Raw genomic sequence first — 53,900 nt, 5'->3', positions numbered from 1 at the left:
TGCCGTCGGACGCATGGACGCGGATCATCTGGCCGTTGGGCGAGGATTTCAGCTCCTCGAAACTCGGCAGTTGCGACCGCGCGACATACACCGCGATCAGCAGCGCGCCGAGCGCCAGCACGGCCAGGCCGATCAGGATCTGGAGGGAAACGACGATCCGGCGCCGCCAGGGCGAACGGGGACGTGAGCGGGAAGAACGCGCGCGAGCCATGAAGGATGCGCGAAATACCCGGCTTCGCGCGCCATCACAAGCAAGCTTTGCGTGCGGCCTGCCGCTGCCTCCATGCGGTCCGGCGCACGATCACGCCACCCGCGTCGCCCGCGCGATCAGCCGCACCAGCGCCGGATGCGCCAGCCGGGGGAGCGCGCCGCGTGCCCACCCCTCCGCCAGCGCCCGGACCCCACCGGCAACCGCGATCGGCATCCCGATCCGCCGGGTGAACACGCGCTGCCAGTCGGGCGCCGCGGCCGCGCCCCCGGCGATATAGCTTTGCGCCGCAGACACGCCGCTGGCCAGCGCGATGCCCATGCCTTCCCCGGCCAGCGACGGGATCACGCCGGCCTGATCCCCCAGCCGGAACAGCGCAGCCGGAGCCGCCCGCCAGCCATAGGGCACGTTGGCCACCGCATCGACGTGCGACTCGCCCGCCATGAACGCCAGCCGCTCGGCCAACCGCGGTACCTCCCGCCCGAGTTCGGCGAGCAGTGCCGCCGCGGTCCCCGCCGCGCGCAGGCGCGACCGGCGGACTGCCATGCACAGATTGGCGCTGCCGTCCTCCTGCAACACCAGCCCCGCATAGCCACGGTCGAACAGATGCAACTCGATCGCGTCGTCCACCAGGGCGGACAGTCCCGGCGCCGCCGCCAGTCGCACGCGCAAGCCCAGCGCCGGGTCCTCGCCCGCATCGCCCCGCTCTGGCGTTCCGCGCAGGTCGTGCTTGCCGGTCGCCAGGAACAGCGCATCCGGCAACAGCACATCGCCCCCGGCCAGCCGCACGCCGTCCTGCTCCACTGCGCGCACACTCACGCCGCGCTCGATCCGCGCGCCCACCGCCTCGGCCTGCGTCAACAGGATGGTGTCCAGCCGGTGGCGCGACAGGCCGATAGCGGGTTCCGGCAACGCCGCCTCGCTGACCGCGCGCGGCGTTATCATGCGCAACCGCGTGACCCGGTGGCCGCCCGGCTCCACCCCCAGCGCCCGCACCTGCGCCACCGTCCGCCAGCTCAGAAAGCCGCCGCACAGTGCATCGCCGATCACGCGCTGCCGCTCGACCAGCAGATGCGGCGTGCCGGCACGTGCCAGCGTGATCGCCGCCGCCGCACCCGCCGGCCCGCCGCCGACGATTAGCGCCGGCGTGCGACGCATAACCGAAAGGGGAAGCGGCGCTCGATCTTCGCCGCGCTGATGTTCGCGGCCGCCAACAAATCGCGCCATTCCGCCGGGCGGAAGCTGCGCGCGATCGACAGGCGGCCGTCATGCCGCACGATCGGATGCCACCGCGCCGCCCGGGCGAGCAGCGGATAACCGACATGGGCGAAGCGGTGCCGGTGCAGGTCGTTGACGAACCAGCCGACCCGCGCCTCCTGTTCCATGAAGCGCAAAAAGGCGATCAACTCCGCCTCGCTCATATGATGCGCGACCAGGCTGGAGGCGATCACGTCCCACTCCTGCCCTGCCAGCGCGGCATAGTCGCCGGTGCGGTAATCGATCGGCATGTCGCGCCCGGTCTGCGTCGCGGCGATGCCGGCACTGTTGGGATTGAGGTCGATCCCGACCAGTTGCGCGACGATGCCCCGCGCCTTTGCCCAGCCTGCAATGCTGCGCAGCATATCGCCGTCGCCGAACCCGACATCGAGCAGCCGGAGCGTCGACCGCCCCCGCATCACCGAATCGAGAAACCGTAGCGTCGGCCGCCGCGCCATCGTCACCGTGTTCACCCGCGCCAGATCGTGCAGCACCGCGCGGTATGTGCCGGGGTCCAGGTCCTCGGCATCCATCAGCTCCGGGCCGGGGGCGCGGGTGGCAAGGCTCACGCCGCGCTCCGGAAGCGCAGGCCCTCCGCCGCCAGGCCGGGTCCGAAGGCCAGCGCCAGCCCACGCTCGATCGGCGCCTCGAGCATCATTCGCGCCAGCACGAACATCAGCGTCGCCGACGACATGTTCCCCTTCTCGCGCAGCACCGCCCGCGACGACGCCAGCGCCCCCGCATCCAGTGCCATCGCCCGCTCCACCGCATCCAGGATCGATCGCCCGCCGGCATGGACCGCCCATGCCTCGATCGGTCCGCCATCGCCCGACAGCGCGGCCCGCGTCTCCGCCGCGCCCAGCGCCTCCGCCAGCCGCCCCGGCACTTCGCCCGACAGGTGCATGGCAAAACCGCGATCGGTGATGTCCCAGCGGATCAGCTCGGCGCTTTCCGGCAGGGCGAGCGACACCCCCGCCTCCAGTTCCAGCCCGCCCGGCTCGCCCGTCACCAGCGCCGCCGCGGCACCGTCGCCGAACTGCAACTGGCCCATCAGCGCGCCCACCTCCGGCGTCGCCTGCAGATGCAGCGTGCACAGCTCTACGGTGATGACCAGCACCCGCGCCTGCGGCTCGGACCGCACGATGTGTCGCGCGGTGCGCAGCGCCGTCACCGCGGCGTAACAGCCCATGAACCCGATCAGCAGCCGCTCGACCGAGGGCGACAGGCCAAGCCGCCGCGCCAGGATCTGGTCGATCCCCGGCGCCACGAAGCCGGTGCAGCTTGCGACCACCAGATGGGTGATCCCGCCCAGATCGACCTGCGCGGCGCACGCCGCCACGGCGCCGGCGGCAAGCTGCGGTGCGGCCTCGGCATAGATGGCCATGCGCGCGGCCGTGCCGGGGAGTGGCGCCTTGTCGTAGAACCCGCCATCGCCGATCTGCGGCCGGCCATCGGGGCGCGGCGGCAGCACGGAAAAGCGATGGTCGATCCCGGCACGTGCCGCCATCCGCGCAAAGATGCGGGCCTCGCGGGGGTCGAGCAGGTCGGTCGCCCAGTCGCAATACATGGCATGAACATCATGGCCCGGCACCGCAGTGCCGATGGCGTGGCAATAGGCAGTCACGGAAATCCTTGCGCCAGAGATACTTCTCCAACGCACGACCGCTTGCCAAGTGCCTTCAGTTCAGATGTTCCACAGGGTCGGGCCGGCCGCACGTTCCGTCACGTTCCGCCAGATGGTCGCCCCCCACCGCATAGCGCCCCTCGACCAGCGCCATCGCCTGCCCGACATGCGCGGCGATGTGGAAATCCCCGGCATCCTCCAACAGCATGCAGGCCTGTTGCAGGAGCGCATATACGCGCTGAGCATCCATGACGTCGCCCTTCCCCAAGTTAACCTTGATCAAACATAATGCAGCGCCAATGTCCATGCGCTCATATATGTTACGCAGGCCCCGTCCCGGCCGGCGCGATCATCCATGTGGACGAGGGAACCAAAAGATTGTTTGGGACATCATGCCATTGTAGATAACGTAATGAGATCAATAACAAAACTACCGCCATTTCGGCGGGCATGTGGGAGCATGCTGGGAGGTGTCAGGGGTGAGCAACGAAGCGGCTATCGGGCTGGTCAACGAACTGGCGACGCGCTTGTCCGGCATTGTCGAGGAATTCGGGCGTCGAACCGACTCGCTGGTGGCGGCCTCGCGCGAGACGGACGGGCCGGATGAGGAAACGCTGATCCGTATCGCCGGCCGGTTGATCGACCAGCGCAAGCGGCGACGCAATTTCCTGCCGGACGAACTGTTCCACGAACCGGCCTGGGACATGCTGCTGTCGCTCTTCGTCGCCTATCGCCGACGCCAGACCCTGAACATCAAGTCGCTGGTATCCACTGCCGACGCCCCCGTCACCACCTCGCAGCGCTGGATCGAGCATCTCGACAAGCTGGGCCTCATCACCCGCGTGATCGATCCCGCCGACCGCCGCCGTATCGAGGTGTCGTTGAACGAAACCGGCCACGCCGCGATGACGCGCTATCTGGAGGATGTCGCGCGGCGGCAATGATGCCGCCGACACTGGCCTGCATCCCCTGCAGGCCGGTTCATCATCTGGATGGAAAGATGGTGCGGTCGAGAAGACTCGAACTTCCACGGCCTTTCGGCCACAACGACCTCAACGTTGCGCGTCTACCAATTCCGCCACGACCGCACACTTGATCCACCGGGCTGGCCGGTGGCTGGTAGGCCGGTGCCCCTAGCAGAGGCTTTTGCGTCCTGCAACACGCTTCGCGTGCAAACTGTTCATTCCCCGGCGAAGCTGAGTTCCAGCCGCTTGGAATTGGGCGGCACGTCCAGCTTGGCCGAGTTGAAGTCGATCGCCGCGCCAGGCCCCAGCGTGCGCTGCTGCGGGGTGATCGTCCAGTTGAACACCACCCGCCCCTGCGCATCCTTCAGCTCGGCCCGGATATCGGGCACGCGCTGCCGGTCGCTCGACGGGTTGGTGATCTGGCCGCTGACCGCGAACAGCTCCGATCCATTGGCCAGTTCGCGCCGCTCGATCGGATTGTCGCGCAGCCGCAGCGGCGATTCGGTCGTGCCCAGTCCCAGGCTGGCGCCGATCCCCGGCGCACCCAGCCACAGGATTGCGATCACCCCCACCAGCATCAACAGCCCGGCCGCCACTGCACCGATCGTCCAGCGGCGCGCATTGTTGCGGCGCTGGCGGAACGGCGGCTGGTGCGCAAAGGCGTCAAAGGTCTCGGTGGCGGGCGCTTCCACCACCGGCGGCGGCGGCGGCGGCGGGGCTGCGGACACGAAGCTGGGCAGGGGCGGCATCGCCGCGGCACCCGCGCCATCCGATTCGCTCGGGTCCCGGTCCACCGGCTTGTCCAGCGACACCACCGGCTCCGGCAGCGGTTCGAGCGGCAATTCCGGCGGCGACTGGAACCAGCTGTGCCGGCAATTGGCGCAGCGCACCGTGCGCCCGTCATGCCCAATCGCGCTGTCGGGCACCAGATAGCGGGTGCGGCACTCGGGGCATTCCAGGATCATGCGGGTTGGCGCTTCACGAAGGGGCCCGGATAACCTCGGGCCTTTGAACCGATCCTCAGTAAGCACGCCGCTCGGTCATGTGGCAAGCTTGAAGCGTCGGCCCGCTCATGCCAAGGCCGGATCGACGGCATGACACGAGCGATCGCGACCCTTTGAGCGCCATGGCGAACATCGTCCAGTTCGAGAATGTCGGACTGCGCTACGGCGCGGGCGAGGAAACGCTGGCCGATCTCAGCTTCACGCTGCGCGCCGGCAGCTTCTATTTCCTGACCGGGGCCAGCGGCGCCGGCAAGACCTCGCTGCTGCGCCTCCTCTACCTCGCCCAGCGCCCCAGCCGCGGCATCATCCGCCTGTTCGGCGAGGATGCGGTCATCATGCCGCGCGAGCGCCTGCCCGGTTTCCGCCGCCGCATCGGCGTGGTGTTCCAGGACTTCCGGCTGGTCCCGCACCTCAGCGCCGCCGACAACATCGCGCTTCCTTTACGCGTCGCGGGCATGTCGGAGGCGAGCATCGCCCAGCCGGTGCGCGAGATGCTGGCGTGGATCGGCCTGTCCGAACGCGCCCAGTCCCGCCCCGCCACGCTGTCGGGCGGCGAGCAGCAACGCGTCGCCATCGCCCGCGCGGTGATCGCCCGTCCCGAGATACTGGTGGCCGACGAGCCGACCGGCAACGTCGACCCGGCGATGGCGGAGCGCCTGCTCCACCTGTTCGATTCGCTGCACAAGCTGGGCACCACCGTCGTCGTCGCCACCCACGACCTGCACCTGATGAACCGCCTGCCCTCGGCCCAGATGATGCGGCTGGAGGGCGGCCGGCTGCTCGATCCCACCGGCGCGCTGCGCCATCCCCCCGTACGCATCGAGGGGGAGGACGGCGGATGAGCGGGGCGGGCACCGAACGGCGGGTGCTGGACGAGGCACCCGGCATCCGGGCGATGACCTGGGTGATGGCGATCATGCTGTTCCTGACGCTGCTCGCCGCCGCCGGTGGCCTGGGCACCGCCCGCGCCGCGCGCGCGCTCGACCGCCAGCTGGCCGGCCGGCTGACCGTGCAGGTGGTGGAGGGCGAGCCGACCCGGCGCGAGGCGACCACCCGCCGCGTACTCGCCGCGCTCGGCGACCGCGAGGAGGTGGTGCGCACCGTGCGCGTGCCGCAGGCGGAACTCGCCGCCATGCTGAAACCATGGCTGGGTGCCGACGCCGCCGATGCCGGCCTGCCCGTACCCGCCCTGATCGATGTCGATCTGGTCGATACCGATCCCGCCACGGTCGCCCGCGTCGCCACTGTCGTGCGCGCCGTGTCCCCCGCCACCGTTCAGGTTGAGGAACATGCCACCTGGATGACGCCGGTCAGCGGTTTCCTGTCGTCGATGACATGGCTGGCCGGGCTGGTCGTCCTGCTGATGATGGCGGCGACGGGCGCGGTGGTGATGCTGGCCGCGCGCGCCGGGCTGGAGGCGCATCGCACCACCATCGGCGTCATGCACATATTGGGATCGACCGACGTGCAGATCGCCCGGCTGTTTCAGCGCCGGATCGCGATCGATGCCGGGATCGGCAGCGCGGCGGGCGGGCTGGGCGCCCTTGCCGTCATCCTGCTGATCGGCGGGCAGATGGCGGCGCTCGGCTCCGAACTGCTCGGCTCGGTGACGCTTGGGCCTACGCAATGGCTGGTGCTGGCGCTGCTGCCCTTCGGCTTCGTGGCGCTTGCCACGTTCGCCGCGCGGGTCGCGGTGCTCGCCCAGTTGCGGCGCACGCTGTGATCGCCCGGTTCCTCGGGCTGATCGGCATCGGCTGGTGCCTGGGGTTCGCCGCGTTCATGCTGATGCTGCCCCCCCCGCTGGAGGGCAACACCACCGACGCGATCGTCGTGCCGACCGGCGGCCCCGGCCGCATCGATCGCGGCATCGCGCTGCTGCGCGAGGGTCAGGCGCGGCGGATGCTGGTGACGGGCGTCGCCCCCGGCGTCCGCCCGATCGATCTGGCCCGCACCTACAAGACGCCGCGCGCACTGTTCACCTGCTGCATCGATCTCGGCACCGATGCGGTCGATACCCGCTCGAATGCGGAGGAAACCGTGCGCTGGGTGCGCTCGCATCATTATGCCAGTATCCGGCTCGTCACCGCCGACTGGCACCTGCCGCGTGCGAAGATGGAGCTGATCGCAGCTCTCGGCCCCGGTGTCGTGGTGCTGGGCGACGGCGTGCCGACCAGCGATCCGCGGCTGGCGACCTTGGTCAACGAATATAACAAGCTGATCCTGCGCCGGATCGCATTATGGGTGGGGTTCGGGTCGTGATCGCGCTGCGCAATCTGGTGTTCGCCTGCATCTTCTATCCAGTGTCGCTGTTCTTTGCGGCCTCCGCCCCCGTCGCCGCCTTTATCGGGCAATCCGCGATGATCGACCACGCGACGCGCTGGACCCGGTTCCACAACTGGGCGACGCGCGTGCTGCTCGGCATCACCATCCGGGTGGAGGGCACGCGCCCCGCCGGCCCCGCCCTCTATCCCGCCAAGCACCAGGCGATGTTCGAGACGCTGGCGCTGCAGGCGCTGCTCGATGGCCCCGCGATCGTGCTGAAGCAGGAACTGGCCGACCTGCCCATCTGGGGCTGGGCGGCACGACGCTACGGCGCGATCGTGGTCGATCGCGACGCGTCGGCTCGTGCCCTTCGCGGCATGATGCGCGATGCCGCCGCCGCCGTGGCGGTGGGCCGCGCCATCCTGATCTTTCCGGAGGGCACACGCGTTGCGCCGGGCGAACAGCCGCCGCTGAAACCCGGCTTTGCCGGCCTGTACCGCATGCTGAAGCTGCCCGTCGTCCCCGTCGCCACCGACAGCGGCGTGGTGTGGCCGCGCAAGGGTTTGAAGCGCCCCGGCGTCATCACGCTGCGCTTCGGCGAGGTCATCCCCCCCGGCCTCGACCGCGCCGAGATCGAGGCCCGCGTGCACGCCGCGATCAACGTGCTGGATTAAGCGTCCGTCTGGAAATGCTCTTCAGCCAATGATGCGTTAGCGTACCGCCGGAAACCGCCTCAATTACGGTCGTTCCGACGGCTCCGATCCGAACCTTGTACGATACCATCATTCCGGCTGCTGCATGGCCACATAACCTACGCGCAAGCCGCCCTGGAACCCAAGCTGCTGGTAGAACGCATGCACTCTGGGATCAGCGCGGCCACTTTGCATCAGCACATGATGGCAGCCTGAAGACCAAGCATGTTTCAGCGCCTTGGAAACAACGGCTTTCCCGAAGCCCTGACCTTGGTAGGTCGGATGCGTCATTACATTCTCTAAAAATGCATGCGAACGTCCAAGTCTTAGAAGATTTGGAGCAGTAATCAGCATGCAGGTTGCCGCGATTGCCTCACCTATAGATGCGACAAAGATAAAGACGTTCTCGCTTGCCAACGTTTCATCCCAAATGCGAGCTGCTTCTTCGAGTGGCTGCGCGAATTGGCTAACCTCTGAGGCATCGAAGAGCGTCAGAAGGGCCTTAAGGTCTGATCGTACAGCTAGGCGAACGTCATGCATCTTATGTCTCGATAAGAGTTTCGCATTGTTTCGCCGCGAAGCCGCTGGTCCGCAACCCGCCAATGACGGGCATCAGGGGCAGGGTAAGCAGCTTTTGTGGCGGTGCCTCAATCGCCGACAGGGCTGATCATTTGCCTCAACGCATTTCAACCAGCCCCGACCCTACTCCCCGTGCGCCCGGCCGAAATCAGGGCGCGCATCGTCCTGCCCCTGATCGATCACCCCGCGGCGAATCGCGCGGGTGCGCGTGAACAGATCGAACAGCGTATCCCCGTCCCCCCAGCGGATCGCGCGTTGCAGCATCGTCACATCCTCGGTCAGCCGCTGCAGGATCTCCAGCACCGCCTCCCGGTTGTTCAGAAACACGTCGCGCCACATCGTCGGGTCGGACGCGGCGATGCGGGTAAAGTCGCGGAAACCGCCCGCCGAATATTTGATCACCTCGCCGCGCGTCACCTCTTCCAGGTCGGAGGCGGTGCCGACGATCGAATAGGCGATCAGGTGCGGCACATGGCTGGTCACCGCCAGCACCAGGTCGTGATGCTTGGGGCTCATCAGCTCGACCTGCGCGCCCAGCGCCTCCCAAAAGGCGCGCAGGCGGATGACGGGCGCGCTTTCTGCCCCGTCCTCGGGCGTGAGGATGCACCAGCGCCCCTGGAACAGCGTCGCGAAACCCGATTCCGGCCCGCTATGCTCGGTGCCCGCCACCGGATGCCCCGGCACGATCGTCGCACCCGGCAGCGCACCACGCAGCGCGGCGAAGACGCTGGCCTTGGAGCTGCCGACATCGCTCACCACCGCGTCGGCGGGCAAATCCTCGGCGATCTCCACCGCCACCGCCGCCATCGCCCCGACCGGCACGCACAGGATGACCAGATCGGCATCGACCACCGCCGCACCCGCCGAATCGGCGACATCGTCCGCGATGCCCAGCGCATGCACCGTATCGCGCACGCTCGGGTCGGCATCATAGGCGGTGACGACCGCGCCCGGCATCGCCTTCTTCACCCCGCGCGCGATCGACGAGCCGATCAGGCCCAGCCCGATGATCGTCACGCGCGCGAAAGGCAGCATCAGGCGCCGGCCAGTTCGCGCAGGGCCGCGACGACGCCGCGCGTCTCGTCCTCGGTCCCGATGGTGATGCGCAGGCCATGCCCCAGCCCCTGTCCGGGCAGCCAGCGGACGATATAGCCCGCATCCATCAGCCCGTGATAGGCGCGCTCAGCGGTCAATGCGCCCTCGAACAGCACCATCGAGAAATTGCCCTTGGACGGTACCGCGCGCAGGCCGGCATTGCCCAGCCCGGCGATCTGCTCCTCGAACCAGCGCAGCCAGCGCGTGTTGTGTGCGCGCGTGTCCTTCACGAAACCGGTGTCGCGGATCGCGGCGACGGCGGCCGCCTGCCCGGCGATCGTCACGTTGAACGGGCCCCGGATGCGGTGCAGCGCATCGATGATCGCCGGCGCGCCATAGCCCCAGCCGATCCGCTCGGCCGCCAGCCCGTGGATCTTGGAAAAGGTGCGCGTCACCAGCACGTTGGATGCGGTACGCGCCAGCGCCAGACCGCCATCGTCCTCGCCCTCCTCCAGATATTCGGCATAGGCCTGGTCGAGGACGAGCAGGACATGGGACGGCAGGCCGGCATGCAGCCGCGCGATCTCGTCGGCGCCGACAAAGGTGCCGGTGGGATTGTTCGGATTGGCGACGAACACCACCGTCGTCCGCTCGGTCACCGCGGCCAGGATCGCATCGACATCGGTCGCATAGTCGCGGTCGGGGACCACCACCGGCGTCGCGCCGACGCGCCGTGTCGCGATCTCGTACACGGCAAAGCCGTAGCGGACATGGATGATCTCGTCGCCCACGCCCGCATAGGCGCCGGCCGCCAGATGCAGGATCTCGTCCGATCCGGTGCCATAGATGATCTGCGCCGGCTCCAGCCCGTGCACCTCGCCGATCGCCTCGCGCAGCGCGGTTGCGGTCGCGTCGGGATAGCGCTCCAGCGTATTGGCTGCGGTCGCGAAGGCCGCCTTGGCGTCGGGGCTGGTGCCCAGCGGGTTCTCGTTGGACGACAGCTTGTGGACGCGGCGGCCGTCATCGGTCGTGGAGCGGCCGGGGATATAGGGGGCGATGGCCTTTACCCAGGCCTTGGGATCGGGTGCGGTCATGGCGGCGGCATAGCCGCGTGGGCCTTGCGTCGCCAGCCCCGGCGGCCTAGCGAGCCGTCCCATGTCCGATGACGCGCGCTTCGGCCTTCTCCGCCATGTCCGTCTGCCCGGCCCGCTGCGGCTGGACGGCGGCGCGCTGCTGTCGCCGGTCGAGATCGCCTATGAAACCTATGGCACGCTCGATCCCCAGGGCAGCAACGCGATCCTGATCTGCCATGCGCTGACCGGTGACCAGCATGTCGCCAGCGTCCATCCGCGCACCGGCAAGCCCGGCTGGTGGACGCGCCTCGTCGGCCCCGGCAGGCCGATCGACCCGACCCGGCATTTCATCATCTGCTCGAACGTCATCGGCAGTTGCATGGGCTCGTCGGGCCCGGCCACGATCAACCCCGCGACGAACGCACCCTGGGGGATGAGTTTTCCCGTCATCACGATTCGCGACATGGTGCGCGCGCAGGCCCTGCTGCTCGATCATCTGGGGGTGGGACAGTTGCAGGCGGTGGTCGGCGGATCGATGGGCGGCATGCAGGCGCTCAGCTGGGCCGCCACCTTTCCCGAGCGGGTTCGCGCCGTCGTCGCCATCGCCACCACCGCGCGCCACACCGCGCAGAACATCGCCTTTCACGAGGTCGGGCGTCAGGCGGTGATGGCCGATCCCCGCTGGCGCGGCGGCGACTATTACGGGCATGACGATCCCCCCGCCGCCGGTCTCGCGGTGGCGCGCATGGCCGCGCACATCACCTATCTGTCGGAGGCTGGCCTGACCGAGAAGTTCGGCCGCAAGCTTCAGGCGCGCGAGGCGAAAAGCTTCGGCTTCGACGCCGATTTCCAGGTGGAAAGCTATCTGCGTCACCAGGGGATCAGCTTCGTCGACCGGTTCGACGCCAACTCCTATCTCTATATCACCCGCGCGGTCGATTATTTCGACCTGGCCGAGGAACATGGCGGCCTGCTCGCCGGTGCCTTCCGCCAGACGCGCGCGCGCTTCTGCGTGGTCAGCTTCGACACCGACTGGCTGTATCCCACCGCCGCCTCGCGCGGCATCGTCCAGGCGCTGAACGCCGCCGGCTCCGCGGTCAGCTTCGTGGAACTGTCCAGCCCTTACGGCCATGACGCGTTTCTGCTGGAGGCCCCCGAGATGAACCGGGTGATCGACGGTTTCCTGAGGGCCGAGCCATGAACGACCTGCGCCCCGACCTGTCGATCATCGCCCGCCATGTCGCCCGCGGCAGCCGCATCCTCGATATCGGCTGCGGCGACGGCGCGCTGATGGCGGCGCTGCGCGACGAGGCGGGATGCGACGCGCGCGGGCTGGAGATCGATCCCGCCAATGTCGCCGCCGCGGTCGCCCGCGGGCTGGCGGTGGTGCAGGGCGATGCCGACACCGATCTCGCCAGCTACCCCGACGCCAGCTTCGACTATGCGATCCTCAGCCAGACGCTGCAGACCGCGCGCGCTCCGGACGTCGTGCTCGACCACCTGCTGCGCATCGGCCGCCGCGCCTTTGTCAGCTTCCCCAACTTCGCCCATTGGCGCGTCCGCCTGTCGCTCATGTGGGGCGGACGCATGCCCGTCACCGACCTTCTCCCCGAACGCTGGTACGACACCCCCAACATCCACCACGTCACCATCGACGACTTTCGCGCCTTTCTGCGCGATCGCGGCCTGACCGTGGAGGGAAGCTGGTTCCTGTCGCGCAGTCGCCAGACCAGCGCGGCGGCGGCGAACCTGCGCGCGGAACATGCGGTATTTTTGCTACAGCGCTGATCTTAACTTGATTTCGATCAATATGAGTACGGAACCGAACATAGGTCAGCGCATTGGCTTGTCCGAGTATCGGGCATGGTCCTGCGACCCTGCCCGTCCTGATATTGGAACGCCCGCATGTCGAAAACCGCACTGATCGTAGAGGACGAGATCTTCGTTGCCCTCGATCTCGAACGCATCCTCACCGACGCGGGATACCACGTCGCCGCGATCGCCGCGGACAGCGCCACCGCGATGGAGGCCGCGCCGCAGTGCAGCTTCGCCTTTGTCGACGTCAACCTGCGCGACGGTGCCACCGGCCCCACCATCGCCCGCCGCATTTCGTCCGAATATGGCGTCAAGGTGGTGTTCGTCACCGCCAATCCCGCGCAGATCGGCGAGTCGGGCGGCGCGCTAGGCTATATTCGCAAGCCCTTCAGCGAGCAGGCGATTATCGCGGCCGCGGCCCTGTGCAGCCAGGCGTGCAGCGAAACGGGCGGCAAGGTGGATGCGACCGAGACCCCCGACCTGATGCCCCTGACGCTCAACCACGGCTGAACGCCGCCTCCGGCACCGCCACCGTCACCACCAGCCCCTCCGGCCGCCAGTCGCGCGCCACCGTTCCGCCGAGCTGGCGCACCGCACTCAACTCCACCAGTTGCGATCCGAACCCGGCATAGGCGGGTGCGGCATCGACGCGCGGGCCGCTCGTCTCGGTCCAGCACAGCACCACCCCGCCATCGCGGCGATCGATCCGCACCGTCACGCTGCCATGATCGGTCGACAGCGCGCCATATTTGCTCGCGTTCGTCGCCAGCTCGTGAAACAGCAGCGCCAGCGGCGTGGCCGAGCGGTCGTCGATCCGCACATCGTCGCCCGTCACGCGCAGCCGCTCCATGCTCTCCTGCGCATAGGGCAGGAACAGGTCGTTGAGCAGGCCGTGCAGGCTGTCCTGCCGCGCCAGCGGGCGCGACGCGTTGCTGTGCGGCCGAACGAAGTCGTGCGCGCGGCCCAGCGCGGTGATCCGGTCGCGCAGGTCGGCCGCCAGCGGTGCAAACGGCGGATTGCCCCGCGCCGCGAAACCGATCAGGCCGGAGATCACCGCAAAGATGTTCTTGATGCGGTGGCTCAGCTCCTGGCTGATGATCTCGCGCTCTTCCTGCACCAGCTTCTGTTCGTGGATATCGGTGCAGGTGCCGAACCAGCGGGTGATCGCGCCATCCGCATCGCGCAGCGGCAGCGCCCGCCCCAGCACCCAGCGATAGGTGCCGTCGAAATGGCGCAGGCGATATTCGATCTGGTACGGGTCGCCGGTCGCCAGGCTTTGCCGCCACACCGCCCAGGCGCGATCCTGATCGTCGGGATGGAACATGTCGTTCCACCCCTCGCCGTCGGTGGAACCCCGGGGGGTGCCGGTAAAATCGTACCAGCGCGCATTGTAATAGTCGTGATAGCCGTCGGGCAGCGTCGCCCACACCATCTGCGGCATCGCATCGGCAAGCGTCCGGAACCGCCGCTCGCTATCGGCCAGCGCCTCCGCCTCGCGCTCGCGGATCGCCTCCTGCTCGGCGGTGGTGCGCCGATCCTCCAGCCGCGCCATGGTCAGGCTGGCCAGCACCGTCAGCCCCTGCCGTTGCAGCGCGGTCAGCCCCTCGGGCCGCGGCTCCCGGTCGACCACGCACAACGCGCCCAGCGCCACGCCGTCCCGCGACCGGAGCGGCATGCCCGCATAGAAGCGCAGATGCATGTCCCCGGTGACGAAGGGATGATCGGCAAAGCACGGGTCCAGCGTCGCGTCGCGGATCTCGGTCAAACCGTCCTGCACCATCGCATGGGTGCAAAAGGACAGGCTGCGCGACGGTGCCGCCATTCCGTCCGCCCCGCTTTGCGCCAGGAAGCGGGTGTCTTCCTCCTCGACCAGCGAGACGAGCGCCATCGGTGCCGCGCACAGCGTGGCGGCGAAATCGGTCACATCGTCCAGCAGGCCGGACGCCCGGACGCCGCCGGGGGCATAGGCATCGACGATCCGGGCACGGGCCGGTGTCGGATCGTCGCTATTCGTCATGCGATAAAGCTACCTTGCCGGCCGAAAAACAGAGATGCCGACCGGAATCAGAACGGCACGTCGTCATCCAGATCGTCGGCGAAACCGCCGCCCTGGCTGAACCCGCCGCGACCACCGGCGTTCCCGGCCGGCGCCCCGCCACCGCGCTGACCGCCCGATCCGCCGCCAAAGCCGCCGCCCGACGAGGATCCGCCGCCGCCATAGCCGCCGCCGAAATCGTCACCGCCGCCGGCCCAGTCGTCGCCGCCGCCGCTGCGGCCACCGCCACCCTGCCCGCCGCCGGGTCCGTCGAGCATGGTCAGGACCGAGTTGAAGCCCTGCAGCACGACCTCGGTCGAATACCGCTCGTTGCCCGACTGGTCCTGCCATTTGCGCGTCTGCAACTGGCCCTCGATATAGACCTTCGATCCCTTGCGCAGGAACCGCTCGGCGACGTTGGCCAGCCCTTCGTTGAAGATCGCGACCGAATGCCATTCGGTCTTTTCCTTGCGCTCGCCCGAATTGCGGTCCTTCCACGATTCCGATGTGGCGATGCGCAGGTTCACGACCTTGCCGCCGTTCTGGAAGCTGCGGCTTTCGGGGTCGCGCCCCAGATTGCCGACGAGAATGACCTTGTTGACGCTGCCTGCCATGATGCCCCGAAACTTCTCTTACAGGCCGGCGAGCGTCGCCAGCCAATAGGTGATACCGGCCATGATGTAGGCCGTGGCGAACAAATAGCCAACCATGAACGCCGGCCACTTCCACCCGTTCGTCTCCCGCCGGGTGACCGCGATGGTGGAGATGCATTGGGGGGCAAAGACGAACCACATCAGAAAGGCGAGCGCGGTCGGCAGGGTCCACCGGTTCTTCAGGTTCTCGGTGATCGCCTTCTGCCCGCCCTCGGCATCGGGGTCGTCGATGGCATAGACGGTGCCGATCGCCGCCACCGCCACTTCGCGCGCCGCCATCGCCGGGATCAGCGCCAGCGCGATGTCGCGGTTGAAGCCGATCGGCGCGACCACCGTCTCCAGCCCGTTCGCGATCCGCCCAGCCACCGAATAATCGACCGGGGAGATGCCGCTATTTTCCGGCGGCTTGGGGAAGGACAGCAGCGCCCACAGGATCACCGTGGTCAGCGCGATGGTGGTGCCTGCCCGCTTGAGGAAGATCAGCGACCGGCTCCACAGCCCGATGGCGACGTCGCGAAGCTGCGGCCACTGATATTTCGGCATCTCCATCATGAAGCCGGAGGATTCGCCCTTGGTCACCGTCCGGCGCAGCACCAGCGCCGCGACGAACGCGCCCAATATGCCCATGACGTAGAGGCCGAGCAGCACCAGCCCCTGCAAACCGACCAAAGGCGCCACCTGCCGGTCCGGAATGAATGCCCCGATGATGATCGTGTAGACCGGCAGCCGCGCCGAACAGGTCATCAGCGGCGCGATCAGCATCGTGGTCAGCCGGTCCTTTTCGTCCTCGATCGACCGCGTCGCCATGATCCCCGGCACCGCGCACGCAAAGGAGGACAGGAGCGGGATGAACGCCCGCCCCGACAGACCGACATGCGCCATCAACCTGTCCATCAGGAACGCCGCGCGCACCATATAGCCCGACGCTTCCAGGATCAGGATGAACAGAAACAGGATCAGGATCTGCGGCAGGAAGACCACCACCGCGCCCACACCCGCGATCAGGCCATCGGTCAGCAGCGATCGCAGGAAACTGTCGGGCAATACCGCATCGATCCACCCGTCCAGCGCGGCGAACGCGCCCTCGATCCATCCGATCGGCGCCTCCGACCAGGCGAATACCGCCTGGAACATGATGAACAGCAATCCGATCAGCAGGATCGGTCCCGATACCGGGTGCAGCGCCACCGCATCCAGCGCATGGGTCCAGCGTCGCCCGGCGGTTTCCGACACCGTGGTCCGGCCCGCAATCTCGCGCGCGCGGCGTTGCAGCGCCTTGATGTCCTCGGCGGGCGCGGCATCGCGGGACTGCCGCGTCGCCACCATCTCGCCGACATAGGTGCGCAACGCATCGATCCCGCGCCGCCGCACCGCCACCGTCGGCACCACCGGCACGCCCAGTTCGCGCGACAGGATGTCGGGGTCCAGCGTCAGCCCGTCGCGCTCGGCCAGGTCGACCATGTTCAGTGCGACCACCACCGGCAGGCCCAGCGCGATCAGTTGCAGCGCGAAGCGCAGGTGATTGTCCAGATTGGCGGCGTCAACGACAATGATCAGCGCGTCGGGACGCCGCTCCCCCGCCTGCCGCCCGGTGACCACATCGCGCGTCACCCGCTCGTCGGGGGAGGACGGGTCCAGGCTATAGGCGCCGGGCAGGTCGACCAGCTCGACCGGGCGGCCATCGTCCAGCGCCAGCCGGCCCGAATGCCGCTCCACCGTCACGCCCGGATAATTGCCGACCTTCTGCCGGGCACCGGTCAGCGCGTTGAACAGCGCGCTCTTGCCGGCATTGGGATTGCCGACCAGCGCGACCAGCGGTTGTGCATGCATCCTGTCAGCGACGATCCGAGTCGCCCGGTGCGGACTCGCCTGCCGTGGCCTGCGCGACCGGCGCCACCTGGATCGCGGCGGCGACGCGGCGGCGCAGCGCCACCGTCATCCGTCCGATGCGACAGGCGATCGGACCACCACCCAGGAAACTGCGATGAAGCACCTCGACATCGACGCCCTCGTCGAACCCGAACTCGCGCAAACGTCGCGCCTCGGGCTGCGCCAATCGCTCCCATGCGATTGCGGCCACCGTTGCCGGGCGGTGGCGCGGCAGCGAGATCAGGCTGAACCCGGCGGAATCGAACATCGGTGCGGTGGCCATGGCCCCTACATAGACCGCCTGCGAGTGGTTATCAATTAGCCGCGGTGATGAAGTTACACGGCCGGGTAACGCAGCCGGCCGATAAAGCGCGACAGGCTCGGCCGGTATTCCGCGCGGCGCAGCACACCCGCCTTCAGCTTCTCGAACTGCATGATGCCATCGATCCGCCGCGCCAGGAACGCGCGCGTGTCCGCATGGCCCTCGCTGTCATCGTCGACGAACACGGTGATCGTCGCGCCGTACACGCCCAACAGGATCGTGCGCTTGGTATAATGATTGTAATCGGTCGCGGTGTCGCCGGCATGGCGCCAGATCGTGTCCACCGATCGCCAGCCCAGCCGCGCGGCCGCCGCCACGTTCTGCGGCATGGCCAGCACCGCCAACGCCCGGCGAAGCGCCTCGCGCTCGGGGGCGAGCACCGCCAGCCGCGCCTCGACAAGTTGCTGGATACGCTGGCGGATCTTCATCGTGGCGACCGTCGCGGCGGGCAGCGCCTCGACCATCGCCTGGTCCACGCTGTCGAACCACGCATCGATCATCGCCACCGCCCCGCCCGCAAACGCCAGCCGCGCCACGTCCCGGTCAATGTCCGCCGCATCCGCCGCCATCTCCAGCGCCGCGGCGGTCCAGCCGTCGAATGCCGCATTGCTGGCGATGCCGGGGGCAAGGGCGGCGCGAACCTCGTCCAGCGTCATATCCACGACATCGCTCATGCCTCACTCCTTCCCTTGCGGCGAACCAGCACCAGTGCTGCCGCCACCAACGCCACGCCCAGCAGATCGGGCCCGCTCAGCCGCTCGCCATAGATGATCCAGCCGATCGCGCCCGCCACGATCGGCTGGACGAGCAGCGCGATGCCGATCACCAGCGGGCTCAGCTTGCCCAGCGCATAGATCATCAGGCCCTGTCCCACCACCTGGCTGACCAGCGCCATCGCGATCAGCGCGCCCCAGTGATCGGGCCAGATCCGCTCGCCCAGCACCAGCGCATAGAGCAGCAGCGGCACGATGCTCGCCAGCGTCGACATCGCCAGCGCCGGCACCGGTGCCACCCGCGTCCGCACCCGCGCCATCAGGATGAAGTAGACCGCATACAGCACGCCCGCCGCCAGACACAGCAGATCGCCGATCAGATGCCGCGGGTCCGCCTGATAGGACCGCCCCATCAGCAACCCGCCGCCCAGTGCCGCCAGCAGCAGCGCGAACGCCTGCATGCGCGTCGGCCACGCCCGCGCCACCAGAAAGCCGTAGATCGGAAAGATCAGCGTCGCCGAATTGCCGAACAGCGTGGCATTGGCCAGCGTCGTCTGCCGGATGCCCAGGTGCCACGTTCCCAGATCGCCGGCAAAGGCGATGCCGGACAGCAGCAGCACGCCCAGCAGGCCCCAGGGGGGTTGCCGCCCCCGCACGCCGCCGCCGGCCACGAACGCTGCCGCCACCAGCACGGGCGCGGCCAGCGTGATCCGCCAGAACGCCGCCGCCACCGGCCCGGTATCCGCCAGCCGCACGAACCACGGCCCGAAGGCGAGCGCGACGTTCGCCAGGATCACCGCGGCGAACGCCACCGGGGACGCATCCGGTAACGGGGTTTGGGCCGGCGCAGTTTTTCTTGGGGGCGCGCTTGCGTGCATGGCTCCCCTTAGCTCCCTATCTCGCCGTCGTCAGGCAAGAAAAAGGAAGCCTAATGCCCAGTCTGTTCGACGCCATCGATCTCGGCGCCATTCACGCGCCCAACCGCATCCTCATGGCGCCGCTCACCCGTGGTCGCGCCGACAAGGCGGCGGTGCCGACCCCGATCATGGCCGAATATTATGCGCAGCGTGCCGGTGCCGGCCTCATCATTTCGGAAGCGACCGGGATCAGCCGCCAGGGGCTGGGCTGGCCCTTCGCCCCCGGTCTGTGGTCCGACGAGCAGGTCGAGGCGTGGCGCCCGGTGACGAAGGCGGTGCACGACGCGGGCGGCCGCATCGTCGCGCAGCTCTGGCACATGGGCCGGCAGGTCCATTCCTCGGTGATCGGAGAGCAGCCCGTCTCTTCCTCGGCGACCGCCACCGCGGGTCAGGCGCATACCTATGACGGCAAACAGGATTTCGAGACTGCGCGCCCGCTGACGCTCGACGAGATCCCCGCCCTCCTCGACACCTATGCGCGCGCCACCGCCAACGCGCTCGCCGCCGGGTTTGACGGCGTGCAGGTCCACGCCGCCAATGGCTATCTGATCGACCAGTTCCTGCGCGACAACGCCAATTTCCGCGACGATCGCTACGGCGGCACCCCGGAAAACCGCATCCGCCTCCTGCGCGAAGTCGTGGAGCGCGTCGCGGGCGTCGCCGGTGCCGACCGCACCAGCGTCCGCCTCTCCCCCAACGGCGACAGCCAGGGCGTGGACGACTCGAACCCCGCCGCGGTCTTCATCCCCGCCGCCCAGGCGCTGGCGGAGATCGGCATCGGCTTTCTGGAACTGCGCGAACCCGGCCCCGACGGCACCTTCGGCAAGACCGACGTACCCAAGCTCTCGCCACAGATCCGTGACGTGTTCACGGGCCCGCTGGTGCTGAACTCGGACTATGAAACCGCCGCACAGGCGCAGGCCGCCATCGACGCCGGCACGGCGGATGCGATCAGCTTCGGCCGCACCTTCCTGGCCAATCCCGACCTGCCCGAGCGCCTCGCCAAGGACGCCCCGCTGAACCAGAGCAACATCAAGACATGGTACAGCCAAGGGCCGGAGGGTTATATCGACTACCCGACGCTGGACGAAGCCAAGGCTGCATAAGTCAGTATCAACACCCCTCTCCCCTCCGGGGAGAGGGAGGGGCCCATCGCAAATACGATGGGAGGGTGAGGGGCCGCCACAGGCGAAACGCTGCTTGGCAACCCATCACCCCAACCCTCTCCCCGAGGGGGAGAGGGAGCAGCGCTACGACTGCTTCCGCGCACGCCAATCACCGGCGCTCTGCCCCCAAGCATCGACGCGAAACGTCTCAAGTGGCGCAGGCAGCGACGCCGGGCCCTCGTTGCGAGATCCAAGCCGCCTGGCCAGTTGGATCGATGCTTCGTTCTCCGGATCGATCGTGTGGATCACGTGATCCCAGCCCAGCACATCGACCGCATAGTCCATCGCTGCGCAGGCCGCTTCATGAGCATAGCCGCGCCCGGCAAAAGCCCGCGCCACGCCCCAACCGACCTCACGCCCCGGCCAGCCATCGGGTTGCCACGGTCCGACACGCCCGATCCATTGCCCGGTATGCCTCTCTATCAGCGAAAACATCGCAAAGCCGCGGATGCTCCACGCCCCTGCCATCGCACAAAGTCCGCGCCACGCTACGCTTCGCGTCTGCACGCCACCCAGGAAACGCATCGTCTCGGGTTCGGCATGGAACGCCGCCCATGCCTCGAAGTCCTCCGCCACGGGCGGCCGCAGGATCAGCCGCTCGGTGAAGAGGATCGGGTCGTTCACCCGAAGCGGCTCTTCAGGTCCAGCATCGCCAGCGCCGCCTTTGCCGCCTCGCCGCCCTTGTCCTTCTGGTCGGGGCGGGCGCGGACCAGCGCCTGGTCCTCGTTCTCGACGGTCAGGATGCCGTTGCCGATCGCCAGCCCGTCCATGGTCAGCGCCATGATCCCGCGTGCGCTTTCGCCCGCGACGATCTCGAAATGATAGGTCTCGCCGCGGATCACCACGCCCAAGCCCACGAACGCGTCATAGCGCTCCGCCGCCAGCGCGATCGTACCCGGCACCTCCAGCGCGCCCGGCACGGTCACCGTCTCGTGGGTGTGCCCCGCCGCCTCGATCGCGGCGCGCGCACCCTCCAGCAGCAGGTCGTTCAGATGGGTATAGAACCGCGCCTCGACGATCAGCACATGCGCCATCAGGCGTCTCCTTCTTCGATGCGACGCTCGCCGACGATCGACAGGCCATAGCCGTCGAGGCCGACCAGCGTGTGATGGGTGTTGGTCAGCAGCACCATGTCCTGCACGCCCAGTTCGGCCAGGATCATCGCGCCGACGCCGTAGTCGCGCAGTTCCTCCATGTCGATCGACACCTCCTCGCCCGCCTTCAGGCGCACCGCGGTGGTGAACGCGTCCGATCGCGGCCGGTTGATGACGACGACGACGCCGGCGCCCTCCTCGGCGATGATCTCCATCGAACGCGCCAGCAGATGCCCGCGCGACCCCGACTCGCCGAACACGTCGGCAAAGGGCGACAGTGCGTGCATGCGCACCAGCACCGGCTTCGTGATGTCCAGCCGCCCCTTGACCAGCGCGACCTGCTCGGTCCCGGTCGCCTTGTTGCGATAGGCGCGCGCCACCCAGTCGCCGCCCCATTCGCTGACGAACTTGGCCTCCGACTGCAACTCGACCAGATGGTCGTAGCGCCGGCGATAGGCGATCAGGTCGCGGATCGTGCCGATCTTGAGCCCGTGGAGCTGCGCAAAGCCGACCAGGTCGTCCATGCGCGACATGGTGCCGTCCTCGTTCATGATCTCGCAGATCACGCCCGAGGGGTTGAGGCCCGCCAGCCGCGCGACGTCCACCGCCGCCTCGGTATGGCCGGCGCGCACCAGCACGCCGCCGTCGCGCGCGACCAGCGGGAAGACGTGGCCCGGCGTCACGATCTCGCCCGCGCCCTTGGCCGCATCGATCGCGACCGAGATGGTCCGTGCGCGGTCGGCCGCCGAAATCCCCGTCGTCACCCCCTCGCGCGCCTCGATCGAGACGGTGAAGGCGGTCTCGTGCCGGGTGCCGTTGTTGCGGCTCATCAGCGGCAGGCCGAGCGCATCGACGCGCTCCTTGGTCATGGCGAGGCAGATCAACCCGCGGCCGTGCCGCGCCATGAAGTTCACCTTTTCGGGCGTCGCCATCTGCGCGGGGATGACCAGATCGCCCTCATTTTCCCGGTCCTCGTCGTCGACCAGGATGAACATCCGCCCGTTGCGGGCCTCGTCGATGATCTCTTCGGGGCTGGACAGAAAGGCGTGGCGCAACCGCGCCAGTTCTGCGGACTTAGCGGCCACGATAATGCTCCATGCGTTGCAGATAGCGGGCAAGCACGTCGATCTCGACATTCACCGCCTGCCCCTCGGCCACCGTGCCCAGCGTGGTCACCGCGGCGGTATGCGGAATGATGTTCAGGCCGACGACCGTGCCGTCGGCTCCATCCTCGACGCTGTTCACGGTCAGCGAAACGCCGTCGATCGTCACCGACCCCTTGGTCGCGACAAAGGGAGCCAGCTCGGCCGGCACGCGCACGAACACGCGGTGCGATCCGCCTTCCTCCGCCACCGACACCACGGTGCCGACCCCGTCGACATGGCCGGTGACGATATGCCCGCCCAGCTCGTCGCCCAGCTTCATCGCACGTTCCAGGTTCAGGTGGCGGCCGTTCGTCCACTGCTCGGCCGCGGTCCGGCTGATCGTCTCGCCCGAGACGTCGACCGCGAACCAGCCCGGCGCGCCGGGCGCGGACTTGTCGACCACGGTCAGGCACACGCCCGAACAGGCGATCGAGGCGCCCAGATCGACGCTGCCCATGTCATAGGCGGTGGAGATGCGGACGCGCGTGTCGCCGCGCGACTCGACCGCGTCGATGATACCTATATCGGTGACGATGCCTGTAAACATATCAGCCGCGCTCGTAGACCTCGAGCCGGTCGCTGCCAAGCGCGCGTGCATCGGCCAGCCGCCATCGGCCGTGCGCATCCGCCAGCCTCGCCAGCCCGATATCGCCCAGTGCCGCGCGGCCCCGCCCGATCAGCACGGGTGCCCGGTACAGCAGCAGCCGATCGACCAGATCGGCGCCCAGGAACGCCGCCGCCGCCCCGGCGCCCCCCTCCACCATCAGATGATCGACCCCCGCCAGTCCGGCAATCGCCTGCGGGGCCGCGACATGCTCCCATCCCGGCTCGGGCCGACGCGACAGCAGCACGCGGCGCGGGCTTCGCGCCGCCAGCCCGGCCAGCCGCACGTCCAGCCGCGGCGCATCCGCCACCAGCGTGCCGCGGCCGACCAGGATCGCCTCGTGCCGGCTCCGCTCCAGATGGGTATGCGCCCTAGCCTGCGCACCGGTGATCCAGCGGCTCTGCCCGTCCGCCATCGCGATGCAGCCATCCAGCGAGGTGGCGAGCTTCAGCGTGACATAGGGCCGCCCCGATGCCTGCCGCATCAGGAAGCCGGCGATCATGCCCCGCGCCTCGGCCTCCCGAACCCCTTCGACCACCGCGATCCCGGCATCCCGCGCCCGCGCGAAACCGCTGCCATTGGTGCGCGGGTCGGGATCGCCCATCGCCGCCACGATCCGCGCGACGCCCGCGGCGATCAACAGGTCGGTACAGGCCGGCCCCCGCGCGGAGAGATGCGCGCACGGCTCCAGCGTGACATAGGCGGTGGCGCCGGTTGCCGCAGCGCCCGCTTGCCGCAGCGCCATCGCCTCGGCATGCGGCCGCCCGCCATCCTGCGTCCATCCGCGCCCGACCACGCGGCCGTTCGCCACGATGACGCAACCGACGCTGGGATTGGGGGCCGTGCGTCCGCGCCCGCGCGAGGCGAGCGCCAGTGCAGCGCCCATCCAGCGATGATCGTCGCTCAGATACCCCACCGGCTCAACGCGTCGTCCACCTTCTTGAACTCGGCACGCTTGGCCTCTTCGGCGGCCTTTTGTTCGGCCAGCATCTTCTTTTTCTTGAAATAGTCGATCTTCTGCTGCGCGACGATCTCGGCATCGGTGCGATCGGCCGACCATTGCTCGACATAGACGATGTCGGGCTTGTACGGCACCGGCACATAATCGTCGCGCGCAAAGGCATAGACGAAGAAGCCGGTGATCCCCACCGCCAGCGCCAGGAACCCCAGTTCATAGGGCTGGCGATGCGACAGAAACAGCCGCAGATCCTGATAGGCGCGGCGGGGCGAAAAGCGGCCGAAGAACGACATGGGCCGAAGATAGGGATTTGGGGGCCGCGGATAAAGGGCCAAACACCAGCCCCCTCTCCCCTCCGGGGAGAGGGTTGGGGTGAGGGGCCGCCAAGCAGAGCAGCACTGCTGGTTTGCCCCTCACCCTCCCACCAGCACCAGGTCGCCCATGCCCGCGGCATGGGCTGAACAGCGCGGGGCGCTGTTCACCTGATGCTCCCCGCGGGGGAGAGGGAGCAACCCCAGCATCAATCCTCCAGCACGAACGTCACCGACATCGTCCGCCACGCCTCTTCCGCCATGCCGTCGCGCGTCGCCGGCTTGAACCGCCACTTGGCCAGCGCCCGCTCGCGCGTTGCGCGGCAGAAGCCGTCCGAACTCGCGGTCACGCATTCCGCCTGCCGCACCCGCCCGTCGGTTCCGACCAGCACCCGCACCACCACGCGCCCGGCCTCGCCCATCCGCTGCTCGGCGGATGGATAGGGGGGCTGGAACTGCCCGGCATAACGCGGATCGACCTGCGGCCCGGTGAACACCGATGGCGGCTTGGGTGGATCGACCACCCGCGCGGTGCCCGTGCCGCCGATCACGCCGCCCTCGATCGGCGGCAAGGGCGGCGGCGGCGAAAACACCGGTCCGGCCGGCGCGACATCCACGGGCAGCGTGGTCAGATCGGGCACCGGCCGGGGTGCCGGTTGCGGCGCGACGCTCTCGCGCGGTTGTATTTCGGGAAGCGCCGGTTCGGGTGGCGGCGGGGGCTGCAGCGGGATGTTCGTCGTGGTCAGCGTCGTATCCGGCGGCTTCTTGAACACCGATGGCGGATTGGCGAACAACAGCGCCCCGATCAGGACGACGTTGACGCCGACGGCCACCGACAGGCTGGCCGGATGGAATTCACGCGCGTGACGATCCGCATACATGACGCTTGCCTCCTTCGCTGACGATCACTCCTTGAGACGCCCCACGGCCACACCTTGCCGCGGGATGCGATGGTACATCATAACCGATCCTGCGCAAGCGGCCGTTTTCCTACAGTGTGGCGATCCGCTATGACGTCACCATGATCCGGCACACGCCCGCCAGTCCGCTGCTTCCGACAAGGCCGCGTAACGGGATCGGAAGTGGACACGCAGTGGGGGGTGTAGTGTCCACTTCCACGGCACGCGCCGGGTCAGCCCGCCGCCGCCCCGAGTCGCGCCACCGCCCGCGCCTGCCCGATCAACGGCAGCAACTGGCCCATGTCCGGTCCATGCGCCCGGCCGGTCAGCGCCAGGCGCAGCGGCAGGAACAGCGCCTTGCCCTTGCGCCCGCTCGTCCCCTTCAATCGGTCGGTCAGCGCGTGCCAGGGGTCGCCCGTCCAGTCGATCGCCGCCGCCGCTGCCGCCGCCTCGGCCAGATAGGCACGATCCTCCCCGGCGATTTCCGCGTCGACCGGTCCCTCGATCACGCCCCACCAGTCCGCCGCTTCGCCCACCGTCGACAGGTTCGGCCGCACCGCATCCCATTCCGCCGCGCCCATGCCGGCGGGCAGGCGATCCGCGACCGCCTCGAACGGCAACTGGTGCACAATGCGCGCGTTCAACTGTGCCAGTTCGGCCTCGTCGAACCGCGCCGGCGCCCTGCCGAAGCGGGCGAAATCGAACGTCGCGATCAGCGGTGCCATGTCCGCCACCGGCTCCACCGGGTCGCTGGTCCCGATCCGCGCCAGCAGCGCGCGGACGCTCTGCGCCTCCAGCCCGACCTCGCGGAAGTGATCGACGCCCAGCGATCCCAGCCGCTTGGACAGCTTGCCCTCCGCCCCGGTCAGCAGCGCGGCATGCGCAAAACCCGGCGGGGTCGCGCCCATCGCATCGAACATCTGCAATTGCAGCGCGGTGTTGGACACATGGTCCTCGCCCCGCACCACCTGCGTCACCCCCATGTCGATGTCGTCGATCGCCGATGGCAGCATATACAGCCACGATCCGTCCGCGCGCCGGATGACGGGATCGCTCATCGTCGCAGGATCGAAGCTTTGGGGTCCACGCACCGCATCGTCCCAGCGTATCGGCGCGTCATGATCCAGCTTGAACCGCCAGTGCGGGCGTATCCCCTGCGCCTCCAGCGCGGCGCGCTCCGCCTCCGACAGGCGAAGCGCCGCCCGGTCATAGACCGGCGGCAATCCCCGCCCCAGCAGCACCTTGCGCTTCAGGTCCAGTTCCTGCGCGGTTTCATAGGCCGGATAGATGCGCCCGGCCGCGACCAGCGCGGCGAACCGCGATTCGTACAGCGCGAACCGTGCCGATTGCCGCACCTCCCCGTCCGGCTCCATGCCCAGCCACGCCAGATCGGCGCGGATCGCGTCCACGAAGTGTTCCTCGCTGCGCTCGGCATCGGTGTCGTCGATACGCAGCAGGAAACGGCCGCCATTCCCCTTCGCATACATCCAGTTATGCAGGGCGGTGCGGATATTGCCGACATGAAGCCGCCCGGTGGGCGACGGCGCGAAGCGGGTCACGGTCATGCGCGTGGCCATAACCGGGGCCCGGCGATGCGGCAAAGCACTTTGCGCTTATGTGACACCACGGTTAAGGGGCGCGCATCACGACCGGGCTGCGGGGACCGACGACCATGAAGTTGATGACGGGCAATTCGAACCTGCCACTGGCGCAGGCGATCTCGAACTATCTCGAGGTGCCGCTGACCGAGGCGCTGGTACGCCGCTTCGCCGACGAGGAGATCTTTGTCGAGATCCAGGAGAATGTCCGCGGCGAGGACGTGTTCGTCATCCAGTCGACGGGCTTTCCCGCCAACGACAACCTCATGGAACTGCTCATCATGATCGACGCGCTGAAGCGCGCGTCGGCCAAGCGGATCACCGCGGTCGTTCCCTATTTCGGCTATGCCCGCCAGGATCGGAAGCCCGGCCCGCGCACGCCGATCTCGGCCAAGCTGGTCGCCAACCTGATCACCGTCGCGGGGGCCGACCGCGTGCTCTCGGTCGACCTGCACGCCGGGCAGATCCAGGGCTTCTTCGACATCCCCACCGACAATCTCTACGCCGCGCCGGTGATGAGCGCGGACATCCAGGCCCGCTTCCGGGGCAAGAACCTGATGGTCGTCTCACCCGACGTCGGCGGCGTGGTGCGCGCCCGCCAGCTGGCCAAGCGACTCGACAACGCGCCGCTCGCCATCGTCGACAAGCGTCGCGAGCGTGCGGGCGAGTCGGAGGTGATGAACATTATCGGCGATGTCGAGGGGCGCTTCTGCATCCTGATCGACGATATCGTCGACTCGGCCGGCACGCTGTGCAACGCCGCCGCGGCGCTGCGCGAGGCGGGGGCGGAGGACGTGGTCGCCTATGTCACCCACGGCGTGCTGTCGGGCGGCGCGGTCGCGCGGGTCGACGGCTCGGCCCTGCGCGAGCTGGTCATCACCGACTCGATCGGCAATCACGAGACGATCGGCACCACCCCCAAGATCCGCCACCTCGCCATCGCCCCCCTGCTGGGCGAGGCGATCAAGCGCATCGCGGACGAAACCAGCGTTTCCTCGCTGTTCGACTGATGCGCCCGAACCCTCTTCCTCGGTCGGGGGGAGAGGGTCGCCGCCTCAGCGGTTGCCGAGGCCGACGATATGCTCGAACACCGCCGGGTGCAGCGGCTTGGCGAAGGCGCAGCCATATTTGAACTTGTCCCGCCATGCGACCACCGCCTCCAGCGGCGCGAGGCCGGGCAGCGTCAGCCACACCACCGTGCCCGGCCACAGCGTGAAGCTGGTTTCGGCACGAAAGCCCTGTTGCGACAGGTCGACCACGTCGATCTCGAACCGGGTCTGTCCCTTGTCGCGCAGATGCGCGCGCATCTTGACCTTGCGGCGCAGCGACTGGCGGAGTTCCTGGCCGGCGACCGGCTCGAACGGCGGGGTGAAGACCGGATGTTCCATCGCGACTCGCTCTACGGCCATGGTGGTTACTTTTCCGGAAACGCACCGGCCTCCGCTTTGGGTGCGCGCACCCCGGCATGGCGCCGCCGCTTCAACTCGGCCTTCAGGTCCTCGGGCCGGGGCGCGACCAGGAAGCCGAAGCTGACATTGCCCTCCTTCGTCTCCACCACGTGATGCAGCCGGTGCGCCTGAACGATCCGCTTCATGTAGGTCGATTTGGGCAGGTACCGCGTCGGCAGCCGCCGGTGCACGATCACGTCGTGGAAACCGAAATAAATCGCGCCGTACGCCGCGATCCCCGCCCCGATCCAGGTAAAGCCCGGCCACCAGCCAAGCTGCACGCCGCCCAGGATCATCACGAACGACGGCACCGCGAAGATCGCCGCATACAGGTCGTTCAGCTCCCAGTTGCCGGTCCGCGGGCGATGGTGGCTTTCATGCAGGAACCAGCCCGGACCATGCATGATCCAGCGATGTGCCGCATAGGCAAAGCCTTCCATGCCGATCACGGTGGCGACGAGGAGCAGGATGCCGATGGACCAGGACATGAAATTCTTCGACTTTCCTATATATATTGCGATGCGTTTGCAATAGTGCGCTGAATTCGGCAAAATCCGGGGTGGATTCGCTTCGCTCCCTGTGCGAAAGGGCTGTCAACTGTCCTAGATAATAGCACAAGGCGAGGTCGCCCATGAACATTCACGAATATCAGGCGAAAGAACTGCTGGCGAAGTTCGGCGTACCGGTCCCCGCGGGCTTTGCCGCCCTGTCGGTCGACGAGGCTGTCGAGGCGTCCAAGAAGCTTCCCGGACCGCTCTACGTCGTCAAGGCGCAGATCCATGCCGGCGGCCGCGGCAAGGGCAAGTTCAAGGAACTGGGCCCGGATGCCAAGGGCGGCGTCCGCCTCGCCAAGACTGCGGACGAGGTTCGCGCGGCCGCTGCCGACATGCTCGGCAACACGCTGGTGACGATCCAGACCGGTGACGCCGGCAAGCAGGTCAACCGCCTGTACGTGACCGACGGCGTCGACATCGCCAAGGAATTCTACCTCGCGCTGCTCGTCAACCGCGCGACCGGCCGTGTCTCGATGGTCGCCTCGACCGAGGGCGGCATGGATATCGAAACCGTGGCGCACGACACGCCGGAGAAGATCCACTCGATCGACATCGACACCGCGACCGGCTTCATGCCGCACCACGGCCGCTCGGTCGCCGCTGCGCTGGAGCTGACCGGTGACCTCGCCAAGCAGGCCGCCAGCGTCGCGTCCAAGCTGTACGACGCGTTCCTGGGCACCGATGCCGAGCAGATCGAGATCAACCCGCTCGCCGTCACCGACGATGGCAAGCTGGTCGTGCTCGACGCCAAGGTCGGTTTCGACGGCAACGCCATGTTCCGTCACAAGGACCTGATGGAACTGCGCGACACCACCGAAGAGGACGCGATGGAGCTGGAGGCGTCGAAGTACGACCTCGCCTACATCAAGCTCGACGGCGACATCGGCTGCATGGTCAACGGCGCCGGCCTCGCCATGGCGACGATGGACATCATCAAGCTGAACGGCATGTTCCCGGCCAACTTCCTCGATGTCGGTGGCGGCGCCAACAAGGAGAAGGTGACGGCGGCGTTCAAGATCATCCTGAGCGATCCGGCGGTGAAGGGCATCCTGGTCAACATCTTCGGCGGCATCATGCGCTGCGACATCATCGCGGACGGCATCGTCGCCGCGGCGAAGGAAGTGAACCTGCAGGTGCCGCTCGTCGTCCGCCTCGAGGGCACGAATGTCGAGAAGGGCAAGGAGATCCTGGCGAACTCCGGCCTCGCCATCGTCCCCGCCAACGATCTGGGCGACGCGGCCAAGAAGATCGTCGCCGAGGTGCAGAAGGTCGCCTGACGCGCCACGGTCATCACCGATGCGATAAGGGGCCCGGACGGAAACGTCCGGGCCCTTCTTCGTTCTGGAAGAGACGGATGGCGAACGGCCATCCACCATAGTGAACTTGCGAAACCCTCGCAAAACTCCCAAGTGGACCGGTGAAAACGATCCGCCATGGGCAGGAAGGAGCCCCGATGAAGGTGCTGGTGCCGGTCAAGCGCGTGCTTGACTACAATGTGAAGCCGCGGGTGAAGGCGGACGGGTCGGGCGTTGACCTGGCGAACGTCAAGATGAGCATGAACCCGTTCGATGAGATCGCGGTCGAGGAGGCGATCCGGCTGAAGGAGAAGGCCGGCGTCACCGAGGTGGTGGTGGTCTCGATCGGCGAGCCCAAGGCGGCGGACACGCTGCGCACCGCGCTGGCGATGGGTGCCGACCGGGCGATCCTGGTCACCGCCGAGGGCCGGGTGGAGCCGCTGGGCGTCGCCAAGCTGCTTGCCAGGATCGTCGAGGAGGAAAGCCCCGATCTCGTGATCCTGGGCAAGCAGGCGATCGACGACGACAACAACCAGACCGGCCAGATGCTGGCCGGGCTGCTCGGCTGGGCGCAAGGGACGTTCGCGTCGAAGGTCGTGCTGGCCGAGGGGCAGGCGGTGGTCACCCGCGAGGTCGATGGCGGGCTGGAGACCGACACGCTGGTGCTGCCGGCGATCGTCACCACCGACCTGCGCCTGAACGAGCCGCGCTATGCCTCGCTGCCCAACATCATGAAGGCCAAGTCCAAGCCGATGGCGACGCGTGCCGCGGCCGATTTCGGCGTCGACATCGCAGCCCGCCACACGATCACCCATGTCGCCGAACCGGGCAAGCGTCAGGCCGGCGTCAAGGTCGCCGATGTCGACGAACTGGTGATGAAGCTGCAAGCGATGGGGATTGCCAAGTGAAGACGCTGGTCTGGGTCGAACATGACGGCGGAACCGTCAAGGATGCCACGCTGTCCGCGGTGACCGCGGCGGCAAAGCTGGGCGAGGTCCACCTGCTGGTCGCAGGGCAGGGCGTGGATGCGGTCGCCCGGGCGGCGGCGGCGATCGCCGGGGTCGGCAAGGTGCATGTCGCCGATGACGCGGCCTATGCGCATGCGCTGGCCGAGAATGTCGCGCCGCTGGTGGTGGAACTGATGGGGCACCACGACGCCTTTGTCGCGCCGGCCACCACGACGGGCAAGAACATCGCGCCGCGGGTCGCGGCCCTTCTCGACGTGATGCAGGTCTCCGACATCCTCTCGGTCGAGGGGCCGGACAGCTTCACCCGGCCGATCTACGCCGGCAACGCCATCGCCACCGTCAGGACCAGCGACAAGAAGCTGGTCGTCACCGTGCGCGGCACCGCCTTCGACAAGGCGGAGGCACAGGGCGGCACGGGCACGATCGAGGCGGTCGCCGCCACCGGTGACAAGGGCCTGTCCAGCTTCACGGGTGCGGAGATCGCGGAGAATGCGCGTCCCGAGCTGACCTCGGCCAAGATCATCGTGTCGGGCGGCCGGGCGCTGGGCTCCGAGGAGCAGTTCCACGCGCTGATCGATCCGCTCGCCGACAAGCTGGGCGCCGCCGTCGGCGCATCCCGCGCCGCGGTCGATGCCGGCTACGCCCCCAACGACTATCAGGTCGGCCAGACCGGCAAGATCGTCGCCCCCCAGGTCTATGTCGCGGTCGGCATCTCGGGCGCCATCCAGCATCTGGCCGGCATGAAGGACTCCAAGGTGATCGTGGCGATCAACAAGGACGAGGATGCCCCCATCTTCCAGGTCGCCGACATCGGCCTGGTCGGCGACCTCTTCAAGCTGGTCCCCGAACTCACCGAAAAGCTGTGACCTGACGGTCGCTTCCCTTGAGGGAGCGACCGTGATCCCGCCCGTTCGGCCTGAGCCCTTGGACATCGCTCAGGCCGAACGGGTCGGCTTTGCAGCCGGATGATCCGGGATGGGTTTTGCCCCAGCCGGCTCCGGAGCGAGACGGACATGAGGGCATCTCACCCTAGCGAAGGGGCGCCAGTTCCAGATGGCGGAACTGGTTGAACGCGCTCGCCACATAACCGCCGAACGCCTCGCCGCTGGCAAAGCCGCGGCTCGCATAAAGCGCAAGCGCCGGCTCGAACGCTTCCCCGCTCCCCGTCTCCAGGCTCAACCGCGTCAAACCCTCCGACCGGGCGACGCCGATGATGTGATCGAGCAGCGCCGCCGCCACCCCGCGGCGCAAGGCCTCGGGATGCGTGCGCATCGACTTCAGCTCGGCCGCGCCCGCTCCCAGCCGCTTCATTGCGGCGATGCCCGCCACCCGGCCGTCGCGCCACGCGCTCCACACCGTCACTCCCGGCGCGCGCAGCCCCGCCAGGTCGAGGGCAAAGACATGCCCCGCCGGCGATCCCGCCTGCATCCCCGCCAGATGCAGCGCGAGCAATGCCTGCACCCCGGCATCGGCGAGATCGTCTTCCCTGATCCGGATCGTCATCCTCCGATCCTGGCGCATCTGGACAGCCGGTCGCAAGCAGGTGAGACTATGATCCCATGATCTCCCGCCGTCTCCGCATCACCGGCCGTGTCCAGAACGTCTTCTATCGCAACTGGTTCGTGGAGCAGGCTAGGACGCTGGGGCTCGATGGCTGGGTGCGCAACCGCGCCGATGGATCGGTCGAGGCGCTGGTGCGCGGATCGCCCGTTATGATCGACGCCATGGTCGCGAAAGCGCGCGAAGGATCGCCCGCCTCCCGCGTCGAGCAGGTTTTCGTGTCGGACGATGCGCCCGCCGAGGTGCCGAACGGCTTTGCCCGGCTGCCGACGCTGTGATCGCCCTGCTGCTGCTCGCCCAGGCCGCGGGTTCGACCGCCGAGACCCGCGTCGAGCACCTGCTCGCTCAGGCGCCCATCATCGACGGCCATAACGACCTCGCCTGGGAACTGCGCGAAACGGGCACCGCCGTCGATCTGTCCCGCGACACCAGCCGCCTGCCCCGCCCCTTGCAGACCGACATTCCCCGCCTGCGCAAAGGCGGCGTCGGCGGCCAGTTCTGGTCGGTCTGGATACCGGCCACCGTCACGGGACCCCGCGCGGTGGAAATGACGCTGGAGCAGATCGACGTCGTCCACCGCTTCGTCGCCGCCTATCCGCAGGACTTCGCCCTTGCGACCACGGCGGCCGAGATCGCGGCGGCACAGGCGAACGGCCGCATCGCCTCGCTGATCGGGGTCGAGGGCGGGCACCAGATCGACGGCCGCCTGTCGGTCCTGCGCCAGTACAAGGCGCTGGGCGTCGGCTACATGACGCTGACGCATGGCCACAGCCTCGCCTGGGCCGATTCCGCCACCGACGATCCGGTCGCGAACGGCCTGTCGCCCTTTGGCCGGCAGGTGGTGGCGGAGATGAACCGCATCGGCATGATCGTCGATGTCGCGCATGTCTCGGATGCGACGATGGCCGCGGTGCTGGACGTGACCCGCGCGCCGGTCATCGCCAGCCATTCGGGTGCCCGCGCGGTCGGAGTTGCGCCGCGCAACATTCCCGATGCGCTGCTCCGCCGCATCGGTGCGGGGGGCGGCGTGGTGATGGTCAACGTCTATCCCGCCTTTGTCTCCACCGCATGGCGCGCATGGGACCGCGCCCGCACCGATCATGCCGCATCGCTGGGCGTGCCGGCCGATGTGTACGGCCCCCGCTCCCCTGCCCCGCTCCTCGCCTGGGACGCCACCCACCCCGAACCCCGCGTCACCCCCGCCATGGTCGCCGACCACATCGACCATGTCGCCCGCATCGCCGGACGCGGCGCCGTCGGCTTTGGCAGCGATTATGACGGCATTGCCGGCACCGGCCCGGCCGGCATGAAGGGCGTCGACGGCTACCCGCGTGTTCTGATCGAACTCGCCCGCCGCGGCTGGAGCGACGCCGACCTCGCCGCCCTTACCCGCGGCAACATCCTGCGCGTGATGGCGCGGGTGGAGGCGGTCGCCCGCGACCTCGCCGCCACGCCAGCGAGCGACGCGATCGACCCGCTTGCGCGTTAGGCTTCGGGCACCGTGGCCGGCGTCGCCGCCTGCTCCAGCGGTGCGACCCGCGCGAGCAGCAGCGCGACGATCAGCGCCATCGCCGCCAGCCCGAGGCAGAACAACGTCACTCCCGGCCAGCCGCCATGGGTCCAGGCAAAGCCGCCGGCCGATCCCAGCACGCTCGACCCGGCATAATAGAAGAACAAGTACAGCGCCGCACCCAGCCCCCGTGCCGCGCCCGCCCGCCGCCCGGTCCAGGCGCTCGCAATCGAATGCGCTCCGAAAAAGCCCACCGTCACCACCGCGATGCCGATCACCACCAGCGCCAGCGGCCGTGCCGCGGCGATCCCAAGCCCCGCGATCAGCAGCATCACCGGCACCCAGAACACGCGCCGCCGCCCGATCCGCCCGGCAAGTCCGCCGAACCATGCCGAACTGGCCGATCCCAGCACGTAGAGCAGGAACACCGCGCCCACCGCGCTTTGGCTGAGGTGATAGGGTGCGGCCAGCAACCGGTAGCCGGCATAGTTGTAGACCGTGACGAATGCGCCCATCAGCAGAAAGCTTTCGGCGAACAGCAGCGGCAGCGCACGGTCCCTGAACAGCGCGCCCGCCTGCACCATCAACGCACCGACACGCCCCTGCGCCGGCACGAACCGCCGCGAGCGCGGCGCCAGCCGCCGGAACGTCTCGCCCATCACCACACCCGCCAACCCGACCGCGCCGATCGCCCAGCGCCATCCGCCGATATCGGCGACAAGGCTTGCGATCAGCCGCCCGCCCATGCCGCCCAGCGCGCTGCCCGCGATATACAGCCCCATCGCCGACCCGACCGAGGCGGCGTCCACCTCCTCCGCGACATAGGCCATCGCCACCGCCGGCACCCCGGCCAGCGCCAGCCCGGTCAGGAAACGCAGCACCAGCAGCGCCACCCACCCCGGCGCGAACGCCGCCGCGAGCGTCAGCACCCCGGCCGACAGCATCGCCGCCACCATCAACGGCCGCCGCCCCACCCGGTCCGACACCAGGCCGGCCACCAGGATGCCGATCGCCAGCGGCCCCGTCGCCATCGACACCGCAAGGCTCGCCCCCTCCGCACTCACCCCATATTCCACGGAAAACAGCGGCAGCAGCGGCTGCGCGGCGTACAGCAGTGAAAAGGTGGAGAAACCGGCGAACAGCATCGCCAGCGTCAACCGGCGAAATTCGGGCGTTCCATGGGCAATCGGACCAACAGGCCCGGTCACATCCCGACCCGCCGATGCGTGGCCCGCAACACGGCGAAACCGCCAAGCGGGGACAGCAAGGATCCCGCCAGCCCGCCGGGCTTCACCGCATCCACCCGCTCAAGCGGCCCGCGCCAGGGCCTCTGCGATCAACCGCCGCGAATTTTCCACGCCGTACAACGCAAAGAAGCTGCCCATGCGCGGCCCCTGCTCGGAACCCAGCAAGGTTTCGTACAGCACCTTGAACCAGTCGCGTAAACCCTCCTTGCCGTAATGAGCCTTGCCGATCTCATAGACATGGTTCTGCAGCACCGCGGCCGGGTCCTCGTCATCGCGGCCCGTGCCGTCGTCCTTGGCCAGCACGTCGTCCAGTTCGCGCAGCGCCTGCGCCTCCGCCGCCGTCGGCGCGCGGCGGTTGAGCGTCGGCGCCACGAAGTCGCAGCCATAGGCCACCGCATAGCCGATCAGGCGGTCGAGCGCCGGATGCGTTTCCGCCGACAAGGTCGGGTCGTAGCGGTGCAGGAACGCCCACATCGTGTCGCGATCGCCGACGCCGGGCAGGCTGGCAAGGTTCAGCAGCAGCCCGAACGTCACCGGCAACGTTTCGGCGGGCACCTTGCCGTCATGGATGTGGTGCACCGGATTGCCCAGCCGCTGCTTGGCGTCCTGCCCGGCGTAATTGCCGCGGAACTGCCAATATTCGTCCACCGCGCGCGGGATCACGCCCATGTGCAGCTGCTTGGCCTTTTTCGGCTCGCGATAGGCGAAGAAGGCTAGGCTCTCTTCCGGGCCATAGGTCAGCCACTGGTCGAGGCTCAGGCCATTGCCCTTGGACTTGGAGATCTTTTCGCCATGCTCGTCCAGGAACATCTCGTAGTTGAAACCCTCGGGCGGGCGTCCGCCCAGCACGCGCGCGATCCTGGACGACTGGGTGACCGAATCGATCAGATCCTTGCCCGCCATCTCGTAGTCGACGCCCAGCGCGACCCAGCGCATCGCCCAGTCGACCTTCCACTGCAGCTTGGACAGGCCACCCAGCGCCGACTGCTCGATCCGCTCGCCATCCGCATCGGTAAAGGCGATGATCCCCGCGTCCGCATCGATCACCTCGACCGGCACCTGCAGAACGACGCCCGTCTTGGGACTGATCGGCAGCACCGGCGAATAGGTCGCCCGCCGCTCGGCGCGCAGCGTCGGCAGCATCACGTCCTGAATGCCCTGGAAATGGCGCAACACCAGACGCAGCGCATCGTCGAACCTGCCCGAACCATAATAGTCGGTGGACGAGGCGAATTCATAATCGAAGCCGAAGCGATCGAGGAATTCGCGCAACCGCGCATTGTTATGCGCGGCAAAGCTGTCGAACTTCTCGAACGGGTCGGGCACCTGGGTCAGCGGCTTGCCGAGATGCTCTGCCAGCATCGCCTGGTTGGGCACATTGTCGGGCACCTTGCGCAGCCCGTCCATATCGTCCGAAAACGCGATCAACCGCGTCGGCTGGTCGGACAGCGTGTGAAAGGCGTTGCGCACCATGGTGGTGCGCAGCACCTCGTTGAAGGTGCCGATATGCGGCAGGCCCGACGGGCCATAGCCGGTTTCGAACAGCACGGGCGCCGGCGTGCCATCCTTGCTCGGCTTGCCGTTCGGATAGCGCTTGAGCAGCTTGCGCGCTTCCTCATACGGCCAGGCCTTGGACTCTAGGGCGACGGAGCGGAGATCGGTATCGGTCATGACGCCCCCGCATCTGGCGCTTTGGCACGCGGTGCGCAAATGCTATGATGCGTTCCCATGGAGATGACGCGCGGTTTCACGGTGCCGCAGCCGGTCAGGCTGACGGTTTCGGACTTCGAGGTGCTGCATCATGCCGGCGCTCTCGTCGATCATCATCATGCCCAGTTGATCGAGGGGACGATCGTCGCGATGAGCCCGCAAGCCAGACGTCATGCCTTTGCGAAGAACGAACTGACCTATCGCCTGCGCCGCGCGCTGGAAGCAGCCGGATCGCCGCTTACCGCGCTCAGCGAAGTGACCGTCTCCATCCCGCCATACAGCGCACCCGAACCCGATCTGGTTTTGACCGACGCGCCGCAAGGCGAAGGCTATGTCCCCGTCGACAGCGTAGCGTTGATCGCCGAGGTCGCCGACTCGACAGTGCGCTATGACCTGGACGCAAAACAGCGCTTGTATGGCACCGCCGGCATTCCCGAATACTGGGTGCTCGACCTTCCCGCCCGCACCCTGCACCGCTTCTGCTCGCCCGTATCGAACGGCTATGAACGGCACGATATCTTGCCCCTGACGGGCCCCCTCGACAGCGCGACGCTCACCCTCACCATCGACGGCACCGGGATCGTCTGACCGGTTCTTCCCATGTTGCCAATCCGTTCCGTCGCGCCGATATCGCACGCGATGTCCTTTCCCCATCCCGCTCTCCACGCCAGCCACAGCGGCATCTGGATCGCCACGGCGGAGGGGACGCGTGCGGTGTCGCGCGGCGAGGCGATCGGCATCGCGTCGGAAACGCCGGTGATCCTGCTCAACGCCGCGCTGACGGGTCAGCGGCTGGGCTATGCCGACCTGTCGGGGCTCGACCTGCTCGAACTCTATGCCTTTCTCTTCCCGGCACGGTTCGCGGTGCCGACGCCCAAGGGGCTGGCGCGCGCCATCGATCTCCCCGTGCCGATACAGGAGGATGCGGTCGCCGCGTTCCTGCGCGATGCGGCCGCGACGCTGCTCGCCGTGCCGGATGGCGACTGGCCCGAGCGGGAGGGCGCCTGGACCGCGGCGCAAAGCCTGACCCGCCTGCGCTGGCCCTGGGCACCGCTGATCGCGCCGCGCCTGGCCAAGCCACGGGTCAACGAACGCTGGCTGTTCAGCAAGCTGCCGGAATGGGAGGAACAGCCCCCCCGCCCCGCCCCCCGCACCGTGCCCATGGAACCGCCGGAGGCAGAGGCGCGATTGGCGACGCTGACCGGCGACGGTGCGGAGGAACGCCCCGGCCAGCGCGCCTATGCCGCCGCCGCCAGCGCCGCCTTTGCCCCGCGCATCGTGCGCGAGGCACCGAACATGGTGTTGGCGGAGGCGGGGACCGGGATCGGCAAGACGCTCGGGTATCTCGCACCCGCCAGCCTGTGGGCGGAACGTGCCGGCGGTCCGGTCTGGATCTCCACCTTTACCAAGGCGCTGCAACGCCAGTTGAGCGTGGAGACTCAGCGCCTGTTCCCCGACGCCGTGATCCGCCGCGAACGCGTGGTGACGCGTAAAGGTCGCGAGAACTATCTGTGCCTGCTCAACCTGGAGGATGCGCTGCAAGGCGGCTTTGCCGGCCGCGCCGCCATTCTGGCGCAACTGGTGGCGCGCTGGGCGGCCTATAGCGCGGACGGCGACATGGTCGGCGGCGACTTGCCCGGCTGGTTGCCGACGCTGTTCCGCCGCAATGGCCCCGCCGCGCTGACCGACCGGCGCGGCGAGTGCGTCTATGCCGGCTGCCCGCATTATCGCAAATGCTTCATCGAGCATGCCGCGCGTGCCTCCGCCCAGGCCGATATCGTCATCGCCAACCATGCGCTGGTCATGGTCAACGCCGCGCGCGGCCGCGAACTTGCCACCCGCCCGACCCGCTACGTCTTCGACGAGGGGCATCACCTGTTCGATGCCGCCGATTCGATGTTCGCCACCGCGCTAACCGGTGCCGAGACGATCGAGCTGCGCCGCTGGGTACTGGGGCCGGAGGCGGGCAGCCGCGGTCGTCGCCGCGGCCTGGCCGCCCGCCTGTCCGATGTCGCCAGCTATGACGACGGCGGCAACCGCGCCATCGCCGACGCCGTCACCGCCGCGCAGGGACTTGCCTCGGAGGGCTGGCTCGGCCGTGTGGCGGAGGGGCAACCCTTCGGACCCGTCGAAACGCTGCTCGCCGCGGTGCGCGGGCTCACCTTTGCGCGCGCCGAGCAGCCGGGCGATGCCGGCTACGGCCTGGAAACCGAACTTGCCGAGCCCAGCCCCGAGTTGATCGAGGCTGCGGCCCCCGCCGCCCACGCGCTCGACGCGCTGCTCCGCCCGCTGGTCGCGCTCGGCCGCCGGCTGGAGGCGGTGTTGACCGAGGCGCCCGACTGGCTCGACGGACCGGCGCGTGCGCGGGTCGAGGGGGCGATCGCCTCGCTCGCTTGGCGCGCGGAGACGGTGGCGGCGTGGCTGTCGCTGCTCGCGCGCGTCGGTGGCCCCGCCGATCCCGATTTCGTCGACTGGCTGGCGGTCGACCGGGTGGAGGGGCGCGAATATGACATCGGCCTGCACCGCCACTGGCTCGACCCCACCCGCCCCTTTGCCGAAATCGTGCTGAAGCCCGCACACGGCGCGCTTGTCACCTCCGCGACGCTCACCGGCGGCGGCAACTGGAGCGTGGCGGAGGCCCGTACCGGCGCCCCGCATCTGGCCCGTGGCCCCGCCCATTTCGCCGCCGCCAGCCCGTTCGATTATCCCGACCGGTCCGAGGTGCTGATCGTCACCGATGTGAAGCGCGGCGACATCCCCGCCCTTGCCAACGCCTATGCCCGGCTCATCATGGCGGCCCGCGGGGGCACGCTGGGGCTGTTCACCGCGATCCGCCGGTTGCGCGGCGTGCATGGCCGGATCGCCGACCGGCTGGCGCGCGAGGGTCTTGCCCTCCATGCCCAGCATGTCGATCCGATCGACACCGGGACGCTGGTCGACATCTTTCGCGACGATCCGGCCGCCTCGCTGCTCGGCACCGATGCGCTGCGCGACGGCGTCGATGTTCCCGGCGAATCGCTCCGGCTGGTGGTGATGGAGGGGGTACCCTGGCCCAAGCCCACCGTGCTGCATGCCGCGCGCAAGCTGGCCGGCGGCGGCAGCGCCTATGACGATCGCATCGTCCGCGCGCGTCTGGCGCAGGCGTTCGGGCGGCTGATCCGCCGCGCGGACGATCGCGGTGCCTTTGTGCTGCTCTCCGCCGCCATGCCCTCGCGCCTGCTCGATGCCTTTCCGCCCGGCGTCGCCATCCGCCGCGTCACGCTCGATGAAGCGGTAGCATGCGTCACGGCGCGGCTTTCCTCCGACGCGCCGATCGGGCATGGAGCGCACGAACCCGCCTGAACCACGGAGACAACGCGCCCGATGAAGACGCTGACGCTGCTCCGCCATGCCAAATCCGGCTGGGACGACGCCGTGGCCCGCGATTTCGATCGGCCACTGAATACCAAGGGGCGCCGTGCCGCGGGGATGATCGGCCGGCACCTGCGCCAATCCGCGCTCGAATTCGACCGGGTCTATGCCTCGCCCGCGGTGCGCGTCATGGAAACGCTGGACGAGGTGTGGGACGGCTATGGTCGCCGGCGCGAGCCGGTGTGGGACCAGCGCATGTATCTCGCCTCCGCCGCGACGCTGCTCGACGGCATCGTCCGGCTACCTGATGCCGCGGCGCGCGTGCTGCTCGTCGGGCATAATCCGGGGCTGGAGGATCTGGTTCTCAAGCTCGCCCGCGCCAGCGCCTTTCGCGACGCGGTGGCAGAGAAATACCCCACCGCCAGCGTCGCCGAACTGACCTTCGACGTGGACCATTGGTCGCAGGTCATCCCCGGCGGCGCGGTGCTGACCCGCTTTGTCCGCCCCCGCGATCTCGATCCCACCCTCGGCCCGGACACGCCCTAGCCATCAACGCCCCGCCAGCTTGTCCTTCAATCCGGCGAATGCGTTCATCGGCTGGACCTCGTCCTCGCTGATCACCCCCGCCTCGCGCAGGGCCCGTGCCGCGTTCGGGCTGCGCGGGAACGGGTCCAGTGCCAGCGCCATCGTCTCGGCCGCCGCTTCGCCAAGGTCGATCGCGCCGCCCTCGATCACCACCACGTCCATCGCATCGGCGGACAGCTCCACCTCTTCCTCGCCGTCCAGCGCCTCGACGAAGCGCAACGCCACCTCTTCGTCCACCACCGCGGGCACCGGCTCGTCTGTTACGCCGCACGCCTGCACCACATCGCCGCGCACGCGCCCCGTCACCAGCACGCCCGCCGCATCGCGCCGCACCACCAGATCGGCCGCCAGCCTGTCCACCGCCTTCAATTCGAACCGCCGGGCCAGCGCTATACGCTCGCCCTCATCCGCTTCGATATGCACGGGTTTGTCGCGCTCGCCGATCGCATCCAGGCGTTCGGGGCGGCTCCATTCGGGGGTCAAGGCAGGTCTCCATCGATCAGGCGCGCGACCGATATGCCGGCCAGTGTCTCGCGCAAGCCCATCAGATGGGTGCTGACATGCGCCACCGCCAGCGGGTCCGGTGCCTCGCCGCGATACAGGTTGCGCACCAGGGCAGGCCCCAGGTCGCCGCCCGCAATGCCATCGCGATAGGCACCCAGCCGTCCGCCCAGCATCGCCATCATCCGCCCGATATGCTTGCCCACCACGATGTCGCCGATGCCGATCTCGCGCAACTGGCCATCCATGTCGTCGACGAACCGCTCGGTCACCTGCGCCGCGGGCGCCGCGCCGGCGGGTTCGGTCTCCAGTCGCAGCAACACCATCGCCAGCACCGCCGCGATCATGTCGAAACGGCCGTCCACCGTGTCGGGCACCGCGCCCTCCACATACCAGTGCGGCTCCCGCCCCCGCGCCACCACCGCATTATACAGCGCCAGCGCCGGTTGCGGCTTCGGCCCGAACAGCCCTCCGGGCCCCTGCCCGAACAGCTTGTGCATCAGACCCATCCTCGCCCCCTTGCCGCTACCATGGACGATGCTTGTGCCCGCCCCCATCCTCGCCTATCGGATCGATCGACGGCCGATGCAATCGGCCGGGCTGTTTCCAAGGGCTCAACGGCCGCGTTTTCCGGCCCGGAGATGATGATGAGCGTTTCTTCCCCCCGGCTGGTCGCCCTGGGTATCGGGCTCGCGCTGGCGAGTGCGGCCTGCACGCCGCTGCGCTCGCATCAGGGTTATGTGGTCGATACCGATCTGGTCAATTCGGTCCAGCCAGGCGTCGACAATCGCCAGTCGGTGCTCCAGACCCTGGGCCAGCCGACGATCACCAGCCAGTTCGAAGGGGGCGACTGGTATTATGTCGCCCGCGACAGCCGCAACCTCGGCTTCACCAAGCCCAAGGCGCAGGCGCAGATCACCTTGCAGATCAGCTTCGACCAGGCGGGCAACGTCACCACGATCCGCCGCGGCGGGATCGAGCAGGTCGCGTCCATCACGCCGGATGGCAAGACGACGCCGACCCTGGGTCGCAAGCGCGGCTTCTTCCACGATCTGTTCGGCAATATCGGCTCGGTCGGCGCACCTGGCGCAGGCGCAGGCGCACCGGGGACCGGCGGCGGCCGCGGTAGCCCCTAAACCTCACGCATCCATCGCCGACACGGTTTGGCCGCGCCACCAACTACGCGGGGGCGCGGCCGTGCCGCGCTTGGAAACGGCACTGATCCCGAAAGGGGATGGGATCGTGCGGCTAACGCGCCAAAACGCGAATGGGTTCGCGGAGGGCGGACCTCCACGAACCCATTCGATCGACCATTTGGGCGTAGCGTTCGACGCTTACTGATTCATCGAGTCGAAGAAATCCTCGTTGGTCTTGGAATTCTTCATCTTGTCGAGCAGGAACTCCATCGCATCGATGGTGCCCATCTGCATCAGGATGCGGCGCAGGACCCACATCTTCGACAGCTTGTCCTTCTGGACCAGCAGCTCCTCCTTGCGGGTGCCCGACTTGCCCACGTCCAGCGCCGGGAAGATGCGCTTGTCCGCCACCTTGCGGTCCAGCACGATTTCCGAGTTGCCGGTGCCCTTGAACTCCTCGAAGATCACCTCGTCCATGCGGCTGCCCGTATCGATCAGCGCGGTGGCGATGATGGAAAGCGAACCGCCCTCCTCGATGTTGCGGGCCGCGCCGAAGAAGCGCTTGGGCCGCTGGAGCGCATTGGCGTCGACACCGCCGGTCAGCACCTTGCCCGACGACGGCACCACGGTGTTGTAGGCACGGCCTAGACGTGTGATCGAGTCGAGCAGGATCACCACATCCTTCTTGTGCTCGACGAGGCGCTTTGCCTTTTCGATCACCATCTCGGCGACCTGCACGTGGCGCTGTGCCGGCTCGTCAAAGGTGGAGGACACGACCTCGCCCTTCACCGAACGCTGCATGTCGGTCACTTCCTCGGGCCGCTCGTCGATCAGCAGCACGATCAGGAAGACCTCCGGATGATTGTCCGAGATCGCCCGCGCGATGTTCTGGAGCATCACCGTCTTGCCGACGCGCGGCGGCGCCACGATCAGCGTGCGCTGCCCCTTGCCCTGCGGACTGACGATATCGATGACCCGCGCCGACTTGTCCTTCTGCGTCGGATCGGCCGGGTCGAGGATCAGCTTCTGCTCGGGATAGAGCGGCGTCAGATTGTCGAAGTTGACGCGGTGGCGCACCGCTTCCGGGTCGTCGAAGTTGACGGAGGTCAGCTTCACCAGCGCGAAATAGCGCTCGCCGTCCTTGGGCGCGCGGATCTCGCCTTCCACCGTGTCGCCGGTGCGCAGGCCGTGTTTGCGGACCTGGTTGGGCGAGACATAGATGTCGTCGGGCCCGGCCAGATAATTGGCCTCGGGGCTGCGCAGAAAGCCGAAACCGTCGGGCAGCACCTCGATCGTGCCCAACCCCATGATCTGGTCGCCCTTCTCCGCCTGTTCCTTCAGGATGGCGAACAGAAGGTCCTGCTTGCGCAGCGTCGACGCGCTCTCGACACCAAGCTCCTCGGCCAGTTGCACGAGGTCGGCAGGAGTCTTCTTCTTCAGGTCTTTGAGATGCATGGGGTCGTCCGGATGGTCGGAGGGCGTCGGTCGGCGAGGATCGCAGCGAAACGAGGCGGGATAAGGCAGAGCCATCGCGACAGGACGTCGCAAGGCTTGGGGACGGAGTTAGGTTTGGCGCGTCCCCAAGTCAAGCGCGCATCAGAAGGGCTTCACGATCACCAGCACGACGATCAGCGTCACGGCGAGGGCCGGCACCTCGTTCAGCATCCGCAACTGCCGCCCCTGCAGCGTCGGCCGCCCCGCGGCCAGCTTTCTGGCATAGGCGACCGTCCAGCCGTGATAGCCGGTGAGCAGCAGGACGAAGACCAGCTTCAGGTGCAGCCAGCCCAGCCCGGGCACACCGGAAAACAGCCCCAGATGTGCCGCGAGCAACAGGCCCAGCAGCCAGACGACCAGCATCGCCGGGGTCAGGATGATCGACCGGATCTTGCCCTCGCGTTCGGTCCACAGCGCGGCTTCCTCGGTGCGCCCCGCCGCCAGCGCCTCCTGATGATAGACCAGGTATCGCGGCAGCATGAACAGCCCCGCCATCCAGAAGATCACGAAGATCAGGTGCGCCGCTTTCACCCAGTCATAGGCGGCACCGAGCAGGCCGGTCATCGGGAACTCCGGATATGGTGGATAAGGTGTTCGACATGCGCGATCGGCGTATGCGGCAGGATGCCGTGGCCCAGGTTGAAGATGTGCGGCCGCCCCGACAGTGCGCCAATGATACGGTCGACCGCCGCGTCCAGTTCCCGGCCGCCGGCGATCAGCGCCAGCGGATCGAGATTGCCCTGGACTGGCATCCCCTCCGGCAGCGCACCGTTCGCCCAGGCGGGATCGACCGTCTCGTCCAGCCCGACCGCGTCGACGCCGGTCTCGCGCGCATAGGCGGGCAGCTTGGCGCCGGCACCCTTGGGAAAGCCGATGATCGGCACGCCGGGGCAGCGCGCGCGCAAGGCCGAGACGATCGCCGCATTGGGGGCGATCACCCAGCGTTCGAACTGCGCCGGGCTCAGCGATCCCGCCCAGCTGTCGAACAGTTGCACCGCCTCCACCCCGTTCGCGATCTGCTGCGCCAGATACTCCACCGTCAACGCCACGATCGCATCGACGATCGCCTGGAACGCCTGCGGGTCGGCATAGGCAAAGGCGCGCGTCTCGCCCTGGTCCTTCGATCCGCGGCCGGCGACCATATAAGTCGCAACCGTCCAGGGAGAGCCGGCAAAGCCCAGAAAGCTGGTCTGTGGCGGCAATTGCGCCGCGACGCGGGCGACGGTCGCATAGACCGGGTCGAGGCGCTCCGGCACGCCCGCCAGCGCCTCCAGCCGGGCATCGACCAGCGCCGGGCTCAGCCGCGGCCCCTCTCCGGGTCCGAAGGTCAGGTCCTGGCCCAGTGCCCACGGCACCATCAATATGTCGGAAAACAGGATCGCGCCGTCGAAGCCGAAACGCCGGATCGGCTGCATCGTCACTTCGGCCGCCGCCTCCGGGTCGGTCGCCAGGGCCAGGAAGCCGCCCTTGTCGGCCCGCAGCGCGCGATATTCGGGCAGATACCGGCCCGCCTGCCGCATCAACCACAGGGGCGGCACGGCTGCGATTTTACCTTTCAATACGGAAAGCAAGGGCTTGACAGCATTTCCGTGAACTTCGGTGCCGATCGGGGCGAGGGTCAGGACGACCTCCTTCTTTCTATAAAGAAGATTCTGAAAAGGGATGTTGAGGTAGTTGGCGCGTGAGAATCCGGGATTATGCGTCCCTCCCCAAAATGCCAACAGCTTGACTCGCTGCGCCCGCATGAATCCGCGGGATTCGGAGTCAGGATTCCCATGACTCACAGGCTGTGGATAGAATCCTTCACTGTGGAAACCGGTGTGGATGAATCGACTCTTATCCCCAGCCACGCGCCGGCTTGGCGGTTAATCCCCAGTGCGCTAGCGCTTGCGCCCATGTTATCCACAGAGTCTCCCACGGCGGCATGAGCACGCGACTCCATCTGCACCTGCTGTCCGATTCCACCGGCGAGACGCTGGAGAACATCGCGAAGGCGGCGCTTGCCCAATATGACGATGTCGAAACCGTTCGCCATTTCTGGCCGATGGTGCGCACCGAGACGCATCTGGAGCGTATCCTGCAGGAGATCGCGCAGAATCCCGGGCTGGTGATCTACACGCTGGTCAACCCGTCGACCCGCCGCATCCTCGAAAGCCGCTGCCATGCGCTGGGGTTGCCTGCGGTGGCGCCGCTCGATCCGGTCAATGCGGCGCTGTCCGGCCTGCTCGGCGTACAGGCCAAGATGCGCCCCGGTCGCCAGCACGTCCTCGACGCCGCCTATTTCGCCCGCGTCGACGCGATCCAGTTCACCATCGCGCATGACGACGGCATCGCGTGGGAGGAATGGGAGGAGGCCGACATCGTCCTCGCCGGGGTCAGTCGCTCGTCCAAGACGCCGACTTCCATCTATCTGGCCAATCGCGGCTACAAAACCGCGAACATTCCCGTGGTGGTCGAAAGCCCGCCGCCGGCAGCCCTCTTCTCGCTGCGCCACCCGCTCGTCGTCGGCCTGACTACCAGCGCCGACCGGCTGATCGCGATCCGGCGCAACCGCCTGTTGTCGCTAAATCAGGCGCCCGACACCGATTATGTCGAGCAGGAGGCGGTCAACCGCGAGATCGCGTTCGCCAGGCGTATGTTCGCCGACAATGGTTGGCCGGTGATCGACGTCACCCGCCGCTCGATCGAGGAAACCGCCGCGGCGATCATCTCGCTCGTCAACCAGCGCCGCCCCGCCCCGGAGATACCGGCATGATCATCCTCGCCTCGCAAAGCGCCTCGCGCCGCGCCATGCTGGAGGCCGCCGGCATCGCGTTCGAGGCACTGCCCGCCCGCGTCGACGAGGATGCGGCCAAGGCGGCGCTTGCCGGCCTCTCCCCGCGCGACTTGGCCGACGCACTCGCAGAGTTGAAGGCGATCAAGGTGTCGCAGCGCGCCGGCCCCGTCCTCACCCTCGGCTCGGACTCGGTGGTCGCGCTTCACGACGGTACCCTGCTCGACAAGCCGACCAGTCGCGAGGAAGCGGCCGAGCATCTCGCCCGCATGTCCGGCCAAGTCCATGAATTGTGGAGCGCCGCGGTCATTGCCGAACACGGCGCCCCCGTCTGGCGCCATGTCGAGCGCGCACGCATGCATGTCCGCCCGCTCTCGCCCGCCTTCATCGAGGCGTATCTGGATCGGGAATGGCCCGCGATCGGCGGCTGCGTCGGCTGCTACCGGATCGAGGGGCCGGGCGTGCAGCTCTTCTCCCGGATCGAGGGCAGCCACTTCACCATCCTCGGCCTGCCGCTCCTCGCCGTGGTCGGCTATCTACGCACCCGCGGCGTGCTCCCCGCCTGAGATTTCCGCGCGCAGCGGCGCAGAGAGTGACATCGCCGCGAAGCGGCAGCTATCCCCTTCGGTTGCGAGAAACGACCGCCATATCCCCGCACAAACTCTCCGCGCCTCCGCGTCTCCGCGTGAATCAATCTTCTTTTCTCTTCGCGTCTTCGCGTCTTCGCGTGAACCAACTTTCGCTCGGAGATGTCCAAACCCGGCTTTGATTCACGCAAAGCCGCGAAGACGCGAAGAAAGGTTTTCACACAGAGATGGGATGAGGCGCGTGCTTCTCTGAGACTATGATGCCGCTGCGCGGCAGGGCGTCGTCCTCTGCGCGAACCGAACCCTTCTTCCCGGCAGCGAAGGATCGTAAGACAGGCCCATGACCAAGCCCTATGCCGAAGTGATCGGCGACCCGATCGCCCATTCCAAATCGCCGTTGATCCACGGCTTCTGGCTGGATGCGCTCGGCATCGATGCCGAGTACCGCGCGACGCATGTCACGCCTGACGCGCTGCCCGCCTATATCGAGAGCCGGCGGAACGATCCGGCATGGCGTGGTTGCAACGTCACCGTGCCGCACAAGGTGGCCGCACTCGATCTGGTCGAGGACCCGGGCGATGTCCGGGGCTCGATCGGCGCGGTCAACACGATCGTCCGGGCCGAGAATGGCGCGCTCACCGGCACCAACACCGACGCTGCCGGCTTCTATGCACCGATCGCCGACCTCGATCTGGCGGGCAAGCCCGTCACGGTGATCGGGGCAGGGGGCGCCGCCCGCGCGATCCTGTTCGCGCTGGCCCGGATGGATGTCGGCCCGGTCACGCTGATGAACCGCAACGTGTTGAAGGGAGCGGCTTTGCTCTCCTCCTTCGGTTTGAAGGGACAGGCGCTGCCACTGCAACCCGCAGCACCGCCCTCGGCCCTGGTGGTCAACGCAACCAGCCTCGGCATGACTGGCCAGCCGCCGCTGGCCCTCGACCTCACGGCATTGCCCGACGACGCGGTGGTGTACGACATCGTCTATGCGCCGCTCGAAACCGATCTGCTCGCCGCGGCGCGCGCGCGAAATCTCGACACGGTCGACGGGCTGGAGATGCTGGTCGGCCAGGCGGCGGTCGCGTTCGAGCTGTTCTTCGGCGCCGCACCGCCGCGCGACCGGGACGACGAGCTGCGCGACCGGCTGACGGCATGATCCTGCTCGGCCTGACCGGCTCGATCGGCATGGGCAAGTCGACGGTGGCGGCGATGTTTGCAGAGGAAGGCGTGCCGGTGTTCGACGCCGATGCCGCCGTTCATCATCTGCAAGGCCCCGGCGGCCGCGTCGTTGCCGCGATCGAGGCGGCGTTTCCCGGCACCACCGGGGCAGGGGGGGTGGACCGCCCGGCCTTGTCCGCCGCGGTGCTGGGCGACCGCCACGCGATCCGCCGGCTGGAGGCGATCGTCCACCCCGCCGTCGCCGAGGAACGCGCCGCCTTCATCGCCGCCCATGCCGATGTGCCGATCGTCCTGCTCGACGTGCCGTTGTTGTTCGAAACCGGTGGTGACCGTGCCGTCGATGCCGTCGTCGTCGTCTCCGCAGCCCCGGACGTTCAACGCGCCCGCGTGCTGGCGCGTCCCGGCATGACCGCGGCCAAGCTGGACGCGATCCTGGCCCGCCAGATGCCCGATGCCGAGAAGCGAGCGCGGGCCGATCATATCATCGCAACCGATGTGCCGCTCGCCGAAACCCGCGCCGCGGTGCAGCGGGTGATCGCTTGCGTACGCAGCAGCGAAGGCCGATAGTCTGTTCATGCGCGAGATCGTGTTCGATACCGAGACTACCGGCTTCAAATTTTCCGAAGGGGACCGGCTGGTCGAGATCGGCTGTGTCGAGATGGTCAACCGGGTCGAAACCGGTCGCACCTTTCACGCCTATTTCAATCCCGAACGCCCCATGCCGCCCGAGGCACAGGCGATCCATGGCCTGTCCGACGCGTTCCTGAGGGACAAGCCGGTGTTCGCCGCCGGCGTGGCCGATCTGCTCGACTTTATCGGCGATGCGCCGCTGATCGCGCACAACGCGACCTTCGACTTCGGCTTCATCAACGGCGAGTTGCAGGCGTGCGGCTTTCCGCCGGTGTGCATGCGCACCCGCATGGTCGATACGCTTGCCATCGCGCGCCAGCGGCATCCCGGTGCCAAGCATACCCTGGACGCGCTCTGCTCGCGCTTCGGCATCGATCGCTCGCACCGCGTGCTGCACGGCGCGCTGCTCGACGCCCAACTGCTCGCCCAGGTCTATGTCGAGTTGATGGGCGGTCGCCAGATCGGTCTGGGCCTTGGGGTCGAGACGGTGGAGGCGGCCGCAGCGCCCGTCGCGGTGCGCACCGTGGCAAAGGTGCGCCCGCCGCGCGTTTTTACCGTGCCGGAGGGAGAACTTGCCGCCCACACGGCGTTTCTTGCGAAGATCACTGATCCGATCTGGGGGGCCGGGGCGTCCGGATGACGCCGAACTGAAGGGACAGGCCAAAAGGACCGTCCGACTTATTTATTGGAGAAGACGATGGATATCCGGATTTCTGGTCATCAGGTCGAAACGGGCGATGCCCTTGGGACCCATGTCACCGACCGTCTTCAGGGTATCGCCGAGAAGCATTTCGCCCGCACCATCTCGTCCGAAGTGACCTTCGGCAAGGGGCCGCACAACGGCTTCAAATGCGACATCGTGATGCACGTCACCCGCGGGCTGGTGCTGAAAGGGCGCCATGACGCGCAGGATGCCCATCTCGCGTTCGACGGCGCGGCGACCCGCATCGAAAAGCAGCTTCGTCGCTATGCCCGCCGCCTGAAGGATCGCAACGCCAGCGAAGCGATCGAGATCGCCGAATCGATCGGCTACGACGCCGGCTATACGCTGTTCGCCGAGACGATCGATGACGATCAGGAAGCGGGCGATGCACCCCTGATCGTCGCCGAAACCCGTGTCGACATTCCCGACGCATCGGTCTCGGATGCGGTCATGATGCTCGATCTGCGCGATACCGCGGCGCTTTTGTTCAAGAATTCGGGCACTGGCGCCTACAACATGGTCTATCGCCGTGGGGACGGCACGATCGGGTGGGTGGAGCCAAGCCGCGCGGCTTGATCTATCGCAAGCCCCCGCCGGTCGCTATGGCGCGTCTCGCGCGGGGGCGCGCACCCGAGAAGTGACCATGACCGATTTCAGCGATATGCTGCGCCATGATGCCGTTCTGACCGGCGTCACGGCCGCCAACAAGAAAAGTCTTTTCCAGCAACTGGCATCCGTCGCCGCCCTTCAGACAGGGCTCGATCCGCGCGTCGTCGCCGAGAAGCTGGCGGAGCGCGAGAAGCTGGGATCGACCGGGTTTGGCGGCGGCGTCGCCATTCCGCATGGCAAGCTGGAAGGATTGCCGCAGATCGTCGCGGTGTTCGCACGCCTGGCGCAACCGATCGAGTTCCAGGCGGTGGACGATGTCCCCGTCGACCTCATCTTTGCGCTGTTTTCGCCGGTGGGGGCGGGATCGGACCATCTGAAGGCTTTGGCCCGCGTGTCGCGGCGCATGCGCGACCGCGCGTTCCTCGCCAAGCTGCGCGGTGCCGGCTCGCCCGATGCGCTCTGGGCGCTCCTGACGCAGGACGAGGCGCGTGACGCCGCCTGAGGGCGAAGCGGCGCATTTCCGCGCGCTGGAATCGCTTTACGCCCATGCCCCGATCAACCGGCTGTTCGAATCGACGCTGGAGGTGCCCGGCCCCGGCCTCGCCCGCATCCGCTTCCTGGTGGACGAACGGCATTATCACGCGGCGGGTGCGGCGCATGGCACCAGCTATTTCAAGATGCTGGACGATGCGGCCTTCTATGCCGCCAACAGCCTGGTCACCGATCGTTTCCTGCTGACCACGCAGTTCAACCTGCTGCTCACCCGCCCGCTCAAGGCCGGGCCGGTCACGGCGGAAGGGCGCTGGATCAGTGGCCAGCGCCGCGTGTTCGTGGCCGACGCCCGGCTGGTCGATGCCAGCGGTGAGGAGGTGGCCCGCGGCACCGGCACCTTCATGCGCTCGCAGATCGCCCTGGCGGCGCTGCCGGGCTATCGCACGGCATGACCGCGCGACTTCCCACCCGCCTGCTGGTCGATGCGCTGCTCCGCCGGACCAATGACGGCGGGGGCATGGGCCTGGTGATGGCGCGCGGCGATCACGACGCCGGCGGATTGCTGGTGATTGCGCTCGATCGCGGCGGGGAGGAGCGTTTTCTGGAGCGTCGGCTCGATTTCGACGGTCGCGCGACGTTGGTCGACGTAACGCCTGCAAACGATAGCAGAAATTACGCGCAGCGCCGCCGCGCGCAGGATCCGGACCTTTGGATCGTCGAACTGAACGTCCCGGAGCCGGAACGATTCATCGCTGAAACGCTCGGGCAAGGTTGACGGAACGGACCGTTCCGGCCACGAGGCGTCATCGCAAACACGCGTTGTGCTGCATTCGGGTGCGATCCGGATCGGTTACGCAGTCGGGGGGAAGCCCGGACGAGCGCCTTGGCCGCTCGGGTCCGTGATCCAACCGCATGTCCGTTTTGGTGAATGACTGTTTTCAAGCGGGTCGCGGCGTTCGCGACTATGACTCTCGCTGTCGCCGGTCTGCTCGGCACCAGCACACCCGGTCAGGCCCGACCCACCCATGCCAATGGGATCGCGGCGACCGGTATCGGGATGCTCACTCCCGCTTCCTTTTCCATCAACGTCTCGAATTTGATTCCGGTTCCGCAGACCGCCACGGCGGTGCAGGCCGCGACCCCCGATCTCTCGGATGCCGAGGCGGACGATTACGATACGCTGGCCGAAGCCGTCGCCGCCCAGACCGCGAGCGACGATGATGAGGCGCTTCGCTGCCTCGCCGGCGCCATCTACTTCGAATCCAAGGGCGAACCCCTGTCCGGCCAGCTTGCCGTGGCGCAGGTGGTCCTTAATCGCGCCCGCTCGGGCCAGTTCCCCTCCGAACTGTGCGACGTCATCAAGCAGCGGGGCCAGTTCGGCTTCGTGCGCGGCGGCGAAATCCCCGACATCAACGAAAGCCGCACCGCCTATCGCACCGCCGTCGCCGTCGCCAAGGTCGCGCTGGCAGAGGCCTGGGACAGCGAAGTCGGCAAGGCGCTGTATTTCAACACCCCCGATCGCCGCCCGGCCGCGCGCCTGACGCGCATCGCCTCGATCGGCAACCACATCTTCTATCGCTGATCGGCTGGTGACGATCCCGGCGGCATGCACGCCGGGTATTTGCCATGTTCCGTGAATGTTCTATGGCGGGTGGCATGTTGGACGTGCCGCCCGCCAGTTGCATCGAGGATCCCGCTTCGCCGTTCTGCGCCGCCGACGTCGCGCGCGGCGTGACCCGGATGCTGCTCCGCCACGATCTCACCACCATCGGCGAAGTGCCGCTGGAGGGCGGGCGCCGTGCCGACCTGATGGCGATCGATGCCAAGGGGCGGATCGTCATCGTCGAGATCAAGGTGTCGCGCGCCGATCTGCTCGGTGACGGCAAGTGGCCGGATTATCTCGATCATTGCGACCGCTTCTTCTGGGCAATGCCGGCCGGGTTCGACCTGTCGCCGCTCGATGGTCCTGCCTTCCTGCCGGAGCGCACCGGCATCATCGTTGCCGACCGCTACGACGCCGCGATCGTCCGCGAGGCGCATACCCATCCGCTCGCCGCCCATGTCCGCAAGCGCTGCACGCTCGCCTATGCCCGCCGCGCCGCCCGCCGCCTGACCGCGCTGATCGATCCCGACGCGGCAGGCTGAGGGGGCAGGGGCGCCTAGCGGGTCTCCCCGCAGACCACCGCGCCCCCGCCAGGCGCCCCCACCCGGCATTTCGGCCGCCCGCCAACCGTCACCGTGCCCAGCCCCATATTGGCGATCATCGCCGTGTAGCGTGCCCGCGCCCGCGTCTCGCCCGCCCCGTCCAGCCGTATCGTCAGGTCGCCGGCGTCCAGCGCCCCGGCATCAATCGTGCCCGTCCCGCTGGTGGTCAGCCTAGCCCGTTCGGCCCGTCCGCCGATGGTGATCGCACCGGGCCCGATCAGCGTCGCAGTCAGTTGCGGGGTCTCGGCCCGTTCTACCGCGATCGATCCCGCACCCGCCACCGACAGGTCCACCCGGTCGCCCCGGGTGGCGGTCACCGTCACCACGCTGCCCGCCATGGCACTCACCGCGCTCACCGCCAGCGCCGACACCGTGACCGTCACTGGCGTCGCCCGCCGCGGACCCCAGCCGGCACCCAGCGTATCGCGCGCCTTGCGCACCAGCAGCGTGCGCCCGTCGACCCGCACTTCCACGCCCTCCAGTGCATCCGCCGCCCCCGACACCACCGCGCGCGGCGAACGCCCGGTCACGACCTGCACCTTGTACGCCCCCTCGACCCGGATACGAT

Annotated in this window: 64 protein-coding genes and 1 tRNA gene (2 of these 65 cut by a window edge); 30 read left to right on the top strand and 35 right to left on the bottom strand. The window is 68.0% G+C overall.

The features are described 5' to 3' along the window. From GQR91_RS05450 to GQR91_RS05430, 5 genes are all read right to left on the bottom strand, one after another. A protein-coding gene (locus GQR91_RS05450; RefSeq protein ID WP_149682675.1) for a transglycosylase domain-containing protein crosses the window boundary here: on the bottom strand, positions 1–211 show its 5' end (the start). 1,928 nt of this gene lie to the left of the window's left edge; 211 of the gene's 2,139 nt are visible here — the first part of the coding sequence; it begins with the start codon at positions 209–211; its stop codon lies beyond the left edge, outside the window. A 90-nt stretch (positions 212–301) separates the two neighbouring features. Further along, the gene (locus GQR91_RS05445; protein ID WP_149682674.1) at positions 302–1,366 is read right to left on the bottom strand and encodes an NAD(P)/FAD-dependent oxidoreductase; all 1,065 of its coding nucleotides are present in this window, start codon (positions 1,364–1,366) and stop codon (positions 302–304) included. Next, positions 1,345–2,034 (bottom strand): methyltransferase domain-containing protein, encoded by a 690-nt coding sequence (locus GQR91_RS05440; RefSeq protein ID WP_149682673.1) that lies wholly within the window; start codon positions 2,032–2,034, stop codon positions 1,345–1,347. Before GQR91_RS05440 ends, GQR91_RS05445 begins: the two co-directional genes overlap by 22 nt. Then, entirely contained in the window at positions 2,031–3,095 is a 1,065-nt protein-coding gene (locus GQR91_RS05435; protein WP_149682822.1) for a type III polyketide synthase, read from the bottom strand. Before GQR91_RS05435 ends, GQR91_RS05440 begins: the two co-directional genes overlap by 4 nt. Positions 3,096–3,144: 49 nt before the next feature. After that, positions 3,145–3,339 carry a hypothetical protein gene (locus GQR91_RS05430; protein WP_149682672.1) on the bottom strand — a complete coding sequence of 65 codons (195 nt, stop codon included), beginning with the start codon at positions 3,337–3,339 and terminating at the stop codon, positions 3,145–3,147. Positions 3,340–3,568: 229 nt separating this feature from the next. Between GQR91_RS05430 and GQR91_RS05425 the strand changes: the two genes are divergently transcribed. Beyond that, the gene (locus tag GQR91_RS05425; RefSeq protein WP_112383801.1) at positions 3,569–4,033 is read left to right on the top strand and encodes a MarR family winged helix-turn-helix transcriptional regulator; all 465 of its coding nucleotides are present in this window, start codon (positions 3,569–3,571) and stop codon (positions 4,031–4,033) included. Positions 4,034–4,090: 57 nt separating this feature from the next. Here the strand turns inward: GQR91_RS05425 and GQR91_RS05420 are convergent. Both GQR91_RS05420 and GQR91_RS05415 read right to left on the bottom strand, forming a co-directional pair. Further along, positions 4,091–4,177: transfer RNA gene (locus GQR91_RS05420), tRNA-Leu, on the bottom strand. Positions 4,178–4,269: 92 nt separating this feature from the next. Beyond that, positions 4,270–5,019: an MJ0042-type zinc finger domain-containing protein gene (locus GQR91_RS05415; protein ID WP_149682671.1), complete on the bottom strand. Its 750-nt coding sequence runs from the start codon at positions 5,017–5,019 to the stop codon at positions 4,270–4,272. 161 nt (positions 5,020–5,180) lie between these two features. Between GQR91_RS05415 and ftsE the strand changes: the two genes are divergently transcribed. The 4 genes from ftsE to GQR91_RS05395 are packed head-to-tail and all read left to right on the top strand — an operon-like array spanning position 5,181 to position 7,994. Then, a complete protein-coding gene (ftsE, locus tag GQR91_RS05410; protein ID WP_149682670.1) occupies positions 5,181–5,900 on the top strand; it encodes a cell division ATP-binding protein FtsE in 720 nt (239 codons plus the stop codon). After that, positions 5,897–6,781, top strand: a complete 885-nt coding sequence (locus tag GQR91_RS05405; protein ID WP_149682669.1) for a cell division protein FtsX — start codon at positions 5,897–5,899, stop codon at positions 6,779–6,781. The genes ftsE and GQR91_RS05405 overlap by 4 nt, the downstream gene beginning before the upstream one ends. Further along, complete coding sequence (locus GQR91_RS05400; RefSeq protein WP_112383772.1) at positions 6,778–7,317, top strand: YdcF family protein; 540 nt, start codon at positions 6,778–6,780, stop codon at positions 7,315–7,317. Before GQR91_RS05405 ends, GQR91_RS05400 begins: the two co-directional genes overlap by 4 nt. After that, positions 7,314–7,994, top strand: a complete 681-nt coding sequence (locus GQR91_RS05395) for a lysophospholipid acyltransferase family protein (protein WP_149682821.1) — start codon at positions 7,314–7,316, stop codon at positions 7,992–7,994. The genes GQR91_RS05400 and GQR91_RS05395 overlap by 4 nt, the downstream gene beginning before the upstream one ends. Positions 7,995–8,102: 108 nt before the next feature. On the opposite strand, the gene GQR91_RS05390 is transcribed toward GQR91_RS05395, so the two are convergent. The 3 genes from GQR91_RS05390 to GQR91_RS05380 form a co-directional block, all read right to left on the bottom strand. After that, on the bottom strand, positions 8,103–8,552 hold the full coding sequence (locus tag GQR91_RS05390; RefSeq protein ID WP_149682668.1) for a GNAT family N-acetyltransferase: 450 nt from the start codon (positions 8,550–8,552) through the stop codon (positions 8,103–8,105). Positions 8,553–8,714: 162 nt separating this feature from the next. Next, positions 8,715–9,626, bottom strand: coding sequence for a prephenate/arogenate dehydrogenase family protein (locus GQR91_RS05385; RefSeq protein WP_149682667.1), 912 nt, complete (start codon positions 9,624–9,626; stop codon positions 8,715–8,717). Continuing rightward, complete coding sequence (locus GQR91_RS05380) at positions 9,626–10,720, bottom strand: pyridoxal phosphate-dependent aminotransferase (RefSeq protein WP_149682820.1); 1,095 nt, start codon at positions 10,718–10,720, stop codon at positions 9,626–9,628. The genes GQR91_RS05385 and GQR91_RS05380 overlap by 1 nt, the downstream gene beginning before the upstream one ends. Before the next feature lie 61 nt (positions 10,721–10,781). Here GQR91_RS05380 and metX point away from each other — a divergent pair, with 61 nt between their 5' ends. The 3 genes from metX to GQR91_RS05365 all read left to right on the top strand — a co-directional run bounded on the left by metX (position 10,782) and on the right by GQR91_RS05365 (position 13,024). Then, positions 10,782–11,900, top strand: coding sequence for a homoserine O-acetyltransferase MetX (metX, locus tag GQR91_RS05375; protein WP_149682666.1), 1,119 nt, complete (start codon positions 10,782–10,784; stop codon positions 11,898–11,900). Further along, a complete protein-coding gene (gene metW, locus GQR91_RS05370) occupies positions 11,897–12,487 on the top strand; it encodes a methionine biosynthesis protein MetW (RefSeq protein WP_112383776.1) in 591 nt (196 codons plus the stop codon). Before metX ends, metW begins: the two co-directional genes overlap by 4 nt. Positions 12,488–12,604: 117 nt before the next feature. Then, positions 12,605–13,024, top strand: coding sequence for a response regulator (locus GQR91_RS05365; RefSeq protein ID WP_149682665.1), 420 nt, complete (start codon positions 12,605–12,607; stop codon positions 13,022–13,024). Here GQR91_RS05365 and GQR91_RS05360 read toward each other — a convergent pair. Genes GQR91_RS05360 through GQR91_RS05335 form a run of 6 tightly spaced genes read right to left on the bottom strand, consistent with a single transcriptional unit; the run spans position 13,011 to position 18,984 of the window. After that, positions 13,011–14,531: a PAS domain-containing protein gene (locus GQR91_RS05360; protein ID WP_149682664.1), complete on the bottom strand. Its 1,521-nt coding sequence runs from the start codon at positions 14,529–14,531 to the stop codon at positions 13,011–13,013. The two genes, GQR91_RS05365 and GQR91_RS05360, sit on opposite strands and share 14 nt — an antisense overlap. Before the next feature lie 47 nt (positions 14,532–14,578). Further along, positions 14,579–15,163 (bottom strand): single-stranded DNA-binding protein, encoded by a 585-nt coding sequence (gene ssb / locus GQR91_RS05355; RefSeq protein ID WP_149682663.1) that lies wholly within the window; start codon positions 15,161–15,163, stop codon positions 14,579–14,581. Between the two features lie 18 nt (positions 15,164–15,181). After that, positions 15,182–17,032, bottom strand: coding sequence for a ferrous iron transporter B (gene feoB, locus GQR91_RS05350; protein WP_149682662.1), 1,851 nt, complete (start codon positions 17,030–17,032; stop codon positions 15,182–15,184). Positions 17,033–17,036: 4 nt separating this feature from the next. Continuing rightward, positions 17,037–17,354, bottom strand: coding sequence for a FeoA family protein (locus GQR91_RS05345; RefSeq protein ID WP_235904064.1), 318 nt, complete (start codon positions 17,352–17,354; stop codon positions 17,037–17,039). A gap of 53 nt (positions 17,355–17,407) precedes the next feature. Continuing rightward, positions 17,408–18,067 (bottom strand): COQ9 family protein, encoded by a 660-nt coding sequence (locus tag GQR91_RS05340; protein WP_149682661.1) that lies wholly within the window; start codon positions 18,065–18,067, stop codon positions 17,408–17,410. Further along, positions 18,064–18,984, bottom strand: a complete 921-nt coding sequence (locus tag GQR91_RS05335; protein ID WP_149682660.1) for a DMT family transporter — start codon at positions 18,982–18,984, stop codon at positions 18,064–18,066. Before GQR91_RS05335 ends, GQR91_RS05340 begins: the two co-directional genes overlap by 4 nt. Positions 18,985–19,037: 53 nt before the next feature. Between GQR91_RS05335 and GQR91_RS05330 the strand changes: the two genes are divergently transcribed. Then, entirely contained in the window at positions 19,038–20,129 is a 1,092-nt protein-coding gene (locus GQR91_RS05330) for an alkene reductase (protein ID WP_149682659.1), read from the top strand. Positions 20,130–20,273: 144 nt separating this feature from the next. Here GQR91_RS05330 and GQR91_RS05325 read toward each other — a convergent pair whose 3' ends face one another. The 8 genes from GQR91_RS05325 to GQR91_RS05290 all read right to left on the bottom strand — a co-directional run bounded on the left by GQR91_RS05325 (position 20,274) and on the right by GQR91_RS05290 (position 26,765). After that, positions 20,274–20,813 (bottom strand): GNAT family N-acetyltransferase, encoded by a 540-nt coding sequence (locus GQR91_RS05325; protein ID WP_149682658.1) that lies wholly within the window; start codon positions 20,811–20,813, stop codon positions 20,274–20,276. Further along, positions 20,810–21,223, bottom strand: coding sequence for a 6,7-dimethyl-8-ribityllumazine synthase (ribH, locus tag GQR91_RS05320; protein WP_112383784.1), 414 nt, complete (start codon positions 21,221–21,223; stop codon positions 20,810–20,812). Before ribH ends, GQR91_RS05325 begins: the two co-directional genes overlap by 4 nt. Next, complete coding sequence (ribB, locus tag GQR91_RS05315) at positions 21,223–22,368, bottom strand: 3,4-dihydroxy-2-butanone-4-phosphate synthase (RefSeq protein ID WP_235904063.1); 1,146 nt, start codon at positions 22,366–22,368, stop codon at positions 21,223–21,225. The genes ribH and ribB overlap by 1 nt, the downstream gene beginning before the upstream one ends. After that, a complete protein-coding gene (locus tag GQR91_RS05310; RefSeq protein ID WP_112383786.1) occupies positions 22,358–22,975 on the bottom strand; it encodes a riboflavin synthase in 618 nt (205 codons plus the stop codon). The genes ribB and GQR91_RS05310 overlap by 11 nt, the downstream gene beginning before the upstream one ends. 1 nt (position 22,976) lies before the next feature. Continuing rightward, the gene (ribD, locus tag GQR91_RS05305) at positions 22,977–23,939 is read right to left on the bottom strand and encodes a bifunctional diaminohydroxyphosphoribosylaminopyrimidine deaminase/5-amino-6-(5-phosphoribosylamino)uracil reductase RibD (RefSeq protein WP_260173201.1); all 963 of its coding nucleotides are present in this window, start codon (positions 23,937–23,939) and stop codon (positions 22,977–22,979) included. Continuing rightward, positions 23,936–24,283, bottom strand: coding sequence for a hypothetical protein (locus GQR91_RS05300; protein ID WP_112383787.1), 348 nt, complete (start codon positions 24,281–24,283; stop codon positions 23,936–23,938). Before GQR91_RS05300 ends, ribD begins: the two co-directional genes overlap by 4 nt. Before the next feature lie 227 nt (positions 24,284–24,510). Then, positions 24,511–25,182 carry a TonB family protein gene (locus tag GQR91_RS19750; protein ID WP_149682657.1) on the bottom strand — a complete coding sequence of 224 codons (672 nt, stop codon included), beginning with the start codon at positions 25,180–25,182 and terminating at the stop codon, positions 24,511–24,513. A gap of 251 nt (positions 25,183–25,433) precedes the next feature. Then, positions 25,434–26,765, bottom strand: coding sequence for a glutamate--tRNA ligase (locus GQR91_RS05290; RefSeq protein WP_149682656.1), 1,332 nt, complete (start codon positions 26,763–26,765; stop codon positions 25,434–25,436). Positions 26,766–26,872: 107 nt separating this feature from the next. Here GQR91_RS05290 and GQR91_RS05285 point away from each other — a divergent pair, with 107 nt between their 5' ends. After that, positions 26,873–27,808, top strand: coding sequence for a ribose-phosphate pyrophosphokinase (locus tag GQR91_RS05285; protein ID WP_112383789.1), 936 nt, complete (start codon positions 26,873–26,875; stop codon positions 27,806–27,808). 45 nt (positions 27,809–27,853) lie between these two features. On the opposite strand, the gene GQR91_RS05280 is transcribed toward GQR91_RS05285, so the two are convergent. Continuing rightward, complete coding sequence (locus tag GQR91_RS05280; RefSeq protein WP_235904062.1) at positions 27,854–28,207, bottom strand: pilus assembly protein PilZ; 354 nt, start codon at positions 28,205–28,207, stop codon at positions 27,854–27,856. A 5-nt stretch (positions 28,208–28,212) separates the two neighbouring features. Continuing rightward, the gene (locus tag GQR91_RS05275) at positions 28,213–28,734 is read right to left on the bottom strand and encodes a sterol desaturase family protein (protein WP_112383791.1); all 522 of its coding nucleotides are present in this window, start codon (positions 28,732–28,734) and stop codon (positions 28,213–28,215) included. A gap of 143 nt (positions 28,735–28,877) precedes the next feature. Here GQR91_RS05275 and sucC point away from each other — a divergent pair, with 143 nt between their 5' ends. The 3 genes from sucC to GQR91_RS05260 all read left to right on the top strand — a co-directional run bounded on the left by sucC (position 28,878) and on the right by GQR91_RS05260 (position 31,929). Then, on the top strand, positions 28,878–30,077 hold the full coding sequence (gene sucC, locus GQR91_RS05270) for an ADP-forming succinate--CoA ligase subunit beta (protein ID WP_112383792.1): 1,200 nt from the start codon (positions 28,878–28,880) through the stop codon (positions 30,075–30,077). A gap of 176 nt (positions 30,078–30,253) precedes the next feature. After that, positions 30,254–31,003: an electron transfer flavoprotein subunit beta/FixA family protein gene (locus tag GQR91_RS05265; RefSeq protein WP_149682655.1), complete on the top strand. Its 750-nt coding sequence runs from the start codon at positions 30,254–30,256 to the stop codon at positions 31,001–31,003. After that, positions 31,000–31,929, top strand: a complete 930-nt coding sequence (locus GQR91_RS05260; RefSeq protein ID WP_164727736.1) for an FAD-binding protein — start codon at positions 31,000–31,002, stop codon at positions 31,927–31,929. Before GQR91_RS05265 ends, GQR91_RS05260 begins: the two co-directional genes overlap by 4 nt. A 163-nt stretch (positions 31,930–32,092) precedes the next feature. Here GQR91_RS05260 and GQR91_RS05255 read toward each other — a convergent pair whose 3' ends face one another. Further along, positions 32,093–32,566, bottom strand: coding sequence for a GNAT family N-acetyltransferase (locus GQR91_RS05255; protein WP_149681417.1), 474 nt, complete (start codon positions 32,564–32,566; stop codon positions 32,093–32,095). A gap of 56 nt (positions 32,567–32,622) precedes the next feature. Between GQR91_RS05255 and GQR91_RS05250 the strand changes: the two genes are divergently transcribed. Next, entirely contained in the window at positions 32,623–32,901 is a 279-nt protein-coding gene (locus GQR91_RS05250; RefSeq protein ID WP_149681416.1) for an acylphosphatase, read from the top strand. Further along, a complete protein-coding gene (locus GQR91_RS05245) occupies positions 32,898–34,112 on the top strand; it encodes a dipeptidase (protein ID WP_149681415.1) in 1,215 nt (404 codons plus the stop codon). The genes GQR91_RS05250 and GQR91_RS05245 overlap by 4 nt, the downstream gene beginning before the upstream one ends. Here the strand turns inward: GQR91_RS05245 and GQR91_RS05240 are convergent. Both GQR91_RS05240 and GQR91_RS05235 read right to left on the bottom strand, forming a co-directional pair. Beyond that, on the bottom strand, positions 34,109–35,341 hold the full coding sequence (locus tag GQR91_RS05240) for an MFS transporter (RefSeq protein WP_235903872.1): 1,233 nt from the start codon (positions 35,339–35,341) through the stop codon (positions 34,109–34,111). The genes GQR91_RS05245 and GQR91_RS05240 overlap by 4 nt on opposite strands. 99 nt (positions 35,342–35,440) lie before the next feature. Continuing rightward, positions 35,441–37,051: a lysine--tRNA ligase gene (locus GQR91_RS05235; RefSeq protein ID WP_149681414.1), complete on the bottom strand. Its 1,611-nt coding sequence runs from the start codon at positions 37,049–37,051 to the stop codon at positions 35,441–35,443. Positions 37,052–37,108: 57 nt separating this feature from the next. On the opposite strand from GQR91_RS05235, the gene GQR91_RS05230 reads away from it, so the two are divergent. Genes GQR91_RS05230 through GQR91_RS05220 form a run of 3 tightly spaced genes read left to right on the top strand, consistent with a single transcriptional unit; the run spans position 37,109 to position 40,987 of the window. Further along, positions 37,109–37,678 (top strand): Uma2 family endonuclease, encoded by a 570-nt coding sequence (locus tag GQR91_RS05230; protein ID WP_149681413.1) that lies wholly within the window; start codon positions 37,109–37,111, stop codon positions 37,676–37,678. 51 nt (positions 37,679–37,729) lie between these two features. Then, on the top strand, positions 37,730–40,432 hold the full coding sequence (locus tag GQR91_RS05225; RefSeq protein ID WP_149681412.1) for an ATP-dependent DNA helicase: 2,703 nt from the start codon (positions 37,730–37,732) through the stop codon (positions 40,430–40,432). Between the two features lie 21 nt (positions 40,433–40,453). Next, positions 40,454–40,987: a SixA phosphatase family protein gene (locus GQR91_RS05220; protein WP_112383928.1), complete on the top strand. Its 534-nt coding sequence runs from the start codon at positions 40,454–40,456 to the stop codon at positions 40,985–40,987. A gap of 3 nt (positions 40,988–40,990) precedes the next feature. Here GQR91_RS05220 and GQR91_RS05215 read toward each other — a convergent pair whose 3' ends face one another. Continuing rightward, entirely contained in the window at positions 40,991–41,509 is a 519-nt protein-coding gene (locus tag GQR91_RS05215; protein WP_149681411.1) for a YceD family protein, read from the bottom strand. Continuing rightward, complete coding sequence (locus GQR91_RS05210) at positions 41,506–42,027, bottom strand: ubiquinol-cytochrome C chaperone family protein (protein ID WP_149681507.1); 522 nt, start codon at positions 42,025–42,027, stop codon at positions 41,506–41,508. Before GQR91_RS05210 ends, GQR91_RS05215 begins: the two co-directional genes overlap by 4 nt. A 147-nt stretch (positions 42,028–42,174) precedes the next feature. Here GQR91_RS05210 and GQR91_RS05205 point away from each other — a divergent pair, with 147 nt between their 5' ends. Further along, positions 42,175–42,663 carry an outer membrane protein assembly factor BamE gene (locus GQR91_RS05205; RefSeq protein ID WP_375781600.1) on the top strand — a complete coding sequence of 163 codons (489 nt, stop codon included), beginning with the start codon at positions 42,175–42,177 and terminating at the stop codon, positions 42,661–42,663. Positions 42,664–42,861: 198 nt separating this feature from the next. On the opposite strand, the gene rho is transcribed toward GQR91_RS05205, so the two are convergent. From rho to hemE, 3 genes are all read right to left on the bottom strand, one after another. Continuing rightward, a complete protein-coding gene (gene rho / locus GQR91_RS05200) occupies positions 42,862–44,118 on the bottom strand; it encodes a transcription termination factor Rho (RefSeq protein WP_112383925.1) in 1,257 nt (418 codons plus the stop codon). Positions 44,119–44,259: 141 nt separating this feature from the next. Beyond that, positions 44,260–44,721, bottom strand: coding sequence for a HemJ family protein (locus tag GQR91_RS05195; protein WP_149681409.1), 462 nt, complete (start codon positions 44,719–44,721; stop codon positions 44,260–44,262). Beyond that, on the bottom strand, positions 44,718–45,764 hold the full coding sequence (gene hemE, locus GQR91_RS05190; protein WP_268878313.1) for a uroporphyrinogen decarboxylase: 1,047 nt from the start codon (positions 45,762–45,764) through the stop codon (positions 44,718–44,720). The genes GQR91_RS05195 and hemE overlap by 4 nt, the downstream gene beginning before the upstream one ends. A gap of 317 nt (positions 45,765–46,081) precedes the next feature. Between hemE and GQR91_RS05185 the strand changes: the two genes are divergently transcribed. The 11 genes from GQR91_RS05185 to GQR91_RS05135 all read left to right on the top strand — a co-directional run bounded on the left by GQR91_RS05185 (position 46,082) and on the right by GQR91_RS05135 (position 53,272). Then, the gene (locus GQR91_RS05185; RefSeq protein ID WP_149681407.1) at positions 46,082–46,912 is read left to right on the top strand and encodes a pyruvate, water dikinase regulatory protein; all 831 of its coding nucleotides are present in this window, start codon (positions 46,082–46,084) and stop codon (positions 46,910–46,912) included. Continuing rightward, on the top strand, positions 46,909–47,496 hold the full coding sequence (locus GQR91_RS05180; protein ID WP_112383921.1) for a Maf family protein: 588 nt from the start codon (positions 46,909–46,911) through the stop codon (positions 47,494–47,496). The genes GQR91_RS05185 and GQR91_RS05180 overlap by 4 nt, the downstream gene beginning before the upstream one ends. A 361-nt stretch (positions 47,497–47,857) precedes the next feature. After that, positions 47,858–48,670 (top strand): shikimate dehydrogenase, encoded by an 813-nt coding sequence (gene aroE, locus GQR91_RS05175; RefSeq protein ID WP_149681406.1) that lies wholly within the window; start codon positions 47,858–47,860, stop codon positions 48,668–48,670. Beyond that, positions 48,667–49,260, top strand: a complete 594-nt coding sequence (coaE, locus tag GQR91_RS05170) for a dephospho-CoA kinase (RefSeq protein WP_149681405.1) — start codon at positions 48,667–48,669, stop codon at positions 49,258–49,260. The genes aroE and coaE overlap by 4 nt, the downstream gene beginning before the upstream one ends. Before the next feature lie 7 nt (positions 49,261–49,267). After that, positions 49,268–49,963: a DNA polymerase III subunit epsilon gene (gene dnaQ, locus GQR91_RS05165; RefSeq protein WP_149681404.1), complete on the top strand. Its 696-nt coding sequence runs from the start codon at positions 49,268–49,270 to the stop codon at positions 49,961–49,963. A 57-nt stretch (positions 49,964–50,020) separates the two neighbouring features. After that, a complete protein-coding gene (gene hpf / locus GQR91_RS05160) occupies positions 50,021–50,602 on the top strand; it encodes a ribosome hibernation-promoting factor, HPF/YfiA family (RefSeq protein ID WP_112383917.1) in 582 nt (193 codons plus the stop codon). Positions 50,603–50,669: 67 nt separating this feature from the next. Further along, on the top strand, positions 50,670–51,137 hold the full coding sequence (locus tag GQR91_RS05155; RefSeq protein WP_149681403.1) for a PTS sugar transporter subunit IIA: 468 nt from the start codon (positions 50,670–50,672) through the stop codon (positions 51,135–51,137). After that, a complete protein-coding gene (locus GQR91_RS05150; protein ID WP_149681402.1) occupies positions 51,124–51,579 on the top strand; it encodes a PaaI family thioesterase in 456 nt (151 codons plus the stop codon). The genes GQR91_RS05155 and GQR91_RS05150 overlap by 14 nt, the downstream gene beginning before the upstream one ends. Continuing rightward, positions 51,576–51,902, top strand: a complete 327-nt coding sequence (locus GQR91_RS05145; protein ID WP_149681401.1) for a DUF1491 family protein — start codon at positions 51,576–51,578, stop codon at positions 51,900–51,902. Before GQR91_RS05150 ends, GQR91_RS05145 begins: the two co-directional genes overlap by 4 nt. A gap of 189 nt (positions 51,903–52,091) precedes the next feature. Continuing rightward, entirely contained in the window at positions 52,092–52,709 is a 618-nt protein-coding gene (locus GQR91_RS05140; RefSeq protein ID WP_235903871.1) for a cell wall hydrolase, read from the top strand. Positions 52,710–52,783: 74 nt separating this feature from the next. Continuing rightward, a complete protein-coding gene (locus GQR91_RS05135) occupies positions 52,784–53,272 on the top strand; it encodes an MmcB family DNA repair protein (protein ID WP_149681399.1) in 489 nt (162 codons plus the stop codon). Between the two features lie 14 nt (positions 53,273–53,286). Here the strand turns inward: GQR91_RS05135 and GQR91_RS05130 are convergent, their stop codons facing one another. Continuing rightward, positions 53,287–53,900, bottom strand: partial view of a GIN domain-containing protein gene (locus GQR91_RS05130; RefSeq protein ID WP_160146737.1) — the 3' portion only. 94 nt of this gene lie beyond the right edge of the window; only the last 614 of its 708 coding nucleotides appear in the window; its start codon lies off the right edge, out of view; it ends in the stop codon at positions 53,287–53,289.

Origin of the sequence: Sphingomonas carotinifaciens (assembly GCF_009789535.1) — a bacterium.
GTDB lineage: Bacteria > Pseudomonadota > Alphaproteobacteria > Sphingomonadales > Sphingomonadaceae > Sphingomonas > Sphingomonas carotinifaciens.
This window is presented reverse-complemented; position numbering and strand designations above follow the sequence as displayed.

Excerpts from the sequence above, each read along its gene's own strand:
- aroE (WP_149681406.1), top strand. The coding sequence starts at position 47,858 with ATGACCAAGCCCTATGCCGAAGTGATCGGCGACCCGATCGCCCATTCC.
- GQR91_RS05405 (WP_149682669.1), top strand. The coding sequence starts at position 5,897 with ATGAGCGGGGCGGGCACCGAACGGCGGGTGCTGGACGAGGCACCCGGC.
- GQR91_RS05230 (WP_149681413.1), top strand. The coding sequence starts at position 37,109 with ATGGAGATGACGCGCGGTTTCACGGTGCCGCAGCCGGTCAGGCTGACG.
- GQR91_RS05145 (WP_149681401.1), top strand. The coding sequence starts at position 51,576 with ATGACCGCGCGACTTCCCACCCGCCTGCTGGTCGATGCGCTGCTCCGC.
- hpf (WP_112383917.1), top strand. The coding sequence starts at position 50,021 with ATGGATATCCGGATTTCTGGTCATCAGGTCGAAACGGGCGATGCCCTT.
- GQR91_RS05250 (WP_149681416.1), top strand. The coding sequence starts at position 32,623 with ATGATCTCCCGCCGTCTCCGCATCACCGGCCGTGTCCAGAACGTCTTC.
- GQR91_RS05225 (WP_149681412.1), top strand. The coding sequence starts at position 37,730 with ATGTCCTTTCCCCATCCCGCTCTCCACGCCAGCCACAGCGGCATCTGG.
- GQR91_RS05195 (WP_149681409.1), bottom strand. The coding sequence starts at position 44,721 with ATGACCGGCCTGCTCGGTGCCGCCTATGACTGGGTGAAAGCGGCGCAC.
- sucC (WP_112383792.1), top strand. The coding sequence starts at position 28,878 with ATGAACATTCACGAATATCAGGCGAAAGAACTGCTGGCGAAGTTCGGC.
- GQR91_RS05135 (WP_149681399.1), top strand. The coding sequence starts at position 52,784 with ATGTTGGACGTGCCGCCCGCCAGTTGCATCGAGGATCCCGCTTCGCCG.
- GQR91_RS05180 (WP_112383921.1), top strand. The coding sequence starts at position 46,909 with ATGATCATCCTCGCCTCGCAAAGCGCCTCGCGCCGCGCCATGCTGGAG.
- GQR91_RS05285 (WP_112383789.1), top strand. The coding sequence starts at position 26,873 with ATGAAGTTGATGACGGGCAATTCGAACCTGCCACTGGCGCAGGCGATC.
- GQR91_RS05185 (WP_149681407.1), top strand. The coding sequence starts at position 46,082 with ATGAGCACGCGACTCCATCTGCACCTGCTGTCCGATTCCACCGGCGAG.
- ftsE (WP_149682670.1), top strand. The coding sequence starts at position 5,181 with ATGGCGAACATCGTCCAGTTCGAGAATGTCGGACTGCGCTACGGCGCG.
- GQR91_RS05415 (WP_149682671.1), bottom strand. The coding sequence starts at position 5,019 with ATGATCCTGGAATGCCCCGAGTGCCGCACCCGCTATCTGGTGCCCGAC.
- feoB (WP_149682662.1), bottom strand. The coding sequence starts at position 17,032 with ATGCATGCACAACCGCTGGTCGCGCTGGTCGGCAATCCCAATGCCGGC.
- GQR91_RS05385 (WP_149682667.1), bottom strand. The coding sequence starts at position 9,626 with ATGCTGCCTTTCGCGCGCGTGACGATCATCGGGCTGGGCCTGATCGGC.
- GQR91_RS05330 (WP_149682659.1), top strand. The coding sequence starts at position 19,038 with ATGCCCAGTCTGTTCGACGCCATCGATCTCGGCGCCATTCACGCGCCC.
- GQR91_RS05380 (WP_149682820.1), bottom strand. The coding sequence starts at position 10,720 with ATGACCGCACCCGATCCCAAGGCCTGGGTAAAGGCCATCGCCCCCTAT.
- dnaQ (WP_149681404.1), top strand. The coding sequence starts at position 49,268 with ATGCGCGAGATCGTGTTCGATACCGAGACTACCGGCTTCAAATTTTCC.
- ribH (WP_112383784.1), bottom strand. The coding sequence starts at position 21,223 with ATGGCGCATGTGCTGATCGTCGAGGCGCGGTTCTATACCCATCTGAAC.
- GQR91_RS05310 (WP_112383786.1), bottom strand. The coding sequence starts at position 22,975 with ATGTTTACAGGCATCGTCACCGATATAGGTATCATCGACGCGGTCGAG.
- GQR91_RS05365 (WP_149682665.1), top strand. The coding sequence starts at position 12,605 with ATGTCGAAAACCGCACTGATCGTAGAGGACGAGATCTTCGTTGCCCTC.
- GQR91_RS05255 (WP_149681417.1), bottom strand. The coding sequence starts at position 32,566 with ATGACGATCCGGATCAGGGAAGACGATCTCGCCGATGCCGGGGTGCAG.
- rho (WP_112383925.1), bottom strand. The coding sequence starts at position 44,118 with ATGCATCTCAAAGACCTGAAGAAGAAGACTCCTGCCGACCTCGTGCAA.
- GQR91_RS05220 (WP_112383928.1), top strand. The coding sequence starts at position 40,454 with ATGAAGACGCTGACGCTGCTCCGCCATGCCAAATCCGGCTGGGACGAC.
- GQR91_RS05155 (WP_149681403.1), top strand. The coding sequence starts at position 50,670 with ATGACCGATTTCAGCGATATGCTGCGCCATGATGCCGTTCTGACCGGC.
- GQR91_RS05205 (WP_375781600.1), top strand. The coding sequence starts at position 42,175 with ATGAGCGTTTCTTCCCCCCGGCTGGTCGCCCTGGGTATCGGGCTCGCG.
- ssb (WP_149682663.1), bottom strand. The coding sequence starts at position 15,163 with ATGGCAGGCAGCGTCAACAAGGTCATTCTCGTCGGCAATCTGGGGCGC.
- GQR91_RS05140 (WP_235903871.1), top strand. The coding sequence starts at position 52,092 with ATGACTCTCGCTGTCGCCGGTCTGCTCGGCACCAGCACACCCGGTCAG.
- GQR91_RS05280 (WP_235904062.1), bottom strand. The coding sequence starts at position 28,207 with ATGGCCGTAGAGCGAGTCGCGATGGAACATCCGGTCTTCACCCCGCCG.
- GQR91_RS05290 (WP_149682656.1), bottom strand. The coding sequence starts at position 26,765 with ATGACCGTGACCCGCTTCGCGCCGTCGCCCACCGGGCGGCTTCATGTC.
- GQR91_RS05235 (WP_149681414.1), bottom strand. The coding sequence starts at position 37,051 with ATGACCGATACCGATCTCCGCTCCGTCGCCCTAGAGTCCAAGGCCTGG.
- metX (WP_149682666.1), top strand. The coding sequence starts at position 10,782 with ATGTCCGATGACGCGCGCTTCGGCCTTCTCCGCCATGTCCGTCTGCCC.
- GQR91_RS05340 (WP_149682661.1), bottom strand. The coding sequence starts at position 18,067 with ATGAGCGATGTCGTGGATATGACGCTGGACGAGGTTCGCGCCGCCCTT.
- GQR91_RS05335 (WP_149682660.1), bottom strand. The coding sequence starts at position 18,984 with ATGCACGCAAGCGCGCCCCCAAGAAAAACTGCGCCGGCCCAAACCCCG.
- metW (WP_112383776.1), top strand. The coding sequence starts at position 11,897 with ATGAACGACCTGCGCCCCGACCTGTCGATCATCGCCCGCCATGTCGCC.
- coaE (WP_149681405.1), top strand. The coding sequence starts at position 48,667 with ATGATCCTGCTCGGCCTGACCGGCTCGATCGGCATGGGCAAGTCGACG.
- GQR91_RS05275 (WP_112383791.1), bottom strand. The coding sequence starts at position 28,734 with ATGTCCTGGTCCATCGGCATCCTGCTCCTCGTCGCCACCGTGATCGGC.
- GQR91_RS05210 (WP_149681507.1), bottom strand. The coding sequence starts at position 42,027 with ATGCACAAGCTGTTCGGGCAGGGGCCCGGAGGGCTGTTCGGGCCGAAG.
- GQR91_RS05430 (WP_149682672.1), bottom strand. The coding sequence starts at position 3,339 with ATGGATGCTCAGCGCGTATATGCGCTCCTGCAACAGGCCTGCATGCTG.
- GQR91_RS19750 (WP_149682657.1), bottom strand. The coding sequence starts at position 25,182 with ATGTATGCGGATCGTCACGCGCGTGAATTCCATCCGGCCAGCCTGTCG.
- GQR91_RS05265 (WP_149682655.1), top strand. The coding sequence starts at position 30,254 with ATGAAGGTGCTGGTGCCGGTCAAGCGCGTGCTTGACTACAATGTGAAG.
- GQR91_RS05445 (WP_149682674.1), bottom strand. The coding sequence starts at position 1,366 with ATGCGTCGCACGCCGGCGCTAATCGTCGGCGGCGGGCCGGCGGGTGCG.
- GQR91_RS05345 (WP_235904064.1), bottom strand. The coding sequence starts at position 17,354 with ATGGCCACCGCACCGATGTTCGATTCCGCCGGGTTCAGCCTGATCTCG.
- GQR91_RS05300 (WP_112383787.1), bottom strand. The coding sequence starts at position 24,283 with ATGTCGTTCTTCGGCCGCTTTTCGCCCCGCCGCGCCTATCAGGATCTG.
- GQR91_RS05390 (WP_149682668.1), bottom strand. The coding sequence starts at position 8,552 with ATGCATGACGTTCGCCTAGCTGTACGATCAGACCTTAAGGCCCTTCTG.
- GQR91_RS05360 (WP_149682664.1), bottom strand. The coding sequence starts at position 14,531 with ATGACGAATAGCGACGATCCGACACCGGCCCGTGCCCGGATCGTCGAT.